Raw genomic sequence first — 57671 nt, forward strand, 5'->3', positions numbered from 1 at the left:
TACCAGCATAACTAGAGTGAGACATCATTTGAGGGAATTAGCTCAGCAACCCAAGGAAAGATGTAATTCATCAACAGCAGGAACACGATGACGGCAATCACGATGGTGATGATCGCTTTCACCCACCACGGCCCTGGCAGGGATCGCCAAAACGCTGCGTACATCTAGTTGACCTCCTTGGTCTCAACACCGGCGAGAACCGCGTGAATAATGAGCCGATGAGTGTTGTCCCACTGCGGATGGCAGGTAGTCAGCGTAAGTAGAGTGGCGTCACCGACCGGATTGAGGACATCGGCCCGGTCCGGAGTGACAATGTGCTGGCCGGGAATCTCGGGGACGTCAGTTCCTTCTGGCACGCAGTCGAAGCTTTCCCCTGCGCCAGCCATACCGTCGACCGGCAATACCTTGTAGCGGTAAATAGCATCACGCGTCTCTACGATGATGTCATCGCACGTCTGCAGGCGGTCAATGTTGTCAAAGGGAGCTCCGTGGCCATCACGGTGAGCGGCGTAAGAGCTGTTGCCCACCTGCCCCGGCAGGGCTGTGCCCGGATAATGGCCGGGGCCACTGCGCAAAACTTCCTGGGAGACACCTTCAAATACGACAAAATCGCTAAAACCGGCCTTCGGAGCGGAAATCAACGCCACCGCGGAGCCGGGCATCCAGGAGCCCTCAACAGCTGGCTCCGTGCCTTCTGGCGCCGGAGCTGGGGCCGACGCCGGTGTGGACCATGCCTGCTGCAGCTCATCACGAGCCTGCTGCTGAACTTTCCCGGTCTCAAGACCAGACCAGTACAGCAGATAAAAGGCGAAGAGCGCCACCAGCACTCCAGCTGTCAAGAGCAACTCGCCGATGACGCCAATAATCTTCGATAACACACTTAGGATTATGCCCGAAAGTTCCTCACCCAGGCAGTCTGCACTCAGCCAGTCCTCCCCCAGCCAGTCCGCACTCGGCCAGTCTTTGCCGAGGCACCTCTATCCGGGCGCGCCCAGGTGTGCGTCTTTAAGCGCTGCAGCTCTCAGCGCAACACCCTCCTAAGCGCGGGAAGCGAAATCCGACAGGTAGTCGGCATGGACGACAGGCTTCTGCATGTCATTCGGCAATTCTTCGGTGTGGTAGCCGATCATGCCCAGCAGTTCCTCGGAGTCATAATTGACCTCGCCGCGACCGATGACCTCACCACCAGGACCGATTAGATCGACGATGTCACCAGCGGAGAACTCGCCGTCAACCGAGGTAATACCGACCGGGAGCAGCGACTTACGCATGCGGGTTACGGCGTCGACCGCACCGGCGTCCAGGCGAAGCAGCCCCGAGCTGTCCGCTGCGTAGAGCATCCAGAACTTCCAGGCGCTCAGGCGGTTGTCCTTCGCGGCGAAAGCGGTTCCCACATCTGCTTGGTCCAGTGCTCGCTCAATGTTGGACGCCGAAGTCAGCAACACCGGCACACCCGCACGCGAAGCCAGACGTGCGGCAGAGACCTTCGAGGCCATACCACCGGTGCCCAGCGCACCGCCGTCACCAGCGATAACACCACGCAAGTCATTACCGCTGCGCACCTCCGGCACAAAGGTTGCACCTGGATCGGCCGGGTTGCGGTCGTAGAGGCCGTCGACGTCGGAAAGCAGAATCAATGCATCGCAGTACGCCAGGTGACTGACCAGCGCGGCGAGGCGGTCGTTGTCGCCGAAGCGGAACTCCGAGGTCGCGACCGTGTCGTTTTCGTTGACAATTGGCACCGCGCCCAGCTGGCGCAGGCGGTCGATAGTGCGCTGGGCGTTGCGAGCACGCGAACGCACACCTGCATCGTCCGAGGTCAAAAGCACCTGTGCAGAAGTGCGACCATACCGCAGGAAGGAGCGTCCCCACTCCTGTGCCAGGCGCACCTGCCCCACAGCCGCAGCCGCCTGCTTGGTCGCTAAATCAGTGGGACGCGAAGTCAGCCCCAGCGGCCCCATTCCGGATGCCACCGCACCGGAGGACACAACGATGACATCGCTAATGCCCATACGCTTCTCCAAAGCATCGGCGATGAAGTCGATGCGCTCGGGATCGGTACGACCGTCAGATCCGGTCAACGAGGAAGAACCAATCTTCACCACGACACGCTTCGCGGTCCGAATTGCCTCACGAGTCTCGGAATCGAAACCGCCTTTGGTTCCCGGAGATAAATTCTCAGTCGCCTTTTCAATCTCAGCGACGGTGGACTCGGAATTGTCGTGAAGCAGCTCGTCGACCTCCTCACGGGAAATCGGCGCGTCCGATTCAGACTTCGGCGCGGTAGCTACCGGGGCATCTAATACATCTGCTCCAGTGACGTCAACATCGTTGGCAACGGTGTCGGAAGGGATAACTGACTCACTCATTTCACTGATGGAAAACATGACGGTCTCATTTGATTCTGACCATATAATTGTTTAAACAATCAATGGCAAAATGCAAGTTTGAAGTCTTCGCTTGCCGACGACGCTGGCGCCCGCGCCTATGAATACCGGTCGCGAATAGCCTCTTCGCCATCCCCGAAATCGTACTCGTCAATCAGACCACGGCGGGCCTGCGATGCACGCTTACGCTGCTCGGCGCTGGTGCGTTCGTTGACATAGAGACGATCGTCGGTACCACGACCACTCGGCACGAAGTCATCGGTGCCCGCGACCTGCTGCGGGTACCACTCGAAGGTGAGATAGGAAATCGTCACCGGGCAGCCAACTGTTGCCCCAGCCTTTGCCAGGGCATCTTCAACACCAAGCTTGGCCAGGCGGTCAGCCAAGTAGCCGACTGCCTCGTCGTTTTCGAAGTCCGTCTGGTTAATCCAGCGCTCCGGCTTACGCCCACGCACAATGAACCCGTCTGGGGTATTCGGATCGCGTTCGATGGTGAAGTCCGCGCCTTCGCGCTTTTTGCCACGCACCCCTTCCGGACGGATGACCGCACGGGGCTCCTGCTCTGTCGGCAACGGATGCGCCTTGCGGTAGGCGGCGATCTGATCCTTCAGGCCGTAGGTCAGCTCCTTGAGCCCCTCGTGCGTCACCGTGGAGATCTCAAAAATTGGCCAGCCGAACTTCTCCAGTTCCTCGCGCTGCATGTCAATCATTTCGCGAGCATCGGGCAGGTCAATCTTGTTCAGCACGATGACGCGGGGACGCTCTGCGAGATCCCCAAGCCCCACGTCGGCCTTCAGCACCGACTGGTAGTTGGCGAGTTCCGTCTCCAACGCCTTGATGTCAGAGACCGGATCGCGGTCGCCCTCCAGAGCAGCAGCGTCAACCACATGCACGAGAACAGCACAGCGCTCAATGTGACGCAGGAAGTCCAACCCAAGTCCACGGCCTTCAGAAGCCCCCGGGATAAGACCCGGCACATCTGCGATGGTGAAGGACTCGTAGCCAACGTTGACTACACCCAGGTTCGGCTGCAGCGTGGTAAATGGGTAGTCACCAATCTTCGGCTTAGCAGCGCTCAAGGTGCTGACCAGCGACGACTTTCCGGCCGACGGGAAGCCCACCAGTCCAACGTCTGCCATGGATTTGAGCTCCAAGACAAGATCCTTGGCCTCACCTGGCTCACCGAGGAGAGCAAATCCCGGCGCACGGCGGTTCTTGTTTGCCAGCGCTGCGTTGCCCAGGCCACCGTAACCGCCCTCAGCGGCAATGAAGCGGGCGCCCTTACCGGTCATGTCCGCCAGCACTTCCCCATCCTCGGTCATCACAACCGTGCCCTCCGGCACTCCGAGAACCAGATCCTCACCACGAGCGCCGTTGCGGTGATCGCCAGCGCCCGGCTTACCGTTGGCAGCCTTGATATGGGGGTGGAAGTGAAAGTCCATCAGAGTATGGATCTGGGGGTCTACCACAAGCACAATGTCGCCACCGTGGCCACCGTTACCGCCGTCGGGGCCACCCAGTGGCTTGAACTTTTCACGCAGCACCGAGTTACAGCCGTGACCGCCGTCGCCGGCCTGCAAATGCAGCACGACACGATCTACAAAACGAGACATAAAATCACACACACTTCCGAGCGGAGAGCCATCTTCTAGTGCCTGGAGTAATGCCCTAATTTAAGCGAGCCGACGGGCAGAAGTCTAGGCGGTAACAAAACGCTGCCTCGCAACCTAACGGCGCGAAACAGGACATAAACAACAAAAGAGCCGATTACCTTTCGCAGTGGGAAAGGAATCGGCTCTTCTGCAAGGCAGTTAAACCTGCCTCAAATTCAACGTTGCAGTAATCCTATGTGGACAACCGAAGGTTGTTCTTAGGAGTTGTTCTCAACGATGCTGACAATGCGGCGGTTGCGGCGGGTACCGAACTCGACTGCGCCTGCCTTCAGAGCGAAGAGAGTGTCGTCGCCGCCACGGCCAACGTTCTCACCCGGGTGGAACGAGGTACCGCGCTGACGAACGAGAATCTCGCCTGCCTTAACCTGCTGGCCGCCGAAGCGCTTCACGCCGAGGCGCTTAGCTTCGGAGTCGCGGCCGTTGCTGGTGCTGGATGCACCCTTCTTAGTAGCCATGATTTTCTCCTAGGGAAAAGCTAATTGGAATTTCGGCGGTTTACTTGGAGACGCCGGTGATCTTCAGAACAGTGAGCGGCTGACGGTGGCCGTAGCGGCGCTTGTAGCCAGTCTTGTTCTTGTAGTGCATGCCGCGGATCTTCGGGCCCTTAACGGCCTCGACGATCTCTGCGTTAACGGTAACGTTGGCAAGCTTGTCGGCATCCGCAATGACATCTGCGCCATCGACGAGCAGAACCGGGGTGAGAGCCACGGACGAACCCGGCTCACCCTCGATCTTCTCGACCTTGACGAGGTCACCTTCGGCAACCTTGTACTGCTTGCCGCCGGTCTTGACGATCGCGTACATAGGAGGGCTACCCCTTTATCTGAGAAACTCGACTCAAGGAATCTTTGTAATTCCTTGACTGGACAATGGAATTGCGATTAGTTGCGTGTGCAGAACACTTCAGGGACATACCCGAAAGCCAAATCCGAGTAGATTTCCCCGCTCTGGCCGTTTCCTTACCGCCAGCGCCTCAAGCACCAGTGGGCATGACCAGATACGCCTACTAATCAGCGACTGGTCAAGAGTAGCGAAAAATCCCCCTAAATTACAAACTGCCCGAGTAGGACCCTGTCCCCCATTGGTTTTCACGGTCTTCTCGGGCAGTTTCCGAAGCCACTTTCCACCCCCTGCTTTAGGGAACGAAAAACAGCCTCCTATCTGGCCTTATTCCAAATTTTTAATACTTAGTTCCGGCCGCTTCGGCGCACCGCACGACGCACTCGGCGGCGACGATTGGCCGGTTTCTTCTGCGTCGCCGCAGCACCGCGATTAGCCTGCTTCTGCTCTGGCTTAGTGGCGCGGTTTGAAGTGCCCTGTCGCTGCTTCGGCGCAGTCGCTCCAGCATCGCTTTGCGACGAGACCCTGCGCACCGCCCGACGGCGATTACGGCGAGCTCCCGTGCCCTGGACCGCTACCACTTCAACCCGCGACTTGCCCGAGCGACGGCCACCGCCACTGCGGTTGGCGCTGCGGTTGCTGTCATCGTGGTTGTCTTTTGCACGATCTCCGCCCTTGCTGCCTTCAGCGTCCGCCTTTGGCTTAGTGGACTCGAAGTCCTCGCGACGCGGTGCGCGATCCGAGCGGGAGTTACCGCGAGTCGGACGACGACGACGTGGGGAACGCTCGAACGCCTCCTTGGCCTCCTCATAGGTCTGGGACTCCGTGGCCACAGCCTTGGCGGTCTTGTTAGCGTTGCCGCCCTTGTCATCCTCGGCTGGCTCCCGCACATCTGTGGTGGAAGCTGCCTGGGACTCGGCCTGAGGCGCAGTGGTCTCATTCACAGCCGTACGGCGAACAGCGCGACGACGGCGACGTCGAGCACTGGCGCTGCTGGAGCGTTCAGCGTCGCCACGGCCTCCACCGGTGCCACCGTTATCGGTACGCTCGGCACGCTCAGCACGAGTCGGGCGCTCCGAACGCTTGCGGCGATCGCCATGTTCTTCGTCGCGGTCATCAGCGTCGCGTGCAGCCGAATCAACGGCGACATGCTCCGCTACCCGGCGACGCGTAGCCCGACGGCGGCGGCGCTGTCCCTCCTGCGGCATGTAACGGTCATCCGATGGCTCTTCCGGATCCTTCGCACGGGCTTCCGCAACAGCTGCGGCAGCCAGAGCAGCCAGATCATTGGAGTTGTCCGATTGCTCATCACGCTCGCGGCGCTCCTGACGGCCATTGCCGTCCTGTCGCTGCTCATCGTTTCGGCCCTGGCTCTTACGAACCCGGCGACGACGCGGTGGCTTCGGCTCATCGTTCCCAGAAGAGACGATGACAGCTTCGACAGCAGCTGCAACTCGCTTGTCGGCTGCCTCCTTATCGCGCTGGTTGGTTTCCGTGTCGCCGTCAAGCGTTGTCTTGGAAGTGCCTGCCTGGTCGCCCTGATCGCGGTGCATGGCCAGCGCCGCCGGGTGGTTGGCCGGATTGTGCTCCGAGCTCGACTTGTTGCGGCGCTTGGACTTACCCTGCTCTTCGTTGCGGCGACCGTTCTTGTGACCACGGCTCTGATTGTCCTGCTCGACCGGGTCGATGTGGATAATCAGACCACGGCCATTACAGCAGCTACACGGCGTGGAGAAGGTCTCCAGCAGGCCTGTGCCCAGACGCTTGCGCGTCATCTGGACGAGGCCGAGCGAGGTGACCTCGGAGACCTCGTGACGCGAGCGGTCGCGGCCGAGCGCCTCCTTCAGACGGCGCAGCACCAAGTCCTGGTTCTCCGGCAGCACCATGTCGATGAAGTCGACGACAATCATGCCGCCCAGATCGCGCAGACGCATCTGGCGGACGATTTCCTCAGCGGCCTCCAGGTTGTTGCGAGTGACCGTCTCTTCCAGGTTTCCGCCAGCACCGGTGAACTTACCGGTGTTGACGTCGATGACCGTCATGGCCTCGGTGCGGTCGATGACCAGCGTGCCGCCCGAAGGCAGCCAGACCTTGCGGTCGAGTGCCTTGGCCAGCTGCTCATCGATGCGGAAGTGCTCGAAGACGTCAGCGTCGCCGTGCTCCTTGGCGAAGTAGCGCTGCAGACGCGGCTCCAGCTCCGGTGCCAGGTCGCCGATGTAGTCCGTCACTGTGTTCCACGGACGGTCGCCCTCCACCACAAGACGCGAGAAGTCCTCGTTGAAGACGTCGCGGACGACCTTGACCAGCATGTCCGGCTCTTCGTACAGCGCAATCGGCTTTGCCCCGCGCTTCGCCTTCGCCGCCTCGGAGGCTTCCCAGATTTCCTGCCACTGCGATTCCAGGCGCTTAATGTCGGCCTCGATGGCCTCCTTGGACACGCCCTCGGCCGCGGTGCGAATAATCGTGCCCGAGCCCTCCGGCGTAACCTCACTCAGAATCGACTTCAGGCGCTTGCGCTCCGGCTCCGGCAGCTTGCGGGAAATACCCGCGCTTCGGCCGCCCGGCACGTACACCAGGAATCGACCAGCCATCGAAATGTGAGTGGTCAGACGCGCGCCCTTGTGACCAATCGGATCCTTGGACACCTGGACCAGAATCTGGTCGCCGGCCTTCAGCGCGTGTTCAATCTTGCGCGAACGCGATTTCGTGCCCAGCAGCTTCCAGTTCAGGTCACCTACGTAAATGACACCGTTGCGGTCGGTTCCGATATCAATGAACGCCGCTTCCATGCTGGGTAGGACGTTCTGCACGCGACCGAGGTAGATATTGCCGATCTGCGTAGTCTGCGTGTCAGAGGTAACGAAGTGCTCGACCAACAGGTCATCTTCCAGCACACCCACCTCAGTGACAATGCCCGCGTGGTCATGGCGCTTGCGCTCACGCACCACCATCGTGCGCTCCACCGACTCGCGGCGAGCCAGGAACTCAGCCTCCGAGATCACGTGGCGCTTGCGCGATTCCTCACGACGTTCGATACGGCGACGGCGCTGCGCCTCCAGGCGAGTCGAGCCCTTAATCGCCTGTGGCTCTTCGACCTCCTCGCGGGTTTCCGCCTCCTCGCGCTCTGCGTTTTCGGTGGTCTTCTCCGCCTGCTGAGCATCATCATTACGACGCCCACGTCCACGACGACGACGGCGCGGCCGCGGCTGACGCTCCGTTTCGCTTGACGACGAGCCGTCCTGCCCCTCCCCCGCGTTGTCATCGGAATCCTGGTTGGAGGCACCGCTGTCAGCCGAAGCTGCATCCTCGGTGGCCGAATTCTTGGCCGTGGCCGGCACAGCCTGCGGAGCCAGGAAGATAGGCGCAAACGCGGTCTGCTCTTCCGCAACCGGCGGCTCCGGGACTATCGGCGGCTCGATGTCCTGCAGGGCTTCGCCCTGAGTTGCCTGTGTATCCTGCGGTCCTTGCGCTTCCTGAGTTTCCCGAGTCCCCTCTGCCACTGGAGCGCTGGTCGTGCGGACCGCACGGCGAACTCGGCGACCACGACGTGTGGTCACTGCAGCGCTCTTTGCAGCAGGTGCTTCGGCGGACGCTTTCTCAGCGGAAGTTTTCTCAGCGGTCTCGGCTACGGTGTCGGCAGTATTCTTATCTGCAGCCTTCTTCGATGACGACTGAACTACAGCCTCAACCGCTTCCTCGACGACCGAGTTCGAGTCCTTCTGCTCGTCCTTCGCTGCGGTTTCTTCCGGAGCTCCAGCGGTCTTCTTCACAGCCCGCTTACGCGTTGCCCGCTTCTTAGTCGTGCTCTTCTTCTCGTCGCTCTGCTTCTCTTCAGTCTGCTTCTCTGCGCTCTGCTTTGCCGAGGATTTTTTAGCCGAGGCCTTCTTGGCGTCCTTCTTCTCGGTCACTTCCTCAGCAGGCGCTGCGTCCGACTCCGCTTCGCTCTGAGCTGCCTTCTGGTCGGCCTTCTTTTCTGCCTTCGGCGCATCCTTCTGGTCGGCCTTCTTTGTGGCCTTCTTCGCAGCCGACTTCTTGCTGCTCTTCTTAGCAGCTGATTTCTTCTCGGACTTAGCTGCGGTTTGCTCGTCCGACTTCTCATCCGCCGCGTTCGGCTTACCTGCCGACTGTTTTTCCTTCGCGGCCGACTCTTCGCCGGTTTGCTTGGTCGCAGCGGATCCGTCGTTAAGCGAGGCACTCTCTGGATGATCGCCGATGAAATTCAGCACCGCGTCGAGCTGATTTTGATTAATGGTGGACGCAGCGGACTTTACGACAATCCCCGCGTGCCCCAGTGCTTCGATGGTTTCCTTCGAGGTCAACCCCAGGCTCTTGGCCAGGTGGTGGACTCGGGTTTTCAGAGCCGCTGACTCGCGATCGAATTCGCGTGCCTTAGCGACAACATCCTGGCTGAAATTTGCCACTGTATTTGTTTCTCCTTGACACCCCACCACGCAAAACCCGACAACAGGAGGCACACTCTTTGTCATTCCATGTGCGCCTACATCCGTTGTGGCCTTGGAAACCAGGCGGAGCAACGATGTTGCGACAGCCACTTCATTTGCACCATATGCGCAGATAGAGGGCCGAAAACGATGAACAATTATGAAAGTCTTATTGGCAGGCCTTCCGGCTGACTCGGGGATTCAGCGATCACATGCGGAATATTTCATCCACCGGAGCGAACTCCCGGGCACAACTGCTGCTGTCCATTGTCGCACATATCGAGCAGGTGGCGCGCACCGACATTGGCGGCGTCGGGCCAATCCGAGTTACTGACTGCGTTTATGACAAAAATGGCCTGAAAAATGGCCTGAAAGTGTCATAAACTCGCACAGTTTCACATGTGCAGCCGTGCCCGCATTCACACGTGCAGCCCGCTGAAGGGCCGCCCCACGGTCGTCGACAAGCAAAGAGCGCCGAACCGGCAAACAATTGCTTGCTCAGTTCGGCGCCAGTTCAACGCTTACGGGTCAATGCTGAACCGTCAACGTTTAGAGGTTCGGGAACCAAATACCAATCTCGCGCTCAGCGGACTCCGGGGAATCGGAACCGTGAACAACGTTGTTAGCAACCTCAAGTGCGAAGTCACCGCGGATGGAGCCCGGGGTTGCGGCCTCAACCGGGTTGGTGCCGCCAGCGAGCTGACGCCAAGCAGCGATTGCGTTCGGGCCCTCGATAACACCAGCGACCAGCGGTGCAGAGGTGATGAAATCAACCAGCTCACCAAAGAACGGCTTATCGACGTGCTCTGCGTAGTGCTCCTTCGCAGTTGCCTCGTCAGCAACACGGAGGTCAAGCGCGACCAGCTTCAGGCCCTTACGCTCAATGCGGGAGATAACTTCGCCGACCAGACCGCGGGAAACGCCGTCCGGCTTGATCAGAATAAGAGTACGTTCAGTCATGGTGAGCATCATACTATGACAAACCCCGCTGCACCGGAGTGGTGGTGCAGCGGGGTGAAAGTCGCGACTACGAGCGCGGGAGATCTACGAGTGCTGGGTGGTCAACAGACCGCGCTCCATACGCTGGATGAGGTTCTTCCGCAGGTGCAGAATGTAGGCCCACACTAGTGCGAAGAAGATACCCACCACGCCCATCGACACGTGTGTGAAAATAGCCAGCACACCAAAGACCTGCAGTACAATGTTGGCCTTCAGCGCCCAGGGCTGCTTCTGCAGGAAAGCCATCGCAATCAGAGCCAGGCCCAGGATGGTGATGTACGTAACCGAGAAGGTCTGGTTAATCTGACCGTCGGGAATGCGCGTGACCACAGTCAGACCAAGCAGCACCGAGATAGCCTGCATGATCAGCGTGCCGGACATAACACCGCGCAGACCCTTCAGCGGGTCCTTAGCCGGATCGTGTCCCGCACCGAGCGGACCATACTTGCCGCCCTCACTCAGGTCACGCCCCTCGCGGTAGGCGCGCAGGGCCTCGCGGTCGGCAGCGGTGTAATCCTCCGCGCCATTGCCCTGTGGCTGGCTCGCCTGAGATTCGCTCATTGCGGGTCCTTTCCAAATAGTGTCCGGGCCTCGCCCGCGGTAACAACAGATCCAGTGACAATCACGCCGGAACCAGAGACAATACCGTCACCGGTGTCGGTTTCCTCAGCCAGCGCGACAGCTAGCTCAACGGCGGACGGCAGAGTGGGCACGCGATGCACGCGCTCCTCGCCGAAAATCTCCTCCGCAAGGTCAGCCAGGTCGTCGTAGTGCAGCGCACGCGGCGAGGTGTTCTGGGTGATTACCACTTCTTCGAAGTACGGCTCCAGCTCCACCAGCAGCCCACGAGCGTCCTTCTCCCCCAACACCGACAGCACACCGATGACACGGCGGAAGTCGAACTCAGCGGAGAGCGCCGTGCGTAGCGCACGGGCACCGTGAGGATTGTGGGCGGCATCGATAAACACCGTCGGGGTCGAACGCACGCGCTCCAGGCGGCCGGGCGATGCGACCGTCGCAAAGCCTTCGCGAACCGCATCAATGTTGAGCGGACGTCCCGGACCTGCGCCGAAGAACGCCTCCACCGCGGCCAGCGCTGTGGCGGCGTTGCGCGCCTGATGCGGACCGTGCAGTGGCAGATGGATATCGTCATACTCGCCGGCCAGGCCCTTGAGCGTCAGGTTCTGCCCGCCGACCGCCAGCTGATGGCTGACGACGCCATACTCAACCCCAGCACGGGCGACCGAGGCATCCATTTCCACGGCACGGCGCAAAACGACGTCCATTGCTTCCGGTTCCTGCTCGCCAACAATGGCGACATTGTCCGGTGGCGTGAGCAGGTCGTCCTTGTTCCACCGCGACTTGATGATGCCGGCCTTCTCAGCAGCGATTTCAGCCAGGGTATCGCCGAGGTACTCCGTGTGATCGAGACCGATCGGGCAGATGACTGCCACGTCGGCCTCCACCACATTGGTCGCATCCCATGTGCCGCCCATGCCGACTTCCACCACGGCGACATCGACAGGAGCGTCGGCGAAGGCAGCGTAGGCCATGGCCGTGAGCACCTCGAACTTGCTCATCTGCGGGCCGCCCTTTTCGTCGGACTTGGCATCAACCATTTCCACGTAGGGCTGAATCTCGCGCCAGATGCGCACGTAGTCGCGTGGATGGATGGGCTGGCCATCAATGGCGATGCGCTCGGTAACCAGCTGCAGATGCGGACTGGTGGTGCGGCCAGTGCGCCGACCGAGAGCGCGCACCAGCGACTCAATCATGCGAACAGTGGAAGTCTTGCCATTAGTGCCGGCAACGTGAATCACCGGAGTGGCACGCTCGGGATGGCCAAGGATGTCCATCAGCATCTCGATCCGCTCGAGTGATGGGTCAATCTTGGTCTCCGGCCAACGCTGATCCAGCTCGGCTTCCACCTCTGCGAGCTCGCGCAGCTCCTCGGCGGTGGCCTCCAGCGGAGCCGGCTCATTGACTGGGCGGTCCACATCGACCGGCAGACTCAGGCCTTCCTCGGATACGGAGACCTCACCGAGGCGCATGTCATCGGGCATGCGGTCATCGGCCATCACACCGGCGATTTCGCGAGGCTCAAGGTCCTCGACAATCTGGGAGTCAGTCGGATCGAATTCGAACTCAGGCGCTGCGGTGGACTCTTCTCGCGCTGCAGTCTCATCTTGCGTCACCGATTCGTCTTCGCCGCCGAGATTCAAACGAATCTCCCCTGCAATCTCATCGTGTGATTCAGCACCCCGAGGTTCGATATCCCGTGGTTCGGTCATGCCTGCGGAAGTCCCTCCAAACGAGCCTTAATGCGGTCAATTTCCTCCAGTGCGAACTGGTGGCGAGTCTTGATCTTCTCCACGACCTGCTCCGGAGCCTTGGACAGGAAGGCCTCGTTGCCGAGCTTCTTCTCGGTGCCGGCCAGTTCCTTCTCGGCCTTGGCCAGGTCTTTTTCCAGGCGCTTGCGTTCAGCGGCCACATCGACGGTGCCGGAGGTATCCAGCTCTATCAGGACCGTGGCCTGAGACAGGCGCACCTCAATGGAAGCGGTAGCGGTGAATCCATCCTCCGGTGCCTCAGCACGAGCCAGCGAACGAATCATCTCTTCCTGAGCAGTCAGATCAGCATCCGCCAGGTTCATGCGTGCCGGCACGCGCTGCGACGGCTTCACACCCTGGTCATTGCGGAAACGACGCAGCTCGGTGACCAACTTCTGGGCATCGGCAATACGACGTGCGGCAACCTCGTCGACAGCAGCGCCGTCGGTGGTCATGGTGGCATCCGGCCAGGCGGAAATAACCAGAGAGTCCTCGAAGCCCTCCGCGCCGTCGGTAAGCGCCTTCCATAGCGTCTCCGTGACGAACGGCATGGACGGGTGCAGCAGACGCAGCAGCGTATCCAGCACGCGGCCGAGAACCAGACGAGTGGAGGCTGCGCGGGCGGCCTGCTCCTCGGTCATGGTCTCGCCGTCGTTCAGGCGCGGGAAGTCAACCTTGGTCATCTCCAGGTACCAGTCACAGACCTCGTCCCATGCGAAGTGGTAAAGGGCCTCGTTGGCCTTGGAGAACTCGTACTTATCCAGCGCAGCGTCAACCTCGGCGCGGACCTGTTCCAGGCGGTCCAGGATCCAGCGGTCGGTGTCGGTGAGCTGGTCGCGGTCCGGCAGCTCGCCCACGTGGGCCCCGTTCATCAGCGCAAAGCGGGTGGCGTTGAACAGCTTGGTAGCGAAGTTACGGGAGCTCTGAGCGGCGTCATTACCGACCGGCAGGTCAGAGCCCGGGTTAGCGCCACGCGCCAGCGTGAAGCGAAGTGCGTCCGCACCGTAGTCGCGGACCCAGTCCAGCGGGTCAATGCCATTGCCGAGAGACTTCGACATCTTGCGACCCTGCTCATCGCGGACCAGACCGTGCAGGAAGACATCCTTAAACGGCACCTGCGGACGACCGTCGCGCCCCTTACCCAGCGGTGAATCAGCCAGGGTGGCAGCAAAGGTCGAGAACATCATCATGCGCGCGACCCAGAAGAACAGAATGTCATAGCCGGTGACCAGTACAGATGTCGGGTAGAACTTCTCCAGCTCTGGGGTGGCTTCCGGCCAACCCATCGTGGAAAACGGCCACAGCGCAGACGAGAACCAGGTATCCAGCACGTCCGGATCCTGCGTCCAGCCCTCGCCCGTCGGAACCTCATCATCCGGGCCGACACAGACGACCTCGCCATTCGGGCCGTACCAAATCGGGATGCGGTGGCCCCACCACAGCTGGCGGGAAATACACCAGTCGTGCATGTCATCGACCCAATCGAACCAGCGCGGCTCCTGCGAAGCTGGGTGAATAACCGTGTCGCCCTCGCGAACAGCATCGCCAGACATCTTGGCCAGCTCATCGACCTTAACGAACCACTGCAGGCTCAGCAGCGGCTCAATCGGCTCACCCGAGCGCTCCGAGTGACCGACCGAGTGAACGTACGGGCGGACCTCCTTGACAATGCGCCCCTGCTCACGCAGCGCCTCCGTCAGCGCAGTACGGGCTTCCGCACGATCCATGCCGTCGAAACGCGTACCAGTGTTGAAGATACGGCCAGTGGTATCAATGACCTCCGGCATATCCAGGTCGTGGCGCTGGCCCATGGCGAAGTCATTTGGATCGTGTGCCGGCGTGATCTTCACCGCACCGGTACCGAACTCGCGGTCCACATAGTCATCGGCGATGACCTGAATCTTCAGGTCCTCGCGGAACGGGTGGTCCAAAACCTTGCCCACCAGGTGCGTGTAGCGCTCATCCTCCGGGTGCACGGCAATTGCCACGTCGCCCAGCATCGTCTCCACACGAGTCGTCGCCACAACAATGGAGTCTTCCCCATCGCCGTAGCGGAAGGAGACGAGCTCGCCTTCAGCGTCCTCGTACTTGACCTCAATATCCGAGATTGCGGTCTGCAGCACCGGAGACCAGTTGACCATACGCTTGGCGCGGTAGATTAGGCCGCGGTCAAACAGTTCCTTAAAAATCGTCTGAACCGCACGAGACAGCCCCTCGTCCAGAGTGAAGCGCTCACGGGACCAATCCAGGGAGTCACCAATCTGGCGCATCTGGTTGCCGATACGTCCGCCGTAATCGTGCTTCCACTCCCAGACCTTCTCCACGAACTCCTCGCGGCCATAATCGAAGCGGTCCTTGCCTTCGGACTCCTTCAGCATCGCCTCGACCTTGGTCTGCGTTGCGATACCCGCGTGGTCCATACCCGGCAGCCACAGCACCTCGTAGCCCTGCATGCGCTTACGGCGCACCAGCGCATCCATCAAAGTGTGGTCCAGTGCGTGGCCCATGTGCAGCTGACCCGTCACATTCGGCGGGGGCAGCACAATAGAGTAAGCCGGCTTGGAGCTAGACGGATCAGCCTCGAAATAGCCAGCGTCTACCCAGCCCTGGTACAGGTCCGACTCCACGTCAGCCGGGTTCCACGACTTGGGCAACTTATCTGCTCTGTTTAGGTCCACGTTGTTCTCAGTCACGCGTCACATCTTAGCGCCTTGCCCGGATTTGTTTTTCCAGGGGCTTTACGACGACCCTTGCGCCCCAACCCATATCTGCTATCGGCGACTTACGCACCGCCGAATTCAAGCTTTACTCACTCCCCGAGCCCATCCGCGATTACCGCAGTAAATGAAAAGGTGCCCTCTTGCGAAACCATCACAAGAGGGCACCTTTAAACAGGCGTTAAGCGGCCCTTAGACCAGCAGATCCTTAACTGCGTCGCGCTCTTCGCGCAGTGCCTTGACGTTGCGCTCGATGCCAGCGCGCTGCACCTCGGAGAGATCCAGGCCCTCAACGCGAACCCACTCGCCGTCCTTGGCGTAGCACGGAACACCAGCGACCAAGCCCTCGTCGATGCCGTAGGAGCCGTCGGACGGAAGTGCGACAGAGACCCACTCGCCCTCTGGGGTACCCGTGACCCAGTCACGCATGTGGTCAACTGCGGCAGCTGCAGCGGAAGCTGCGGAGGAGGAACCGCGGACCTCGATGATTTCTGCGCCACGCTTGGCGACGCGCGGGATGAAGTCCTGCTCGACCCATGCAGCGTCAACCTTGTCGGAGACCTTCTCGCCTGCAATGGTGGCGTAGGTGATGTCCGGGAACTGGTCTGCGGAGTGGTTACCCCAGACGATCATGTTCTTAATCTCAGTGGTCGGAACACCAATCTTTTGCGACAGCTGGGACAGGGAACGGTTGTGGTCCAGGCGCATCATAGCGGTGAAGCGCTCTGCCGGGATGTCCTTAGCGTGGGAAGCGGCAATCATGGTGTTGGTGTTAGCCGGGTTGCCGACAACCAGAACCTTGATGTCGTCTGCTGCGTGATCGTTCAGTGCCGCGCCCTGCGGGCCGAAGATCTTGCCGTTGGCGCCCAGCAGTGCGGAGCGCTCCTCACCCTTGCCACGCGGCTTTGCACCGACCAGGAATGCGGCGTTGGCACCGTCGAATGCCTTTGCCGGATCATCGGTGATGTTGATGCCAGTCAAAAGTGGGAAGGCGGAGTCAAACAGCTCCATGGCGACGCCTTCGGTGGCGTGCAGCGCCGGAGTGATCTCCAGCAGGTTCAACTCAACCGGGGTCTCAGGGCCGAAAACCGAACCGCTGGCAATGCGGAAGAGCAGGGAGTAAGCGATCTGTCCGGCGGCGCCGGTAACTGCAACCTTTACGGGAGTCTTGTTCACTACAGGCCTTTCTCGAGAGAGAATCAATTCGCTGCCCACTCTAATGCGACTGCGGAATTGGCGCAGACGGGGGCGACGGGCTCAGTACAATTCTGAAAAACGGATAGCATTAGGCATGACTTACGGTCGTGTACTCATTTCACTAGAAAGAAGTCCGCGACTGACCAATTTCACCCCCGTTAGATAGCCAAAACCCCGTAGTCGCTCTCTAGTCCAAGCAAAGGATTTTCATGAAGTCTCCAGGCTCCTCTGATGCAATCCCCCATGCAGTCTTGGTGGCAGCACTTCAAGAATTCACCGCAAAGGGGTATGCAGATGCCCGTCTGGATGCCATTGCTGCCGCCTCTGGTGTCTCCAAGCGCATGCTTCACTACCACTGTGGTGACAAGATGGGACTCTACAGGGCGACGTGGGCACATGTGCTGGAGACCGTAAGGCCTGACGACGACGCCCTGCGTCCGCACTCCAATGTGCCGGTGGAAGCCCTGCAGCATGTAGTCGGCGTTATCTACGACTATTTCTCGGCGAACCCACTCGCCGTACGGTTCATCATCCAGGAAAACCTGCATCCGGTCCTCCCACTTGAAGGCGTGACTGGGCTTGGTGGTCAGAGCCCTATTGTTTTGGAGTTTGACCGCATCTTGTTGCTCGGCCGCGATTACGGTGCATTCCGCACTGACATTTCCGCACTTGATCTTTATATTCTCGTGCTGTCGCTGGCCACCTTCCCCACCCTGCACCAACGGACTTTTGAAAACCTCTACGGCATTGAAATGCAATCGACGGTGCTGTCGGACAAGCTGCGTGAGTTCGCACAGGACACCGTGACCAGCCTGTTGACATCCTCGCCTCGCAACGAACCGGGAAGCTCGTACACTTCCCTGCTGGCCTCCCATGGTGCGAACTCGTCCGCACTTGGCGCAGAGGTCTATGGCGATCAGCCCAACCCAGAGACTCAGGACTTGGCTGCTGATGATGCCCCGGATTACCGCGACATCTACGGCATGGACGACTAGGGCTCCATACAGACACCAAAACCCGGTTAGAGCAGGCGCTCTAACCGGGTTTTCAGCTACCTTTACGCAGTCTTCTTGTTCTCGCTACGTTCAACGAGTTCCGGCGCTGCACCGTCCGTGATGCACTCCTTGTGGACAATGACCTCCGCGACGTCGTCACGCTCTGGGACTTCGAACATCACGGGAACCAAGATTTCTTCCATGATGCCGCGCAGACCACGGGCGCCGGTATTACGGCTAATCGCCTTGGCAGCAATGGCGCGCAGTGCCTCGTCGTCGATGGTGAGGCGCACACCGTCCATGTCGAACAGGTGCTGGTACTGGCGGACCAGGGAGTTCTTGGGCTCAGTGAGTACGCGAACCAGCGCATCCTCATCGAGGTTGGTGACCGATGCGATGACGGGCAGGCGACCAATGAACTCAGGAATCAGGCCGAATCGAACGAGGTCCTCCGGCAGCACGTCGCGGAATGGATCCTTCATGTCCGCGTCGTTAGCCGAGGTGACATCTGCGCCGAAGCCCAGCCCCTTCTTGCCGACACGCTCCTGCACGACCTTCTCCAGACCGGCAAACGCACCGGCAACGATGAACAGGACATTGGAGGTGTCGAACTGAATGAACTCCTGGTTCGGCAGCTTGCGCCCACCCTGCGGGGGCACGGCGGCTACGGTTCCCTCGAGAATCTTCAGCAGCGCCTGCTGCACACCTTCACCGGAGACATCGCGGGTGATGGAGGTGTTTTCAGACTTGCGCGAGATCTTGTCAATCTCATCGACGTAAATGATGCCGCGCTGTGCCTTCTCGACGTCGAAATCAGTAGCTTGCAGCAGCTTCAGCAGGATGTTCTCCACATCCTCACCTACATAGCCGGCCTCGGTCAGGCTGGTGGCGTCAGCGATTGCGAACGGCACATCCAGCTTGCGAGCCAGCGTCTGTGCCAGGTAGGTCTTGCCACAGCCGGTCGGCCCAAGCAGGAGAATGTTCGACTTTTGCAGCTCGACGTCGTTGTCCGACTTGGTCTCCGCAGCACGAAGGCGCTTGTAGTGGTTGTAGACCGCGACGGCCAGCGTGCGCTTTGCCATGTCCTGGCCGATGACATACTCATCGAGGAAGTCGCGAATTTCCAGCGGACGCGGCAGGCGGTCGTCGTTGCCAGTTGCCTCGCCGCCGGTGTTAAGCTCCTCTTCAATAATCTCGTTGCAGAGCTCGATGCACTCATTACAGATGTACACACCAGGTCCGGCAATCAGCTTTTTGACCTGCTTCTGGCTCTTTCCACAGAAAGAGCACTTCAGCAAATCCGCACTTTCTTGCATACGCGCCATGAGGCTCCCGCCGCCGCCTTTCCGCATCGTTGCCAATAACTGCTTCAGACCAGCCTACCGTGAGTGTGCGCAAATACCGGCTTCCACGCCAAGGACGAGGCGAATTTCACGCGATCTCGCCCGGCGCTTTACGACGGCCAGTGCGCAGCACTCCAAAGAGACCATGTCCCCTTTTAGGCGTTGTGCTTGCGGTACTCGAAGACCTGGTCGATGATGCCGTACTCGACGGCCTCTTCAGCGGTTAGGATCTTGTCACGGTCGGTGTCCTTGCGGATCTGCTCTGCAGTGCGACCGGAGTGGCGAGCCAACGTCTCCTCCATCAGCTTGCGCATGCGCTCGATTTCGTTCGCCTGAATCTCCAGGTCGGAAACCTGACCCTGGATGCCCTGGGTAGCCGGCTGGTGAATGAGCACGCGCGCATTCGGCAGAGCTGCACGCTTACCCGGTGCACCTGCAGCGAGCAGCACAGCTGCCGCGGAGGCAGCCTGGCCCAGGCACACGGTCTGCACGTCGGGACGCACGTACTGCATCGTGTCGTAGATGGCCATCAGCGAGGTGAAGGAGCCGCCTGGGGAATTGATGTACATCGTGATGTCACGATCCGGGTCCAGGCCCTCAAGCACCAGCAACTGCGCCATGATGTCGTTAGCGGCGGTGTCATCGACCTGGGAGCCGAGGAAGATAATGCGCTCTTCGAAGAGCTTGTTGTATGGGTTGGATTCCTTAGCACCAAAGCTGGAGTGCTCCACGAAAGAAGGAAGCACGTAGCGCGACTGCGGCATCTGCATATTGTTCATCTCCATGTTGATTAAATCGCCTCTAATTATTCGCTACTGTCCGCTTTTAGCGTGCGGTGTCCTTGAGAGCAGTCACGACGTGGTCAACCAGGCCGTATTCCTTAGCCTCAGCTGCGGTAAACCAGCGGTCGCGGTCCGAGTCTTCCTCAATGCGCTCGACCGGCTGACCGGTGTGCTGCGCAATCAGACGAGCCATCTCCTTCTTGGTGGCAGCGAACTGCTCAGCCTGAATGGTGATGTCGGATGCGGTACCGCCAATACCTGCAGATGGCTGGTGCATCATAATGCGGGCGTGCGGCAGTGCGTAACGCTTGCCCTTAGCACCTGCGGCGAGCAGGAACTGGCCCATGGAAGCTGCCAAGCCCATGCCGTAGGTAGCCACGTCGCACGGAACAAACTGCATGGTGTCGTAAATGGCCATGCCGGCGGTGACGGAGCCACCCGGGGAGTTAATGTACAGCGAGATATCCGCCTCCGGGTCCTCAGCTGCCAGGAGCAGCATCTGACCGCACAGCTTGTTGGCAATCTCGTCGTCGACCTGCTCACCCAGCCAAATAATGCGCTCCTTGAGCAGCTTGTCGAAAACTGTGTTCGTCGACATCTGGGCGTTATCGCTCATCTGTGTACTCCTTCTTCGTACGTGTGCGAGTTTGTCGTTCACTAGAGGGTAACGAAAAGGGCCGTCCCTTTGTTTCAGGAACGGCCCTTGTTCGCTATAAGCGTTGCAGCATAAGGAATGCGTCGCGCTAACGGCGGGGCTTACTCAGCCGAGTTGTCCTCAGCCTTGTCGGACTCAGCCTTCTCAGCCTCAGCTTCGACCTCACCGAAGTACTCGTTCAGATCGATTTCGTTGCCCTCGGTGTCCTTGGCGGAAGCCTTCAGGATCGAGGTGGCCAGAGCCTTGCCGCGGCGAACGTCTGCAAACAGGTTGCCGAGCTGGCCGGACTGCTGAATCTGCTGGATGAACTGGTTCGGGTCCATGCCGTAGGACTGAGCAGTGAACAGGATGTGGTCGGTGAGCTCCTGCTGGGAAACATCCGGCTGGATCTCTTCAGCCAGTGCGTCCAGGAACAGCTGGGTGCGGACAGCTTCCTCAGCGGACTTCTTGGAGTCCTCGTCGAACTGCTCGCGGGTGGTGCCCTGAGCCTCCAGCATGGAGTTCAGAACCTTCTCGTCGCCACCGAACTGACCCAGCAGCTGCTGCAGCTGGCCCTCGACCTGCTCCTTGACAACACCCTCCGGCAGAGCGATGGTGGTCTGCTCCATAGCGGCAGCCAAAACCTTGTCGCGAACCTGCTGAGCCTGCTCACCCTTCTTGGTGTTCTCGACCTGGCGGGCCAGGTCTTCCTTCAGCTCCTCGATGGTGTCGAACTCGGAAGCCATCTGAGCGAAGTCGTCGTCAGCTTCCGGCAGCTCGCGGACCTTAACGGACTGAACGGTAACGGTGACCTGAGCGTCCTCGCCCTCGTGCTCGCCAGCAACCAGCTTGGTGGTGAACTCCTTGGACTCGCCCTGGGACAGGCCGACAACAGCCTCGTCCAGGCCGTCGATCAGGTCGTCGGAGCCAACCTGGTAGGACAACCCCTCAGTGGAAGCCTCTTCCAGCTCTTCGCCGTCGATGGTGGCGGACAGGTCGATGGAGACGAAGTCGTCCTTCTCGACTGCGCGCTCGACGCCGGTCAGGGTGCCGAAGCGAGCGAGCAGGTTCTGCAGCTCAGCCTCAACAGCTTCCTCGTCGGCGACCAGCGGGTCAACCTCAACTGCGATGTCCTCGAACTTCGGCAGCTCAATCTCCGGGCGAACGTCAACCTCAGCGGTGAACTCAACGAGCTCGCCATCTTCCAGCTTGGTGATGTCAACCTCAGGCTGACCGATAACCTTCAGGTCCTCCTCGCGAACGACCTCGTCGTAGCGGGACGGAACCATGTCGTTGAGCACCTGCTCCAGGATTGGGCCGCGGCCGAAGCGGGCCTCAATCAGCTTTGCCGGTGCCTTGCCCTTACGGAAGCCCGGAATCTGGACCTGCTGAGCCAGTGCCTTGTAGGCGTTGTCGAACTCTGGCTTCAGCTCATCAAACGGGACCTCGACGGTAATCTTCACTCGGGTCTCATTGAGCTTCTCAACGGAAGACTTCACTGGTGCACTCTCCTGCAACTCGATGATTAATTCATAGACCACGGGAGTGCCCGTGATACTGGTCGGGGTAGCGGGATTTGAACCCACGGCCTTCCGCTCCCAAAGCGGACGCGCTACCAAGCTGCGCCATACCCCGTATGCGTCATTCGAAACCTAGCAGAAACCCCTTTGGAGCATCTGCACCGGGGCCCTCATAGTCGCGAAATCGCGTTTCCACAACGGACCCGTATAGATTTACCTGACGATTAATGAAATCACAAAACCACGCGTTTAACCAGGCTAATGCTCTGTCTGAAAACGCTTTACGACGCCATCGAGAGCCAACCTGCCAACTACTACTGGTTTCATGAAATCCATGCATATCACCGGGCGTTTGCATCACCTCGGCACTGCTTTTGGCGGCCTCGTTTACTGCAAACACTCCATTCGTCGGCCGACTCCCCAAAGAAGCCTCTCAAACGACTGCCCCTTTGTTGAGTCGTGTGACAGTGTAATCAACGGCTATACGCCTGTTTCACATACCCCACGTTGCTTTAGCTTCATTTTCTGTTTTTCCCGGCCACAGCCACTTTTCTTTAAAGCCTTCGAGAAAAACCTGGCATCGATTTTTGTATGTGCGCTTTAACGGGTTAATATGCCTTGTACCGAGACACGGTCTGGTGGAGACGATTGAGTTTCTAAGCCGGATTTCTGTCTATGGGGATGTCGTATAGTGGCTAATACCTCAGCCTTCCAAGCTGAAGACGCGGGTTCGATTCCCGTCATCCCCTCCACGTAACCGGGAGCTTTGCTCCCGGTTTTTGTTTTTTCCAAGCTGATGCCCGGGGCCAGAAATTCTTCTGCCCTCTGTTCAGGATCCAGTGCCACAGGTACTCTGGGCACCATGAAGCCCACCATTATCGATGCCGATACTGGACACGAACTATGGACCGCGGTCGAATGCGCTGCTTTTTCCGGCACTGCACGTGGCACTTTCACCAGCTACGCTGGCCGCAAAAAGGCTCCTGAGCCCGTCGCGAAGCTTCATGGGTTGACCCTGTGGGATTCCGAAGAAGTTCGCGAATGGCACGCCAACCGGAGGAGCCGCACCCAGCACAACGATTCCACCGAGTCATAAAACCTGCCCAAAAGCCCATTCATTTCCTGGTTCCCGAGCTGCCTCTGTCGCACAGAGATGTCAGCTCGGGAACTTTTTGCGCTCTACATGCGTTGTTTCAAGTAATTACTAGCAATACTCGCAATTTCCTTTTTGGAGGCCTAGCCCATGGGGGCGTTAATCCTGATTGCTATCACCGTCGGTGGCGCAATTATCATCGCGTCGATGGCTCAAAACCGTTCTAACAGGGCCTTTGATGCCCGCCAGAACAATCAATTGGAAGACGCCGTCGCAGACGCCCGCCGATGGATTGAGCGGCTGGGCTCACAGGTACTGAACCTGGCTGGCACCGATTCGGCTTCCACGCAGGCTCTTGCTGACGCATCCGAGCGCTACAACGCCGCTTCCTCGCAGATTTCTACTGCACGCACCCCGGCACAGGCCCGGATGGCGCGCGAATCGGCGCTGGAAGGTCTGCACTACATCAATGCGGCTCGCGAAATTATGGGCTTGCCAGCGGGGCCGACACTGCCGCCGCTGGAGGGCCAGAAAGCCGCTGGTTCTGTGACCGAAACCCGCACCATTGAGCACGAAGGCCACTCGGTTACCGCCTCGCCATACGCCACCCCGGAAACCCCGAACTACTACCCCGGTGGCCGTGTCGCTGGCCGTCCGGTTCCAGCCGGTTGGTACTCCGAGCCATGGTGGAAGTCCGCGCTCCGCACCGGTGTCTGGACCGCAGGCTCGATGCTGCTGTTCTCTACCCTCTTCCACGGTATGGCCGGTGTTGCCTACGGCGCTGATGAGTTCGCCAGCGGCATGGGCACCGGCGCTGACGACTTCGGCGGCACTGAGGACTTTGGAGCCGAAGACTTCGGTGGCGACGATTTCGGTGGAGATGACTTTGGCGGCGACTTCGGTGGCGGCGGTGCAGATGCCGGTGACGCAGGCGACGGTGGAGGTTTCTTCGACGGCCTCTTCGGTGGTGGCGACGGTGGCAGTGACGGTGGCGGATTCTTCGACGGCGGATTCGACGGTTTCGATATTTAGAAAAAGCCCGGCGCCGCTATTTCGCTAAATCCGCAAAAGGATCTACAGTGCCGTCTGTCTGGGGCCGATACTCAATTTTTCTGGCGGCGAATCGACCAGCTTCCTTGCCAAGGATGCTGCTAATTAAAGCAACAGCCATATCCATACCTGCTGCGACTCCTGATGAGCTCCAGCGATCTCCGTCTTCAACCCATCGAGCCGCTTTCACCCACGTCACTTCGTTTCCGAACGAGGTAGCCCAATCAAAAGCCAACTTATTACTAGTTGCCCGCTTTCCTTCAAGAAGCCCAGCCGCAGCAAGCAGTGCGGAACCTGTGCAAACCGATGCCACTAACCGCGCCCGGGATCCGAGGTTGTTGAGCCAGTCCAAAAACTCTGCATCCTCAACTAGTGTTCTACTCCCGGCTCCGCCAGGAACTAGAAGAATATCGACCGTTTCGAGGTCAGCGGCACAACGTGTGGCGATAACCTGCGCCCCCTGAGCGCTGGTTATCGGACCAGCAATGTTGGCGACATATTCGACCTCAATCTCTGGGACATGGCCAAAAAGGCCAACCGGTCCAAATACATCCAAGAGCTCGAACCCGGGGAATAGCACAACAGTTACTCGACGATGCGCTTCTGGAATTGTCATACGACAATTCATACTCCGCCTATACATAAAAATGGTCTGGTTCCAGAGTTTTCTGGAACCAGACCCTTTTATTCCTATCAACAGATAGCGAACAACAACCCTTTAAGCCTCCGGCAGCTCCGGGGCAACGCCAGTCTTCTCGTACTCTGCGAGGATGTCAATGCGGCGCTGGTGGCGCTCCTCCTCGCTCCACGGCTGGGAGACGAAAGCATCGACGATGGCCAGGGCTTCTTCCTCAGAGTGCATACGACCGCCAAGGCCAATCAGCTGAGCGTTGTTGTGCTCGCGGGCGAGCTTTGCGGTCTCCACCGACCAAGCCAGCGCACAACGAGCGCCCTTGACCTTGTTAGCGGCGATCTGCTCGCCGTTGCCGGAACCGCCGAGCACGATACCCAGGCTGCCCGGATCGGCGACGGTACGGGAAGCCGCCTCGATGCAGAATGCTGGGTAGTCATCTGCAGGGTCGTAGGTGTGAGCGCCGCAGTCTACGACGTCGTGGCCAGCCTTTTCCAGGTGGGCCTTAATCAGGTTCTTCATCTCAAAACCGGCGTGGTCTGCACCAAGGTAAATACGCATGGCAGCAAGTCTAGCGGTTCCCACGGATTAAACGGTGTCTGCACCCGTTTTAGGTATTGCTTGACGACGTCTCCTGCGCAGCCGAATAGGGTGAAAAGTGACTGTATTTGCGTCTCAGCATGTCTTCGAAACCGGAAATTGGGTGCTTTTACCGTGTCTCCTGCGCCGCAAGCTCACTTCCAAGTCGATCCGGAAGCTCATGGCTCCCATGGGCATCATCACGCACCGGTGGTGCGAACGGTTCGGCATGACATCAACAAGAAGCCATTTATCGTCATTTGGGAGGTCACGCGGGCTTGTGGCCTAGTCTGCAAGCACTGCCGCGCTGATGCGCAACATGAGTCGCATCCGCACCAGCTTTCGACCACCGAGAGCAAGATGCTGCTAGAGACCCTGGCGTCGTATAGCAAGCCGAAGCCTCTTGTGGTGCTCACCGGCGGCGATCCTTTTGAGCGTGATGACCTGGAAGAATTGGTGCGATTCGGCACTGAGCACGGCCTGAATATGTCGCTGTCGCCATCGGTGACGCCGCGGCTGACGCCGGAGCGGATTCAGTCCCTGCGCGAGGCTGGCGGTAAGGCGATGTCGATGTCGCTCGATGGCGCGACCGCCCAGACCCATGATAAGTTCCGTGGTTTTTCAGGCACTTTTGAAAAGACGCTGGAGATGGCTCCGCACATCAACGAGGCCGGTTACCGACTGCAGATCAACTCGACCCTGACCAAGGGAAATATCCATGAGGCACCAGCGCTGCTGAAGACCGTCATGGAGATGCAAGCCAAGATGTGGTACGTCTTTTTCCTCGTCCCCACTGGTCGCGGCGCAGATTTGGGCGCATTGTCGCCGGAGGAACGCGAGGATGTTCTTCACTGGCTATCGGATGTGTCCAACCGAATTGCCATTAAGACGACGGAGGCGCCGCAGTATCGGCGCGTCGTCATGCAGCAGGAGGAAGCGAAAGAAAAAGGGCTGCCGTCCTATCAGGGCGGCGAGCTCTACCGCTACTTGACCGAAGAAACGACAAAGCTGCTCGGCTCTGTGCCGGAAAAGCCACGCCGACCGCGCTCCCCGATGGCCGTCAATTCCGGGTCAGGTTTTGCCTTCATTGACCACATCGGCGATGTCTACCCCAATGGTTTCCTGCCGCTTCACTGCGGCAATGTAAAGGCAACACCATTCCAAGAAATCTATTCGAACTCACCGGCGTTCAAGGCCCTTCGTGATCCTGATAATTGGCACGGCAAGTGCAGCGTCTGTGAATACCACAGCGTCTGCGGTGGGTCCCGATCCACTGCGTATGCACTGACCGGCGATTACACCGCATCCGATCCGACCTGCATCTACATTCCGCCACGGTGGGCTGCCATGAGCGAAGAAGAACGGCAGGCCTCTACCGGGCAGAATGCCGAAGCTGGGGCCGCTCAGTTTTCTTAGCCACACACCCCAGCTGCTACAGGTTTCTTAGTCGAAGCGCGGATCCTCAGTGCGAGAGCGCTTAATTTCGAAGAAATACGGGTAGCTGGCGACGGCAACCGAGCCGTCGAAAATCTTGCCGGCTTCTTCGCCGCGTGGGATACGGGTAAGCACCGGACCGAAGAAGGCAACGTCGTTGAGCTTGACCACCGGAGTGCCGACGTCGTTGCCGACCTCCTTCATGGCCTCTGCGTGGTTTTCACGCATGAGCTCATCAAACTCTGTGGTCAGAGCCTGGGCCAGACGCTCTTCCGGCAGGCCAACCTCTGCGAGGGTTTCCTTAATCAGCTCGTCGAATGCGTGCTCCGGCTCGTCGACATGCGCATGACGATCGATGCGGTTTTCGTTGTGAATCTTCGTGCCCAGCGCGGTGTAGAGCTTGTCGACGGCCTCCTGACCATCCTGGGAGAACACTGCATTAAACAGGCGTGCCGGGGTCCAGTTGCACTGCATCATGAACTTGTACTCTTCCGGCAGTTCGTCGCGGCCTTCATTGAGTACTGACAGGCTCATCGGCTTCCACTCGACCTCGATGTCGCGGACCTTTTCGACTTCCTTAATCCAGCGGGATGTCACCCAGCAAAACGGGCAGGAAACGTCGAAGTAGAAAGTGACCTTGTCTCGATTGCTCATGCGAAAGTCCTCCTAAATCATTGATTGACTTATCAACGACTATAGGGTGGAGTTTTTCAGCTCGCATGCATGAATTCGAATGGGTCCGAAGTTCTACCGGACCCGGTGCTAACTGGCTCTCCCATCGGGCACCGTCCAGATTGCTTACCTAGCCGTTCCAGGGCAAGCCCGTGGCCTCCAAGGAATCAGCAGCAGCCTCCAGGTAGGCGGGCCAATCTGCGTAGTCCAAGAACTCCGGCCCCACCTCGTGGTCCATGGAGACCATCTTCCCCGAGCGCATGTCCAGGCAGTAGTTGTTTCCGCCGAAGTCCATGACCAGCGGAATCCATGCCTCGTGATACCACTTGCCATCCGAGTCGGCGCTATCCATCCCCTCGGCTTCAAAATCATCGAACTCGCCGTCTGCCTGCAGCTGAGTCCACAGCTTGTAGTCGTTCAGAATCGACTTCGGCGGCGCAATCCAGCCGCCGTCCCACGGCTCACCGTCCACAGACGCGTGCCGCAGCCACGAAGCTCGCACGTAGTCTGGCAGCTTTACTCCGAGGTCAGCCTCAAGCTGATCCAGTTCCGCTTCTGTCGCCGGGGCCTCCAGGGCGTCGTCGCCAAGCTTTGCTTCAATGCGATCCCACGCCGCGTTGACCCGTTCAACCTTGCTTGCATCATCACTGAGTTCGTACATGAAACGAAGTGTATTCACGATCGGTTTTGCTCGCATGCCGAAGAAGCCAAAATCTCGCCCAATCGACCGCCGATGCGACAGCCAATCGACCGCCCCAATCGACGTGGAATGAGCGAGGAAATCGAGGTCGCCCCGCCCACCCCACTACTGTCCGGTTCCCAATCCGGGGTCGTGGTTACACTTGTCGCATGACTTCCACGAACCTAACCAGGACCGAGGCTGCCGACCGTGCGGCCATGCTCGAGGTGTCCCACTACGACATCTCTCTTGACCTCACTACCGCACCTGTCGGTGGGCCGCACAGTGCACCAACATTCGCTTCCAAGACCGCAATTTCTCTGACGGCGAAGCGCGCTGGTTCCACCTTTATTGACCTGCGTGATGCAGTCGTCAAGAGTGTGACCATCGACGGCGTCGATGCTACGGAGGCCGCTCGCTATGCCAGCGAAACCGGCATTAACGTGGATCTGACCGAAGGTGACCACACCATCGTTATCGACGCGGACTGCCGTTACACCAACAACGGCCAGGGAATTCACCGCTTCCAGGATCCTGCCGACGGCGAAACATACCTGTACTCGCAGTTTGAAACTGCCGACGCCAAGCGCGTGTTCGCCTGCTTTGACCAGCCGGATTTGAAGGCGACGTATTCAATCCACGTCGTGGCACCGAAGGGCTGGAAGGTTATTTCCAACTCGGTGGCCAAGACCGGCGCCACCACCGATGTCCACGGCAATGAGGCCGATACCTTCGACTTCTCGGTGGATGTTCCCCTGTCGACGTATCTCATCGCAGTCTGTGCGGGCCCATGGTACGAGGTCGCTGACTCGTGGACCGGCACTGTCGCACCGCACCCGGAAACCCCTGCCGAACACCAGCCGGAGGGCGAGCTGACCATTCCACTGGGGCTCTACTGCCGCCAGTCCATCGCCGAGTACCTCGACGCTGACACTCTGTTCAAGGAGACCAAGGAGGGCTTCGACTTCTACGCCAAACATTTCGGCGAGCCCTACCCGTTCGGTAAGTACGACCAGATCTTCTGCCCGGAGTACAACATGGGCGCGATGGAAAACGCCGGCTGTGTGACCATCCGCGACGAGTACGTCTTCCGCTCCAAGCCCACCCATTACCTCTACGAACGCCGCAACGACACCATCCTGCATGAGATGGCTCACATGTGGTTCGGCGATCTGGTCACCATGCAGTGGTGGGATGACCTCTGGCTCAATGAGTCCTTCGCCACCTGGTCGGCCGCCGCCGCTCAGGTCGAGGTTTCCGATTACAGCCACGCTTGGACCACTTTCGCCAACGTCGAAAAGGCCTGGGCCTACAAGCAAGATCAGCTACCGTCGACGCACCCGATTGCCGCCGACGCCAGCGACATTGACACCGTCGAGCAGAACTTCGACGGCATCACCTACGCCAAGGGCGCGTCCACCCTCAAGCAGCTGGCCGCCTACGTTGGTCAGGATGCTTTCCTCGCCGGTGCTCGTATGCACTTTGCCCGTCACCGCTTTGGCAATGCCACCTTCGCGGACCTGCTGGACGCGCTCTCCGAGGCTTCCGGTCGCGATCTGTCTGGCTGGGCCGATCAGTGGCTGACCACCACCGGTATCACCACCCTGGCACCGGACTTCCGCCAGTCGGCCGGTAAGTACACCTCCTTCGCAGTCACACAGGAAGGTGCCGAGCCGGGTGCCGGAGAACTCCGCGATCACCGAATCGCCGTGGGTATCTACAACCTGCGCGGCACCGGATCGGATGCCGTACTCGAGCGCACCAAGCGCGTGGAAATCGACGTCCGTGGTGCACGCACCGAAGTCCCAGAGCTGGTCGACACTCCAGTCGGCGATGTCGTGCTGGTTAACGACGACGACCTCACCTACAGCATGATCCGCTTGGACGAAGGCTCGCTTGCCACCGTCATCGACAACATCGGCGCCTTCACCGATTCAATGGCACGCACACTGTGCTGGTCCGCGACCTGGCAGATGGTTCGCGCAGGCCAGATGCGCGCTCGCGACTTCGTCAACCTGGTGCTCCGCGGCATCCCGGGCGAGGACAAGCTCTCCGTCTTGGAGCGCGTCATCGCTCAGGCGGTCAGCGCCGTCAACGTCTACGCCGATCCACAGTGGGCTGATTCCACCGGCCGCGACCTGCTGGCTCAAGGCCTGTTGGACAACGCGAAGAAGGAAACCGACGCCGACCGCGCCCTGGTTTTCGTTAACGCTTTGACCACCGTGGGCTCGTCGAATAGCGACGTCGTTGACGCACTGCGCGCCATCTACGCTGGTGACGCAGACAAGGCTGGTTTCCCAGCTGTCGCGGTAGACACCGACATGCAGTGGCGCGCCCTGAAGGCGCTGGTTTCCGCCGGTCTCGAGGGCGAGGAAGCCATCGCAAAGCTTGAAAAGACCGACAACTCGGCACTAGGTGCGCAGGCCGCCATCGCCTGCCGCGCCTCTGTGCCGACGCTCGCCAACAAGTCCCGCGTCTGGGCAGAGGCGACGGTCTCCGGCAACGATGCCCCGTCGAACCTTGTCATTCGCCACTTGCTGGCCGGCTTCAACGCGCCGGGCTCGGGTGAGGTGCTCGCACAGGCGCTTGACGACGACTCCCGCGCCACCATCAACGCGGAGCAGTCGGCGACTTCGCTGTCGGAGCACTTCTTCGCCGTTGCCAACATCTGGTGGAAGCAGTTCTCCTCCGAGACGGCCCAGACTCTGCTCGAGGGCTTCTACCCCACCTGGGAGATCAGCGAGTCGGCAATTGCGGCCGCTCAGTGCTTGCTCGACAGCGATGAGACTGCGTCGCCGGTCAAGCGCATCATCTCTGAGCAGCAGTTCCTGGTGAAGCTCGCTCTTCGTGCCCGCGAGTTCGACGCGAAGTAGCAAGTGATTTCGACCGGCACTTTGGCCGTTATCGTTTTCGTGGCATCAAGTCGATAGACTTGGTGCCATGACAACTTCTCAGACGCTCTTTGACTCCGTCGGCGGCGAGGATGTCTTCAATCGCATCGTCCATGGCTTTTACACGCGTATGCGTTCCGATGACCTCATCGGCCCGATGTACCCCAGCGATGACTGGGAGGGCGCCGAGGATCGACTCCGCATGTTCCTCGTCCAGTACTGGGGCGGGCCGCGTTCGTACAGCGAACAGCGTGGTCATCCGCGCCTGCGCATGCGCCACATGCCGTTTTCCATCGGCGAAGCCGAACGCGACCGCTGGCTGGAGATCATGAGCGCCTCACTCGCAGACATTTCCGATGAAGAGCTCCCCCGCCCTCAACGCGAAGCCATGTGGAATCACATGGTGCAGGTCGCTGACATGCTCATCAACCGCTTCGACGCGCAGTAGGAATTATGCTCCTACCCCGCTAGTTCAGCAGCGGCAGCACGCCAAAGGACTCGAGCGTAAAGATCGAGCCAAACCGCCCATCCAGCCGGTGCCACCGTCCCTTCGTGGACACGCGCACCGGCTCTTTTTCATCCGGTTGCTCCGGAATGAAGCCCATCGCACACAGCGCAAACACATCCCGCATGGTCACGTCCACCACGCTTTTCGACGTCTCCTGCGACTGCCCCTCCCCTGAGTCAACAGTGGCTTCACCGGCCTCGCCGCTGACAGTAAGAACCTTCTGATCTAGCAGAGATGGCGGCATACCCATGGGGCCGGAAGATTCCACCGCGACCGCGCGCCCCTGCTTCTCGAGAGTCCGGAAAGCAGTGGCCGGAACATAGTCGACAACCTGCCATCCTTCCGGAACTGGCAAGAATCCCGGCCAGGAGGACGCCGACTGCGCATGCACCCGGTACGGCAGCGCGGTGAGCGAAGCTTCCTTGTCCTCCGCATCGTCGGATGATTTTGCCTGCGCGAAGGCACGCACTGCGATGTCTTTAATCTCCGCGGCAGTGACGATGATGTCGTCGGGAAGCGCATGTAGCGCAATTGTGCGCATGGCGAGCGGGCCGATCGGGGTCTTCACCCATACCTGTGACATTGCTGGCGCAGCGGTGGGCTCGGGCGAGGAACTGATACCGGCGACGGTGGTGGTCTTTCGTGCGCGGATGCGAAGCAATGTGTTCTCGTCGAGGGCGTAGGCCTTATGGGCTAGGACGCCCAGATTCTTCAGGGCATCGGGAGTGCCGAAGGTCAGCTCGGCAGCGGGATGAGAAGTGGTCACGGCGAATTACTTGTCCTGGTCTTCCTTGTTGTCCTCGATTGCGGGAGCTGCAAAACGCTCCAGTTCACGGCGTGCAGACGGGGAGAGCTCGACTGCCTTCGCAGTCTTGAGATCAAACATCACCATCACGGTTTCAAGCACAGCCACGATGTGATCATGCTGGTCGGAGATAGTCTGGCGGAGTGTGAAAGAGGTGCGACCGAAGTTGATGATCTCGGTCTCAACCACAACTTCCTGGGTGTCCGGCAAGATAGCGCGGACGTAGTCGATCTCCAGGCGACGCACCACTGCCGCAGGCATCCCTGCCCCGCCGCCGAGACCGCGCATAACAAAGTCCAGACGAGCCTGCTGGGCGTATTCCAGGAATGCGGTGTTGTTAGCGTGGCCGTACTGATCGAAATCAGACCAGCGGATAGCAACGTTGGTACGAAATGGTGCTGATTCAGTCATACCCAGAACTATAGGCGTTTTCTGGAGCTACGAGCCTGCAAATAACGCGAAAGCCCGGGACCTGTGCACTGGTGCGAGCCAGTCCACACTGTTCCGGGCTTTGCCGTTGGCAAAAACCAGATTCGCGGGAAACAGATTAGCGGGTCAGGCGACGGTGAGTGACACGCGACGGGCGCGCAGCCTCCTCGCCGTAACGCTCAATCTTGTTCTTCTCGTAGCCCTCGAAGTTGCCCTCGAACCAGAACCACTTGCCCTCTTCGAAGTTGCCTTCCCATGCGAGGATGTGGGTACAGGTGCGGTCCAGGAACCAACGGTCGTGAGAAATGACCACGGCACAGCCCGGGAAGTTCTGCAGTGCGTTTTCCAGCGAAGACAGGGTTTCGACGTCAAGGTCGTTAGTCGGCTCATCCAGGAGGATAAGGTTTCCGCCCTGCTTGAGGGTCAGCGCGAGGTTCAGACGGTTGCGCTCACCACCGGAGAGAACCTTCGACGGCTTCTGCTGGTCCGCGCCCTTGAAACCAAAGGCAGACAGGTACGCACGAGACGGCATCTCGTTCTGGCCGACCACGATGTAGTCGAGACCATCAGAGACAACCTCCCAGACGGTCTTTTCCGGATCGATATTTTCACGGCCCTGGTCAACGTAGCTGAGCTGAACAGTCTGCCCGACCTTGACCTCACCGGAATCCGGCTGCTCCAGCCCCACGATGGTCTTAAACAGGGTGGACTTACCCACACCGTTCGGGCCAATCACACCGACGATGCCGTTACGCGGCAGGGTGAACGACAGGTCCTTAATCAGGACGCGGCCATCAAAGCCCTTCTCCAGGTCCTTGACCTCAACAACCTGGTTACCCAGGCGCGGCGGGGTCGGAATCTGAATTTCTTCGAAGTCGAGCTTCTTGTACTGCTCGGCTTCCTCCACCATCTGCTCGTAGCGCTCCAGACGGGCCTTGTTCTTGGCCTGGCGAGCCTTCTGCCCCGAGCGGACCCACGCCAGCTCATCCTTCAGGCGCTTCTGCAGCTTGGCGTCCTTCTTACCTGCAACCTCAAGGCGCTCAGCCTTCTTCTCCAAGTAAGTCGAGTAATTGCCCTCGTACGGGTAGAGCTTGCCGCGGTCGACCTCACAAATCCAGCCAGCGACGTGATCCAGGAAGTAACGGTCGTGAGTCACGGCCAGGACAGCGCCCGGGTACTTAGCCAGGTGCTGCTCGAGCCACAGCACGGACTCGGCGTCCAGGTGGTTAGTGGGCTCGTCGAGAAGCAGCAGATCCGGCTCGGAGAGCAGCAGCTTAGCCAGTGCTACACGACGACGCTCACCACCGGAGAGGTGAGTAACCGGCTCATCTGCCGGCGGGCAGCGAAGCGCATCCATTGCCTGCTCAATCTTGGAATCCAGCTCCCAAGCATCAGCAGTGTCGAGCTCCTCCTGGAGCTTGCCCATTTCTTCCATGAGCTCGTCGGTGTAATTGGTGGCCATCTCCTCGGCGATGGCTTCAAAACGAGCCTTCTTCTCGAAGATGTCGCCGAGGCCCTCCTCGACGTTGCCGCGAACGGTCTTCTCCTCGTTCAGCGGAGGCTCCTGCAGCAGGATGCCAACAGTGGCGCCCGGCTCCAGGAAAGCTTCACCGTTACTCGGCTGATCCAGGCCAGCCATAATCTTCAGAATCGACGACTTACCTGCGCCGTTCGGACCGACCACGCCGATCTTTGCGCCCGGGTAAAACGCCATGGTGACGTTGTCGAGAATAACCTTATCGCCGTGCGCCTTGCGCACGTTTTTCATCTGGTAGATGAACTCACCCATGATGGAATTTCGTCCCCTCGTAAAAAGGAAATAAGCAATCCCTGTAGAGGTTACGCATAGGAACCAAAAGGCACAATCTACATGGGCGTACCCGCAATCCTTTCCCACCAAAGTCTCTGCCAGGCTACTAGCAAAACTAGCTGCGAGATAACGCTGCCGAATCGTATGCGATCCCTCCCCCTTTCTCAGCAGCGTCACCTCACATGCAGCAAATACCCCTCCCCTCTTTTAGCGGCACCCCCCTTAATCCGCTCTAGAACGGCCAACTAACTCCTTGCCTGGAACTGGCCAACTAACTCCGTCACTAAAACGGCGCACTAGCTCCTGCACCAGCCATTTCTTGCTGCTCAGCACGAGCTGCACTTGTGTTCCCAGCCTCACTAGCGTCGCCAGCACCAGCGCTGAATGTACGCACTGTCTCGGTAACCGAGGCGTCCGATTCCCCAGCAGAAGCCTCACCAAGACCCGTCGGCGACTCATGCGGCTTCTCAGTCATAGTCTTGACCGTCGCCAGGTGACGACGCAGATTCGGCCCCACCGCCTTAGCAATGATCTTCTGGCGCTGATGCTTCGTACCATCATCGCCCTCCCAACGATCCGTACGAACGTGACCGTGGACAATAACGGCTTGGCCCTTCCACACCGTGTTATTCACGTTCTCGGCTAGTTTGCCCCAGCATTCAACATCAAAATATGACGTCTCCGACTGCTCCCAACCATTCTCCCCCTTCCATGACTTGCTGGATGCCACAGAAAACTTGCAGACCTTTGCCCCAGAATTGGTATTTCGATTTTCCACATGATGGACCACATTGCCCACCACGGTAATAACTGCCTCAGACATCGGGCTCCTCCCCCAAAAGAAAGCGTTTACCTACTGCGGCCGAATAATCCGAAGATGTCTCATTCGTGCCGTGCCAACTACTTTTCCGGCTCCGGGAGGCAAGCGAAAGAGGCAAACAAAAAGCCTGTGGATAATTTCGTCTAAAATACAACTATCCACAGGCTTCATATGAAGGTGAGGGGCGAGGTCGCAGCAATCCTCGTCGTCAAGCGAACGAAATCAGCTTAACGACGCTACCTTCCGCGCCTCTTCGAGGCATCAATCGGATTGTCCATGTGCACCGGATGCTGCGCGTCAACCTCTGAGGTGTAGTAGTCGCGCTCATCTTCGCCACCGACACCGACCTGCTGGCTCATGCGAGCGAGCATTTCGTTGTATGCAGCCAACTCCTCATCGTTGTTGCGGTCTGCGACACGGTCGTAGCGTGCTGCATCCTTCTCGTCAGAGCGTCGCCACTGCACAAACAGCGCAACGGTAACGATGTAGAGCGGAACCTCACCGGCAGCCCACGCGACGGCACCGCCGACATTCTGATCTTCCAAGAGATTGACTGCCCACGGGAGATCAAGGCTGGCGTAGTAGGTCTCGGCGAGCACCTGCTGCGACTGCATTAGCGAAATACCGAACCAAGCGTGGAACGGTAGCGACCCCATCAGCGTGACCAGTTTGACCGACGGCGCAATCTGCTGCGGTGCGGCATCGACACCAATAATGACCCAGTAGAAGATGTAACCCGAGATCAGGAAGTGGATGTTCATGAACACGTGACCTGCGTGCTCATCGGCCAGGAAGTCGTAAATCGGTGTCATGTAGAGCAGGTAGAAACCTGCAACGAACTGCACCGTCGCCACCACCGGGTGCGTGAGGAAACGCGACACCGGGTTGTTGATGAAGACCACCAGCCACTCACGAATACCCGGCAGACCATCACGTCCAGCCGGCTTCAGCGCACGCAACGCCAGCGTGACCGGACCACCCAGCACCAGCATGACCGGAATGCCCATCGAGTAAAGCATGTGGGCAATCATGTGCACAGAGAACAGAGCCGGCATGTACACACCCAGTGCGCTGCACGAAGTAAACAGCAAAGTTGCGCAACCGCCGAGCCACCACAGAGTGTTGGACAGCGGCCAGGTACCGCCGCGCTTCTTCAGCAAGTAGAGCCAATACAGGTAAATCCATGCGGCGATAATCGCGGCAGAGCCGAAGAAAATGTCAAAGCGCCACTGCGTGAACATGGCCTCCCAGCCGAATGGGATCTCCAGGTTGTAGCCGAGCTTGACCTGCATCTGCGTAATGGACGGCAGGCCCTCACCACCGGCCTGCTCAGAGAAATTCGGTGGCGGCGGAGTACGGCCGAGGGCCACGGCAACGCCAATCGTGAGCGCCATAATGATGACCTCAACAATGGCCAGTCGCCAGAACGGGCGATTCGACTGGGCACGCTCAATCTCCGGGATGGTGATCTTGCGGTGCACATAGCCACACAGGCCCAGCAAGATGGTGAGCACCGCCTTGACCAGCACCATGATGCCGTAGTTATTGCTGACCAGGTCAGACCAGTCAATATTGATGGCTGCGTTAATGAAGCCAGAGGCAGACATTGCAATGAATGCAACCAACGCCACGAAGGAGTAGCGCTTCACGACCTCTGGCATCCACTCACCACGACGACGCGCGTGGCCAACCAACGCCATCAAACCGCCGACCCAAAACACAGTGAAAGTCAAGTGCCAGATGTAGGAGTTGGTGCCGTAGTCATGCGCACCACCGGAGGCGTTGTGGCTCACAACAGCCAGCGGCATCATCGACACCAAGCTGATGGCGAAGAACACCGGCTGCCAAATCCATTTACGAGTCAGCGATGAGCCGAGCGCCACAATGCCCGCAAAAATAGCTACCCACAGCCACGCCAAGCCCTCCTTGGTCTGCTCCAAAGACACAGCCCAGTTACTCAGCTGAATCGTCGTTGACAGCGGCTGGCCCGACACATCGGAGAGAACCAGCGGAATCTCCATCAGCGCCATGAGACCCCAGCCGAGCATGGCCCACATACCCGTACGGGATGCCGTGTAGCCGTCGAGGCCCAAAGTGCCGTCGGCACGCTGCTTCGTACCGAAAGCAGCGAGCATAAACGAGCCGACACCGAGACAAGCGAGCAACTCACCGGTCGCCTTGGCGAACGGAAACCCGAAGGTAGTGATTGTGCCCGGATCAGGAATGCCCAACGTGGCGCGCGAATCCATGTTGAACGCCATCGAGAGCAAACCAGCTAGAACGCCGCCGATAAGCACAAAAACAACGTACCAACCAGCAGATTTACGGACTTTCTTATCCTTGCTAACAGGCGGAGAGGTCTCGGCCTTGGTCGTGGCAGTCATAGCCCTAAGCTTAGCGACCAAATTCCCTAGAGCAGAACCGGTAACACCACTGGGATTAGAACCGGTTGTGATTGGCTGTGCCAGAGACGCTACAATGCTTTTCTTAGCTGGCCTCCATAGCTCAGTGGACAGAGCAGTCGGCTTCTACCCGATTGGTCGAGGGTTCGAATCCTTCTGGGGGCGCAAAAATAACCCGCCTGGCCTGGTTTTATACCAGCATCAGGCGGGTTTTTACCTTTTAGTCCTTCTTGTTATCCGCGGGATCCGGACGCAAGTAGCGGTCAACCATGTCGACAACCTCTTCGACAGATTTCTTGTCTAGCGCAGCATCCTTTCCATCCGGACGCCACACCAGCACCATCGTCTGAATCAGACGGTAAATGTTGCGTGCCAACTGATATGGGTCGTGCTCGCGAATAGTGCCATCTTCCTGCCCGTGACGGACACCGGGGAGAATGAACTTCTCCACAATCTCCAGCTGAGTGTCGCTCATCTCTCCAGTGAGCGCTTCTAAGACGCGGTCGGGATCTGTCTTGACCAGGCCAGGGAAAAAGTCACTTTCGATGATGCGTTGAACGACGATTCGAATACGCAGCAACATACGAGCGCGTGAATCGCCAGGGACATAACGGAGCCCCTCAAGCATGTGCAGGATTTCGCGGTTGGTCACTTCCGCGAGAAGCTCGCCAATATCGGCGTAACGGCGATATACAGTCGGCCGCGAAACCCCTGCCTTGCGAGCAATTTCTGCAATCGAAGTCCTACGAAAGCCCACAGTCATTACGCTCTCACGAGCAGCGGCAATGATGACATCATCGACGGATGGTTTCTGTGCCGCGGTGTTGCTTTGAGCAGCGTCGCCAACACGGCTCGTCTCATCCATGTAACTATTTCTCCCGTTGGAATCCGAATTCAGAAGTAATTTTATCAGGCAAATAGGTCGATTTAGTTCATGCCCCGTTGTCCAATTCTAAAACCTCACTTTCCAGTTAATTTCGTTTCCCCACAATCCGCCTCAAAATCGGCACGCTAAACCACATCACAATCCACATCGCTAAGCTGGGCGTAGTCAACACGCGCCCCGCAGCCCAGTCCGGGCACAAAATAAGGCGCACTGCAGAAACATGCCGAATCTCAGCGAAAGGTGAAATCATGGCTCAGCCCAATCCCGATCTCCAGCTCTCCCCTGAGCTCGACCGGATTGTGTGGATTGACTGCGAGATGACAGGCCTCGAGCCCGAGCGCCACGTCATTGTCGAAATCGCGGCTCTCGTCACCGATGCCAACCTCAACGTGCTTGGAGAAGGTGTGGACATCGTCGTGCACGCGTCCGAGACTGAATTGGCACAGATGGACGATTTCGTCACCAAGATGCATGCAAAGTCCGGCCTGGATCAGGAAATACGCGCAAGCAAGACAAATGTCGCCGACGCCGAACAAGCTGTTCTGGACTACATCCACCAGTGGGTTCCCGAGCCCCGCACCGCTCCGCTGGCAGGAAACTCGATTGCTTCCGACCGCAAGTTCATCCACCGCTACATGCCAGAGCTCGATCAGCACCTGCACTACCGCATGATTGATGTCTCTTCCTTCAAGGAACTGGCCCGCCGTTGGTACCCCCAGGTTCTCAAGGGCGCTCCAGAAAAGGGTCTCGCTCACCGAGCTCTCGCAGATATCAAGGAGTCGATCCGCGAGCTGGACTACTACCGCCGCGCCATGCTTCTGCCCCACCCTGGCCCCGATGCCGACGCTGTTTCCGCCGCAAGCAAGGAATCCACAGAAAAGTACGGTGAAATTCGCGGCTAGCTCGCTTTACGACGGCCCCAAACCCTAACCCTCTCCAATTTTATCCGGGTTGACCTGCTGTTTTTGTTTCCAGCCCACTGTGGGCTACCATATAGTTCGCTGCAGAGATGAACTGAGAAAACAGCTCATTTAATGCGGTAATGGTGACTGTAGTTCAGTTGGTAGAGCACCAGGTTGTGATCCTGGGTGTCGCGGGTTCGAGTCCCGTCAGTCACCCCAAGTAGAACCCTCGGCCAGGATTTTTCCTGGCCGAGGGTTTTTGTGTGTCCGCCTACCACGCGGGTCTCGGGTTAATAGACAAAGTGTGTCCACCCAGCGTGTCGCCGGGATGGGTCCTTTTGCTACTTATCCCCCCCCCACAGTCACTACCGAGTAGCTACCAAACCTGCATCCGATACCTGCAGTTTGCCGTCGATCATCTCCACGATCCGGTCGGCACCGTGGAGCTGCCCCAGGTCGTGGGTGATGTACAGGGTGGCCACACCCATCTTCCGCGTCACATCCATAATCAGTTGCGTCACGGCCCCTGCGCTCTTCTGATCCAAGGCCGCGGTCGGCTCGTCGACTAGCAGCACTTCCGGCTCATTCATCAGTGCGCGCGCAACATTGACACGTGCCTGCTGACCACCGGAAAGCTGGTTCACGCGACGGTTTCCCAGCCCCGCCAGGCCGACTGCCTCGAGTAGCTCATCGGCGCGCTTCTCCGCTTCACGACGGCCACCCGCGAGCCAACCGAAGACGCGGCCCAGCCGCCGCATTGCGATGAGCTGCTGCTTAACCGTTAAGGCTGGTAGAAGATTCGGCTGCTGGAAGACGATACCGATATGTTCGCGACGAACCTTGGCAGCATCCGCGCCGCGAGCGCTCAGGTCAATGGCCGTCCTTTCCGCACTCTCGTCCGCGCCTGCACCGTTCGAGTCCTGCTTGGTGGAGTACAGCGTGACATGTCCGGTATCGGCGCTCTTCAAACAACCTGCGATGGTCAACAGAGTCGACTTACCGGAACCCGATGGACCAACCAATCCAACTACCTCGCCAGCTCGAATCTTCAGCGAGATGTCATCCAAAATGGTGCGCTTGTTTTCACCGTCCTGGACGGTCAACGAAATGTTCTTCAGCGCCAGTGCCACGGGAGCGTTGTTGTCGATGTAGGTAGTCATTTTGTCCTCAATTCCTCAGTTGCTGGTTGTGCAGGTTGTGCAGGGCGTGCAGGTTGTACGGGATGTTTTTGGCGGAAAGTCGTTTTCTCAGATTGCCACTATGCGTTCGCCAGTGCGGTGGTCGGATCGACGCGAAATACCGGCACCAGTGCCAGCAGCGCACCAACTACGCCGGTCACAGCGAGAACGAGCCCCGGCACGACGGTCGTGGAAGCATCGACCACAATCGGCATGACGTTGGCGCTCTGCAGAGCCCAGCCCGCCGCTGCAGTCACCGCCACGCCGCCGCCGACTCCGATTGCTAGCACGGCCAGGACCTGTGCCAGAGAGTCAGCCACCAGCACGGAGCGGGACGCACCGAGCGCCGAGGAAATGGCCACACCACGGAGTCGCTGAACGGTCCACACGGTGAAAAATGCGCCTACTACCAGCGCGGAGATGACATACAGCATCGAGGTCATCGCGTTGAGCGAAGTCTGCTCGCCCTGGTAGGAAGCCGACAGGTTGTTGCGCTCGCCGTCGCGCAGAATGGTTCCTTCCGGGACATTCGGCAGCTGCGCCGCAGACTCGTCGACAACCATCGCCGCCGGCACCATCTGCCCCGGCGTCAGGTCTTCCATCACACCGCGCCCGGCATAAATGACTGCTTGATGGTCCAGCCACTTATCCCCCACCAGTCGTGCAACCGTGGCCTTATAATCGCCCATCGCGCCAGACAGGGTCAGCGAGTCACCTTCCGCAATGGCGGTTTCACTAACGCCGTCGGTGACGGCCACCTGGTCGTCGTTAAGCGAAAAATCGGAGATGACGGTGACGGGCGTTTCATCGACTCGTGCACGGCTGACGTAGACATCGCGGATGGCGGCGTTATTATCGTTCGCCCACGTTTGGATGCCCTTTCGCACTGTCTCGCCCATGCTTGACGACGACAACGACGTGGCCCCCTCAGCGACGACGACGGCATCGTTTTTGCCGTAGACCTCGTCAAGTGCGGAAACGGACTGGGAGGACAGGCCGGCAGCCAAAGCCGAGAGGAACACGACCATCACAGCAATCATGCCAACGGTGATGGTGATTAGTGCCGCACGGCCTGGAGCGGCCCGAAGTTCTTTCATTGACTGGTACATACTCATTATGGTCGTGGATTCAAAGGAGGATTTAATCGCCAGGGAGGTTGAACTTCGTCTCCAACTTTCGGTTGATGTTGACAATTCCGGCTCGTCAGCGGTGTTTTGGCAGGTGGAACTGTCCTAAGCTCGAGGGCGTGGATACTCCTGAGACCCTGAACCGCAACTGGCAATTACTGCGGTTTGCCCTGGATGTTTTGGTGCTGGTGCTGCTAGCGGTATGCGTGGTTCCGGACCCGCAGTGGCGAATCATCACCTATGCGGTGTGTTTTCTAGCGGTGTACATAGCAGGTTCGGTCGGGCCGATTGGTCGGGCTCGGCATGGCAACGTAGCCAACGAGGTCGCACTGACTAAACCGCACGGCCTACTACTGGGCTGGCTTGTGATCCTGCTGCTGTGCTGGGCTGCGTTGGCGTTTGCAACGCTGGACGCCTCGTTCCTGGTTTTCCCACTGTTTTTCGTAATTTTGCAGGTCACTGGCGGCCTTACGGCTGTAATCATGGTGGCGGCGACAACGGCGACGGCAATCGGCGCTATAGCCGTCCACACTCCCCTGGCTTTTGGTGGGGTCCTCGGTCCTATCCTCGGCGGGACATTTGTGCTCACGGTGGGGCTGGGGTTTCGGCTGCTGCAGAGGGAGACTATCGAAAAGACCAAGGCGCTGGAGGAGCTCTCGGCTGCCCGCGCCCACTCGGAAGCACTGTCCCGTCGTGCCGGTGAGCTGAACGAACGCGCACGCCTCGCAGCCGACATTCATGACACCGTGGCGCAGGGGCTTTCCTCCATCCAGCTGCTGCTGCATTCGGTGGAGTCTCGCATGAAAAGTGCTCCCACTCAGCATGACCAGGCCTCGGTGGATTCGCTGCAGCTCGCTCGCAAGGTCGCGGCCGACAACCTCGCCGAAACTCGGCGCATTATCGCAGCACTTCAGCCGGCTCCTCTCGAAGGGGCTGACCTATCCGGTGCGTTGGAGAAAGTCTGCTCCTCCACGGTGCTGGGCGATGCTGTCAGCTTCTGCGTTGACGGCACACCCACGCGACTGCCGGCCACCGTCGAAGCCACAATTATCAGGGTGGCCCAGGCGAGCTTGGCGAACGTCGTCAAGCATGCACACGCCACGCGCTGTCGCGTCACTCTGACCTATCAGCCCGACGAGGTTCTGCTCGACTGCGTCGACAACGGCATCGGCTTCGACCCCACCGCACCAACCAACGACGACAGCGTGGGTATCGCCAACGCGCGCCGACGCGTGGAAAAGCTCGGCGGCACCTTCACCATCGAGTCGGAACCTGGGCGCGGCTGCGGTGTCAGCGTCAGCATCCCGCACGAGCTCGCCTCTTAAAGTCCCGCGCCTGGTATGCAGGTAGGAAACGACCATTCACATCACCCGAGGAGATAGCCAGGTGACCAAGCCCATCGGAGTCCTCATCGCCGACGATCATCCCATCGTGCGCGCTGGTCTTCGCGCCGTCGTTGAATCGGCGCCGGATATCGTCGTGGTTGGCGAGGCTGCCAGCGGTGACGACGCGGTCGAGAAGGTGCGCGCATCGCTTGACGACGACTCTTGCGACCACATCGATCTGGTACTCATGGATCTTCGCTTTGGCGAGGCCCCTGGCACCGCTTCCCGCGCAGGCGGAGTTGATGCCACTGCAGCCATCCGCGCACTCGCCGGGCGCGGCGTGAAGGCTCCGGAGGTGTTGGTGGTGACCAACTATTCTTCGGACTCCGATGTCCTCGGCGCTGTCACCGCTGGCGCAGTTGGTTATCTGCTGAAGGATGCCGCTCCGGAAGAACTCATCGATGGCATCCGTCGCGCCGTTCGCGGCGAGACCGTGCTGAACACGCAGGTTGCCGGGCGCTTGATGGGGCGGATGCGCAATCCCAATACGGCACTAACCCCGCGCGAACTCGAGGTGCTCGAGTTGGTCGCGCGGGGTATGTCGAATAGAAAAATTGCAGAGCAGCTGGTGCTCACTGAAGCGACTGTGAAGTCGCATCTGGTGCATATTTTCACCAAGCTAGACGTCAGCTCCCGCACCGCGGCTGTTGCTCGGGCGCAGGAGCTGGGAATGTTGGATGAATAGTAAGCGGTCTAACCCGTGTGACTTAAGTGATGGCCTCACTTAGAGGACAGGGGGTTACCAAGAGCTGGTCTCGTCGGCGTTGCCCTTCTTCCAGGTCTCCCACGGGATGTTCCAGTCACCTAGTCCATCAACACCGGAGAGCGTCTCGCCAACCGTATTCTTCACAACCACGATGTCACCGCGCTTAGTGTTGTCCAGGAACCACTTAGCGTTGGCGTCAGTGACGTTGATGCAGCCGTGAGACTGGTTGACGCTGCCCTGTGCCCATGTTGACCACGGTGCACCGTGGACGTAGATACCGGAGTAAGACATCTGCGTTGCGTAGTTAACCGGCGTGACGTAGCCACCGTTATCCAGAGACAGGCCGTAAGTACGGGAGTCCATCACCATAGTCTCGTTGCGATCACCGATGATGTACTGGCCATTCGGAGTCGGGTGAACATTAGACCCCATAGAGATAGGCATGGAGTTTACGACTTCACCGTTCTTCTTAATGACCATGGTCTTCGTCGCATCATCAGCGATAGCGATGACTTCATCACCGATGGTGAAGCTGGTTTCGGCGGACTCCGCACCGTACATGTCGTCACCGAGATCCGTGCCATAAATGTCGGACTTCACGGTAACCTTGGTACCCGGCTTCCAGTACTCCTTTGGACGCCAGCGCACCTCGCTATTATTCAGCCAGTAGAAAGCGCCTTCCACCTTAGGCTCGGTGGTCACCTTGATTGCTTCCTCAGCGGCCTTGCGGTCCGAAATACTCGCGCTGAACTTCACGGCAATAGTCTGACCGACACCCACGGTGGAACCATCCAGTGGGGACAGGTAGCCATTTACCTGAGAAGTCGGCTCAATAGTGGTGAAAGAAGTAGCCAGCTTTTCTGTGCCTGAGGTGGCGTTAATCTCATAGGTCTTTGAGTAGCCCAGGGGTTCTGCAGTGGTCCACTTGGTACCACTGGAGTCGAGCTTGCCCTTTACCTCTTTGCCCTCAGGGTTGGTCATAACAACCTTGTCCAGGCGATGCCCCCCTTCCACCTGAACCGAAATCGGGTCAACCACCGAAACATCGGTGGCATCGTCCTTCACACTGGCGACAAGACCAACGTCCGACTTCTCCGCCTCTTGCTGCTCGGCATTATCGCCGCCGACGGTACAAGCAGCTAGCGAAATGGTGGCCGCAAATGTCACCACCGCCGTCGACAGGCGCTTAAAAGATTGCCGCATGATCGTGCTTCACTCCAACAGTGCAATTATTAAGTAGTAAGTCCCGGGGACACACTGTGACACACAGCGGAGTCCTGCTACAGCCCCTGGTGCGCCCTCGAAAAAGGTCAGACTACCCTGCAACGGCACTAGCCGCCGATAAAACGCCCGCCCTAGCTGAAAAAGCCGTAATGACTGCCCGATCGCAGTTTTCAACTCTTCACAGGGCGCAGCACGCAAAGTAGCCCAACGGTTCCTACAGTTAACCCTCTGGAAAAATGCTGTGCAACCCCCAAAAACCGGGGCACTTCAACCGACCTGGGAAAACGATGCACCTTTGAGGCTGCGTTACCGAAAAGTAATCAGTTCGCTATTCAAAAGTGCCACCGGACGTTACCGGACGTTACTAAACACCGCCGAACGTCACCGAACGTACCTACGGCATCAATGCACGCTCCCGGCGTTGATGACCTTGATACAACCCCACCCCACTTTGAGGATTTTCAAACTTTTTTTGAACTTTTTTCAAACGGTTGCGCAAAACCCTTCAAAAAACATGCAAAAACGTCAGCTCAAAAACAGCACCTGACCAGCCGATTTTACAAACAATCAGAAACCTGGTTATATATCTTCTCGTTGCCGGGGAGGAGCTCACACAGAGAGCACCAAGCAGGAAACAGTAAGCGCCATTAGCTCAACTGGCAGAGCAGCTGACTCTTAATCAGCGGGTTCGGGGTTCGAGTCCCTGATGGCGCACGATACAGACCGGGAAGGTAGAAATACCTTCCCGGTCTTTTTGTTGCATAACAAGCGCAGTCGCCAACTTGTGCCCCACGCCTGACTCAAAAAGGGATTAGATACGCAAAAGCGCACGACCCCAGGTAACCACCCGAAGCACGTGCGCTAATTACTGAAAACTACTTAGCAGCAGTCTCAATCATCTCGCGAATGCGGTCGATTTCCTTGCTGCGATTGCGGTTACGACGAATGCCCATTGCGATGCCGCCAACAACGAGTGCGGCAACGACACCCAGTGCTGCCTGCACCTTAGGCTCATTCAGAGCATCGAAAACACGGGTCTTTGCGTCATCCGCAACGTTCTTCGGATTCGTTCGCACGGTTAGCTCATCCAGAGTACGGGCGAGCTGGTTACGGTTACGCTCAATATCGCGCTGGATATCTTCAATGCTGCGAGCCACGTAAACTCCCTAAAAAGTTGAATATCTAAAGTGATTGTTCGCCTAAAAGACTAACACTTCCGCTACAGCAACGTGGGCGAGCACGGGAAAAACTCAATGCATTGCTTCAGAGTCGCCACGCACCGCTCCAGAGTCGATACGATTAAGCCATGACTACTTCTTCCTCCAGCGACAAAGAATACGGCCAGAACAACATCCGATTGGAAGCTGGCGATCCTGCCCCGGCGTTTACTCTTCTCAACGACGCCGACGAGCAGGTTTCTCTGTCGGACTACGCGGGCAAGCCAGTGCTGATTTACTTCTACCCGCGGGCCAACACCCCAGGCTGCACCACTGAGGCATGCGACTTCCGCGATGAATCCGCAGCCCTGAACGATGCCGGCATTCCTGTTGTAGGTATTTCTCCGGACAAGCCGGCAAAACTCGCAAACTTCCGTGAGGACCACGGCTTGAACTTCACCCTCCTGTCCGATCCGGACAAAGAAACTATGACCGCGTTCGGCGCTTTCGGCGAGAAGAAGAACTACGGCAAGGTTGTCCAGGGCGTCATCCGCTCGACTTTCCTGGTTAATGCCGAAGGAGAAATTGAAAAGGCCTGGTACAACGTTCGTGCCAAGGGGCACGTCCAGCGAGTACTGCGTGATTTGGGCGTGGAATCACAGGCTTCCGACAGCTAGCTTGTCGCAAGACCTGCTCTGGCCCCGGCCCCAAACTCTCATCTCATATCATCCCGATTAGACGGTTTCGTAGTAGTGACTCAATCCCAGGACGCACCGAATATTCTTCGTCCCCGTCGCACTCCGGCTCAACAACGCAGCCGAGAGCGGTACGCACGCATGCTCAGCTCGGCACGCACAGTGCTCATCGAGCACGGGTTTGAGTCTTTCACTTTCGACGAAGTCGCTCGCCTTGCCGATATCCCCATTGGCACGCTCTACCAATTTTTCGCAAACAAGTATGTGATGATCTGCGAGCTCGACCGTCAGGACACCGAGGCCGTCATTGAGGAAGTCTCACGCTTCGGTGAAACAGTCCCCACCCTGAAATGGCCGGAGTTTCTCTCGGAGTTCATCGACCACCTGGCAAAACTGTGGCGCGAGGACGTTTCTAGAAGAGCCGTATGGCTGGCCGTTCAATCGACGCCCGCTACACGCGCGACCGCAGAAGATACGAAGGCACGCCTGGTCACCGAGATTTCAAAGGTGCTGCGCCCGCTGGTGCCGTCGTCAAGCGATGCGGAACTGAATTTCATCTCCGACCTCATGATTAACGCGACGTACGCCCTGCTGAATTATGCGGTTGACCATCCGGGAAGTGATGCTGAACGGGAAGCTCATTACGAGCTGACGGTGCAGGAAATCAAACGCATGACCATCTCTTATCTCATGAGCGTCGCAGAAGCAGCAGACTAGAAAGCTCCCCTCCTCACCTCGGCAGGGGCATTTATTGCCCTTACCAATACGCGGAGGGTAGGCTTGCCTTAGTTTACGCTTTACTCTGGTCAGCGCGGTGGGGTTGCTTGTTTTTCGCCGTGCCTGCGCCGGAACTCCCAAACAGAATCAGAGGTTTACATGTCCACGACGCAGGGCGCTTTCCGACGGAGCCTGCTTCCCCGCTCTATTGTTCTAGCTTCGGCAATCGTAGTGAGTACGGGATTTCTACCCGCAGTCCCCGCATCGGCACAGTCGCTGCCATCGATTGGACAGCTCGGCGGTTCGCTCCCCGGCATCGGTGACCTTCTCGGCGGTAGCATCGATCAGTCTGAGCGCCAGCTCTCCGTGACCCCTGCCACTGATCTTTCCGACGGCGCCACCGTGACCATCAAGGGAGTCGGCTACCCCGCTAACGCAAATATTTACCTGGCCCAGACAATCGAGAAGCCAAAGTCGGGCTACCCCTCGACCTATGGCGAAGCGGCCAAGGTCACGGTCGGCGCTGACGGAAGTTTTACGCAGGAGATGAAAGTCGCGACCAGCTTTGGCGATGTCGACTGCACCTCCACCCAGTGCTACGTAGCCTCCTTTACTGCGTTCCCTAATCTTTCTGACCGCAGCAATGACCAGTGGGTCCCCATCACTTTCAAGGCGGGTGCTACTTCCCAGGCTGCTCAATCGCAGGGTTCCACCGGCGCGGCACCGAGTGGTGGCCAGAGCACTGGTTCGGGCGCACAGTCACCGTCGCAGTCACGAGGTAGCGCATTGGTGAGCCTGTCCAAGACCTCAGACTTGAACCCGAGCGGCGACACCATTCGAGTTGAAGGCAAGGGATTCAAGACCTCTGGACCGGGCATCTACGTCGGTATCGCGCAAAATGACCAGATGGATGTGACCAACGCCGATTCCTTCGGCCCGGATACCAAGTTTGTGTCTACCTCTCGCGGCAACCTGAAGTCCGACGGCAGCTTCAGCGTGGATCTTCCGGTCAGCGCGAAGTTTGGCACGGCAGACTGCATGCAGAACGCTTGCTCGGTCTACACCATTGCTGCTCACGGTTCTTCCGACCGCAGCCAGGACACAGCGACAGCAGTATCGTTTGCCGGCGGAGCTGCTAAGCAGGACGCTACCCTGCCGTCCGGCGGTGGCTCCTCACAGTCCGCCGGCAGCGCAAGCTCCAGCGCCAGTGGCAGCACAGGGTCTAGTGGGTCGAGTAGCACCACCGGTTCCAGCGGCTCTAGCAGCTCCAGCAGCTCCAACGACAGCAGCTCCTCGACCGGAACCCCGGCGGTAAGCCTGTCCACCACGGAACTGAACCCATCGGGCAGCACCGCAATTACCGTCTCCGGCACCGGATTCAAAACCAGCGGCAACGGCATCTACGTCGCAGTGGCTGAGAAGAACAAGTTCTCCACCACCAACGCTGATGCTTTCTCCGCCGCTGAGTTTGTCCGCACCTCCCAGATGTCCTCCGACGGAAGCTTCTCTACCACGCTCAATGTCGAGGCCGTCACCTCGGCCGCCAACTGCGTCGAAAATGACTGCGCACTCTACACCTTTGCTGCACATGGTTCTTCCGACCGCAGCCAGGACACGGCCACGGATCTCAGCGTCGGTGGCTCCGCCAAGGAACGCGAAGAAGCTGTGAAGGCCGGTGCCTCCAAGACCGGAGAGTCCAAGGCCAGCGGCGCATCCAAGGCATCTGGCAAGGCTTCCGCAAAGTCCAACGCTTCCGGTAATGGGCTCGACGAAGTTGTGCAGACTCAGCAGGCCGCGACCAATTCCCCGCTCCAAACCGCCGCAGTCGCCGGAACCGGCGCAATCCTGGGCGCGCTAATCTTCGGTGCTGGCATCCTGGTCGGTCGCCGTCAAAAGTCCGTCGATTAGCACCGCGCCGGACTAGTCCAAGCGTACGACGGCGATTGCGTAGTCGCCGTCGTGCGAGATGCTTAACGACGGCCCCAGCTGCCACTCCTGATCGTGGAAATGGCGGCTTACAGCTCCGTGGAGACTGATGCTCACGCGACCGTAGGCATCCGGCTGCACCTCTATTTCCCGCCAGTCCAGCCGATCTCGCGCAATCGGCGGCTGGCTGCCGAAGATAGTCTGCGACCAGGCCTTGATGAAGGCTTCCTTCGCAGCCCAGCGGCCCGCTAAGTGACGCGCCAGCGCGCCGCCGACTGCTCCGCGGCGCTTTGCTATCAGTAGCTCAGCCGGTGTGAAAACCGCCTGCGCGAACTGACTTCCTGGCATATTCAGCTGCTCTTCGAAGCTCGGAATATAGACGAGGTCTACGCCAATCATGGCTGGAGGACACCATCGATCAGACGGGCGCCATCGGAAAGCAGAACGGCCTTTTCCAATGCAGCGGGTGAACCGAACCGACCACCGTCCGCCAGGTTTCGCTCGCGTGGACGCTCGTAGAGAGTTTCCCCACCGTAAATAGCCTCATCAATGCGACGCAGACCAGCCGCTTCGCGGTTGTGCGCCGCGCTACGCCAGCGTTCCGCAGCCTCAGCGCCATCGTGCTGCACTATCGCTTGATAGAAAGCTTCCGGATGGACGACTGCCACCAGTGCCGAGACATGTCCGAACCCGAGCGAGGTAACAAAGCCAGCCTTCAGCGGCAACGTATTGCCGAAATTGACTGCCTTCGTTGGCCATACCAAACGAGAATGCTCAGCCAATGCGGGATCGACGCAGTCCAGCGATCGATTACCTGGCACAATGCCGCTACGCAATACTTGAGTCAGACCAATGATCTGGAACGCTGCAGCCCCACCCTTGGCGTGTCCGGTCAGGGATTTCTGAGAGACCACCAGCAGCGGGTTCGAGCGCTCGCGACCGAGTTCATCTGCAATGCGTTCATGCAGTTCAGACTCATTGGGGTCATTGGCATTGGTCGAGGTATCGTGCTTGGACAACACCGCGACCTGATCCCCAGTGACATCGAGTGCTGCAAGTGCGCGAGCCAACCGAGACTTCTCGCCGCCCTGAGCTGCCGCTAGTGCACCCAAACCCGGCGCCGGGATGGATGTGTGCGCGCCGTCGGCGAAGGACTGGGCGTATGCGACGACACCGAGCACGGGGAGTCCCATGTCACGAGCGATGTCTCCGCGAGCCAACAGCACCGTTCCGCCACCTTGCGATTCCACGAAGCCTCCGCGTCGACGATCGTTAGGCCTGGAGAAGTACGCATGGTCGATACCCTTATCTTCCATGGTGGCGGAGTCAGCTGTGGCGGCCATGTCGCCGAAACCTGTGATCCCCTCTGCGGATAGGTCATCGAAGCCACCCGCGACAACGAAATCTGCCTTACCCAGGGCTATCTTGTCGACGCCCTCCTCCACCGACACCGCTGCCGTCGCACAGGCTGCGACAGGGTGAATCATCTGCCCGTAGCCACCGACATAAGACTGCATAACGTGGGCGGCAATAACATTTGGCAATGCCTCCTGCAGGACGTCATTGGCTCGCGGTTGCCCCAGCAGGCCGTCGATGTAGAGACTGCGCAGCGACTCCATCGCACCAATACCTGTGCCCTGCGTCGACGACACTCGCGCCGGGTTGACCGCTTCCAGCAGTTGCGCTGGGCTGAAGCCCGATGACAGGAACGCATCAACAGTACAAACGATGTTCCACAAGCTCACGCGGTCCAGATTGTCCATCATGTCCGCCGGAATACCGTAGCGTGCCGGGTCAAAGCCCTGCGGAATTTGACCGCCAACATAGCGGCTCATCGCCATTCGGCGCGGAACCTGAACCGGCGTGCCAGCGGCTCGTGTCACAAGCCACTGCCCTGTCTCGGCATCGAAGCTCGCAGTGGTGTTGTCCGGGTTGGAACTGACAAAAGTCTCCGCTGCCGCGCGATCGCGCACCGCAAAGCTCAACGCTCGATCCAGGTAGACCGTGGTCAGCTCAGTCATCGTATTATCAACCAAATCGCCATCATCGGCGTAACGACGCACACCAACTCGCGCCAACACTTCATCGCGGTAGCGCGAAGCAATGTCGCTTTCTGCCAACGGTTGCCCATCGGCATCGCGCCAGCCGCCCTCATAGGAAATCAGCCCCATTGACCAGGCCAATTCCACAATTCCCGCTGCAGAAATATCATCGACTTCGGCCTCAAAGCGCGTCCGGGAAGAACCGTACGGTCCAAGCTCGCCGGCGCCCACGATGACCACCATGTCCTCCGGAGCCGCTGCGATGTCACCAAAGGTTGGTGTTGTCTGCGAAATCGGTCGACGCGGGCTTGGCAGGCTGCTTAAGACACGGCTTGACGACGGCTCCTGCGAGCGCGCCCCGCTAGCGACCTCGGAGTTTTGAGCTGATAGGCCAGCCGCCTGTGCAGCCTCCTGCGCCAATTGCGCAATGTTGAGGTCAACGTCACCCAATCCACCGGTGAGATCGGCCTGAATCGGGCGGGTTTGAGCATTCTTCCGAGTCTCCGAGCTCGCGAGCTCAATCAGTTCAGCTGCCATTTCTTCGGTGGAGAAGGTGCGAACTCCCTTTGCTTCCACTGCAGCAACCAGCGGATCGTTTCCACCCATCAGATTGGTTCCTCGGACCCAACCAATCTGTGCATGAGCCAGAGTGGTGCGGGTGCGCCAAGCGTCCTCCACATTCCAGCGCGCCACCACTGCGTCGAGGGCGGCCTTGGCTTCACCATAGGCACCATCGCCGCCGAAGCGACCACGGTTCGGTGAACCAGGCAACACCACATGCAAACGATGCTGCAGATTATTGTCCACGCCAAGTGCTGACATCCCTGCGATGAGTCGCTCCACCGACCACAGAAGCAGACGCATTTGGGTCTCGGACGCAGGACCGGCGTCGGCAAGCGAGCCCGAAACCGTAGGCGCCGCGAACGGGAATAGCAGCGTCGGTGACAGCGCGGGCTTGGTCACAACCACTTCCGCACCAATCGTTGTAGTCTGTTCGGTTCCAATCCAGTCGATAAGGGAATCCAAGTCCTGGAAGCTGGACAAGTTCGCCGGTACCACCCACAGCTTCGCCTCGCCCTGCGCATTCACGCGATAGAGCTGCTTGTAGAAGCTCAGGCGTTCGCGTCCAAGGCGTGAAGTGGTAACAACAACGGTTGCACCCTGAGACAGCAGCTGTGCAGTTACGGCGGAACCAATCGAATTTGGCGATGCGCCGGTAACAACTGCAATGTCGGAGCTCATCGGCAGTTCGTCCACATTCGTGATGACCTCGTCCGCCAACTGGCGGTAGATACTCGCCAACTGTGTCCGCCCTGCCTCGTCTGCCTTGGCAGCCCACCACTGTGCCTGCTCAACTGCGGTTTCATGGATACTGCCCGGCGCGGTGCCAGCCACATGCCCATCAGCGGCTACCCATAGGCGCGCAAGGTCATCGCGGGAGGTGGCCCAGCGGTCGTCGAGAAGCACTGCCTTGGTGGGCGTAAACGTCGGGGTGACCAGCTTCGGCCAGTCCGCGCCGAGTTCAGCGGTGACAAGATTTACCAGGTTGCTGTCGGCGTCTTCGGCATCGAAGTCAATGTCATCGGTAATCTCGTGGCCGAGTTGCTCCAGAATCGTGCGTGCCGCGGTAGCAAGAATGCCTCGCTGACCTGTCAGTTTATCTGCAAACTCAGTGAGTGCAGCCGAGTCGACCACCCCAGCACCACTGTCACTTGCCGACGGCTTAGCGACAGCTACACCTCGCTGCGTGGCGACCGCAAGGATCGCTTCATCGATCAGCTGGTTGAGTTCAGCAGTATTGGTTGGGGCGGCCGGAGCCAGATGCGCAAGATCGCCGCCGCGCAGGGATGCGCCCTCACGAGTACCGAGCATCACCTCAGCACTGACTGCGGTTGCCCACCCCTTGCCAAGCTGCCATTCACCCAGCACATAATCATCGAGGTAATTCGCGCCTGCACCGGCAGGACCGGTAATCCGGCGAATACCGTCGGCAATGGCTTCGGAGAGAATCGGACCGAATGCCGAATACGCACTGGCCAAGCTATCAATTTTGTCCTTTAGATCCGCCAGTTCCGCATCTGCTGCCCCCTCGATTGAACCGAGGTCGAATTCCACTCCGAGATCGAGCAGCAGTTGATTGCGTCGAGATGAGACTCCATCGACCAGAGTCTCGATGGAGTCAGCGGCACCGAGCTGGTCGGGGCGTACCTTCGTCCATTGGCAAATAAGAACTTCCAGCGCTTGTGCCGGGCTGACGGCAATATCAGCAACTTCGGTAGCCGGAGTGGCAGCACTCGTGATCGTAGTGGACTGTTCGGTCGCCGCGGATTGGTCGGGGGATACCGTCGGCGCCGCTGCTCCCGCTTCTCCTGTTTCTCCCGCTGCTCCTGATTCTCCAGATAGAGCCTGCGCCGAGTCCTGCTCCGTTGTCACCTCCGACTCGGGCTCAGTCTTTTCCGGCTGAATTTGGTCGCGCATAAACACTGCATCAGCATCACGTTCGAGATTGAGTACTCGAATGTCGCGGCTTCGGTGGCGGGGCAACTGGCAGGTACGAGCGGCCAGGTTTGCCAGTGTGGGCGCTGTGCCTACACCGACTTCAACAATGCGGCTGACACCGAGATCCTCAAGCAACAGATCCTGCGTTTCAATCCACCTCACCGGTGAGCAGAATTGCCAGGCCAGCAACTCGACCAGCAACATGCGGGCCAGGCGCGCCGGGTTTTCAGCGGCAGAGTCGAAATCGGCAAGGATGTTTTCCAGAATGTCTGAGTCGACAACTGCAGCCATCTGGCGGACGAACTTCTCAGTCAGCTCAAAAGAGGTCGCAGTGAGATTCGGGATATAGCGTCCCACCAGGAGTTCTGGAGCGATTTCCGCTGGCAGCAGCCGCTCCAGGTGTTTACGGAAGGAATCCACACCGTCGCGTAGGACACTGGAGTGGAATGGCACGTCAATACCTGGGATACGCACGTATCCCTTGCCGTCCGAGCTGCGGCGCTCGCACTGTTCAGCCAGTGCTGCAAGCCCCGCGACGGTGCCGGCGACGGCGTACTGCTTGCCTGCCAGGTTGAGATTTACGACTTCGAGGAACTCACCGATTTCCTGCGACAACCGATTAACAAACTCGGTGACCTCGTCCTCGCCTACGCCAATCTTGTCCGGACGCAGGGCGCACAAACCATAGTTGGACCTCCCCTGCTCATCACGTTCGACCAGTTCATGCATGGTCAAACCGCGGCGGTAGACAACCTCTAACACGGCGTCTGCGTCAAGCGCCCCAGCGAGAGCCGCCAGCGCGTTGTACTCACCGACAGAGTGTCCCGCAAAGTGAGCTGTTTCATCCAGCAGCCCTGCTTCACGGAGCTCCGCAACCTGTGCCAGCCCCAACGTCGCCATCGCAACCTGGGTGAACTGGGTCAGATTCAGAACACCCTCTGGGTGGAAGTAGCGCACACCATCCACGACCACCTCTACCGGGTTGTCCCGGACAATAGCCAGTACGGAAAAGCCAAGCTTCTCTCGGGTCATCGCATCAGCCTGGTCCCACACGCGGCGGGCCGCTACGCTGCGAGTCCGAGCAGACAGCCCCATCCCCTGTGATTGAATCCCCTGACCAGGGAAGACATATGCGGTCTTCGGTGCGGCGATTACAGCAGTGGCGGTCAATACCAGCTCGCCATCTACTGTGGCCGTGACTTCGCGGACTTCACCGGCGCCTGGGCGGTCATCAAAACCACGGCGTTCGACAGAGAATTTCACTTCCTGTCCAGGCAGAACCGGACTCAGCATAGTCGCAGTGAACTCAATCACCCGGTTGCCAATGCCGGCATCCGACGTGGCGACAGCCGCATGCTCAGCCATCGCCGACAGCCACATTCCATGGACAATAACCCCTGGTAGACCAGCTAGCGCTGCTGCACGGGAATCGACGTGGATAGGATTGCGATCGCCCGTGACACAGCTAAATGGCTCCATCGCCTTAGGCGCTTCCACGGTCAACGCACCGCGGAAACTCCGTGGCGTATCCGTGACCGTTGGAAATGGCACAGTGTTGGTCCGTGCTGTCTCGCCGCCGTTTCGGCCACGAATGGCAAAGCGTTCACTCAAGGTGGCGAGCAGCGTATCGCCATCACGAACCTCCGCGCGCACCACAACTAGTCGCCCTAAGTCCGTATCAACGATCTCGTCGACACGCGCACTAATCCGCAACGTTGTGGTTTTCTGCGGTAGAGCTCCAATCATACGAATGTGATGCTCAAGGTGAACAAGCGCGAGCATGCCCTCAACAACATCAATGCCGGTCTCAATACGCGCCTGCGCGACTGCCGCAAAAATCGCTGGCCAAGCATGCCCAACCAACGCGTCCGGCACCGTCGCCTGTGACTCATCGCCGGCAGCTGCAATAGTGACCGCATCGTAGTCAGCCATCGCCATCGGATCCCACACGGATTCCCACTCCGCGACCCCATCGACGATGTTTGCAAGCTCACCGCCAGCTGCGATTCGCGTCAGCTCCCGCATCGCGGCCGCCGCATCCTCATGCTTAACGACGGGCACTGCGCCCACCGCTGCACTCTGACACAGGCGAATTCGCAGTTTCGTATTCTCACCCGCAGCATCGGGTAGCGGAACCGTCAGCTGTGCCCATACGAGGTCCTCCCCGTCCTCATCATTGCTCCCATCAGCTCCAATGATCTCCAAAATGGCACCAGTACCTGGGTGTTCTAGGCGTTGCGAACGAGAGACATCACTTGCATCAGATACACATACCCACTCATGTTCCGCGCCAAGTGCCAGCGCCGGATTCGGCTGCTGTCGGCCAGCCCACCAAATCACAGGTGCTGCGAGCATCCGGCTGAGGGCGTCAACAGGTACCTCCGGCAGGTAGCCGGTATCCATCAATGCCTGTGCGGTAGCTTTTTCAAACCGACCCAGAATCTCCGCTACTGGCTCATTCGCGCGGGTAATGCCCGAAACAGCCTGCGGCCCAGGGATGATGCAGACTTGATCCGCATCGTAGCGAGAGTCATGCGCCTGCCATAGGGAGTCCGATCGCCACCAGCGACGAACCTCAGCATCGATAACCGGAACGAACGGCACAGGCTTGCCCGGGGTGCGGCAGAGCTCAGAGATAAAGAAGGTGACATCTGCTGGATGGAGCTGGGTATCCAGGTCTAGCAGGCCGGACAGTCGCGAGATTTCGCTGCGCGGCTGGGTGCGCAAGCTGTCGCCGTCGGCAAGCGCGGCAAACGTGCCCGCGTCGACTGCACTTAGTCGTGCCTCTACGCGGTCGACGAGTGCGACGAAGCGCGTCGACCACGTTGGATCGAGGAACGTCCCCTCGGGCGCGCACAATTCGAGATAGCGGTTCAGCACCTCGGCATACGTCATGGTGCTGACATCTCCGAAGTACGGCTTCGCGGTGGAGTTAATTGCCTCGATGATCTCCGCGCGTCGTTCGGTGACCTTAGTGAGGTCACCTGCGACTTCGTCAAGCAATCTGCCTGCGCGTGCTGCGGCGTTTTCAATTTCGTGGATATCAGCACCCAACTGGCTACGCCCCGACGCCATGCCATCCATGGCGCTACCGGCGGGAATCCAGTTGTCAGTGCCGACGGTGTCGACCAGCATTTGTTTCACGGACTCAGAGGCGGTCGACTCCTTTGCCGCCATCGCAGCTGTGCCGATGATGACAGCATCTACCGGCATCGGCGCCAACCCGTAACGTGTCGACCACGTGCCCATCAGATAATCACGGGACTGTTCTGGCTTGCCGATGCCACCGCCAACAGCAAGCACTACATCTCGCCTGCGGATCTTTGCGTAGGTGTTAATTAGCAGGTCATCGAGGTCTTCCCAGGAGTGATGGCCACCAGCACGCCCACCTTCAACTTGCATGATGATTGGATACGGCGTGCCATGCTGCGCCAAGGTATCCGCGATTTCGAGCACCGACTCGATTTGTGCGATTGTGCCCGGCTTGAAGGAAATATACGGAATTCCGCCCTCGCGCAGCTGCTTTACTAGCTCTACTGCCTCGTCCACCTCGGGGATGCCCGCA

Annotated in this window: 45 protein-coding genes and 5 tRNA genes (1 of these 50 only partly in view); 17 read left to right on the forward strand and 33 right to left on the reverse strand. The window is 59.0% G+C overall.

The window, feature by feature from the left end:
- Positions 1-11: 11 nt before the first annotated feature.
- The 7 genes from HMPREF2651_RS10950 to HMPREF2651_RS03440 form a co-directional block, all read right to left on the reverse strand.
- Positions 12-164: a hypothetical protein gene (locus tag HMPREF2651_RS10950; RefSeq protein ID WP_016422316.1), complete on the reverse strand. Its 153-nt coding sequence runs from the start codon at positions 162-164 to the stop codon at positions 12-14.
- Entirely contained in the window at positions 165-878 is a 714-nt protein-coding gene (locus HMPREF2651_RS03415; RefSeq protein ID WP_049182047.1) for a class E sortase, read from the reverse strand.
- Between the two features lie 159 nt (positions 879-1037).
- Positions 1038-2387, reverse strand: coding sequence for a glutamate 5-kinase (proB, locus tag HMPREF2651_RS03420; RefSeq protein ID WP_049182044.1), 1350 nt, complete (start codon positions 2385-2387; stop codon positions 1038-1040).
- Between the two features lie 98 nt (positions 2388-2485).
- Positions 2486-4000 (reverse strand): GTPase ObgE, encoded by a 1515-nt coding sequence (gene obgE, locus HMPREF2651_RS03425; protein WP_038628113.1) that lies wholly within the window; start codon positions 3998-4000, stop codon positions 2486-2488.
- Between the two features lie 257 nt (positions 4001-4257).
- Positions 4258-4515, reverse strand: a complete 258-nt coding sequence (gene rpmA / locus HMPREF2651_RS03430; protein ID WP_016422312.1) for a 50S ribosomal protein L27 — start codon at positions 4513-4515, stop codon at positions 4258-4260.
- Positions 4516-4555: 40 nt separating this feature from the next.
- Entirely contained in the window at positions 4556-4864 is a 309-nt protein-coding gene (rplU, locus tag HMPREF2651_RS03435) for a 50S ribosomal protein L21 (RefSeq protein ID WP_038628111.1), read from the reverse strand.
- 383 nt (positions 4865-5247) lie between these two features.
- Entirely contained in the window at positions 5248-9321 is a 4074-nt protein-coding gene (locus tag HMPREF2651_RS03440; RefSeq protein WP_049182041.1) for a translation initiation factor IF-2 N-terminal domain-containing protein, read from the reverse strand.
- Between the two features lie 233 nt (positions 9322-9554).
- On the opposite strand from HMPREF2651_RS03440, the gene HMPREF2651_RS10955 reads away from it, so the two are divergent.
- Positions 9555-9725, forward strand: coding sequence for a hypothetical protein (locus tag HMPREF2651_RS10955; protein ID WP_153246028.1), 171 nt, complete (start codon positions 9555-9557; stop codon positions 9723-9725).
- A gap of 166 nt (positions 9726-9891) precedes the next feature.
- Here the strand turns inward: HMPREF2651_RS10955 and ndk are convergent, their stop codons facing one another.
- The 5 genes from ndk to HMPREF2651_RS03465 form a co-directional block, all read right to left on the reverse strand.
- The gene (gene ndk / locus HMPREF2651_RS03445; RefSeq protein ID WP_038629458.1) at positions 9892-10302 is read right to left on the reverse strand and encodes a nucleoside-diphosphate kinase; all 411 of its coding nucleotides are present in this window, start codon (positions 10300-10302) and stop codon (positions 9892-9894) included.
- An 84-nt stretch (positions 10303-10386) separates the two neighbouring features.
- Positions 10387-10902, reverse strand: coding sequence for a DUF4233 domain-containing protein (locus tag HMPREF2651_RS03450; RefSeq protein WP_016422309.1), 516 nt, complete (start codon positions 10900-10902; stop codon positions 10387-10389).
- Positions 10899-12404: a bifunctional tetrahydrofolate synthase/dihydrofolate synthase gene (locus HMPREF2651_RS03455; protein ID WP_371325848.1), complete on the reverse strand. Its 1506-nt coding sequence runs from the start codon at positions 12402-12404 to the stop codon at positions 10899-10901. The genes HMPREF2651_RS03450 and HMPREF2651_RS03455 overlap by 4 nt, the downstream gene beginning before the upstream one ends.
- Positions 12405-12628: 224 nt before the next feature.
- On the reverse strand, positions 12629-15364 hold the full coding sequence (locus tag HMPREF2651_RS03460; protein WP_038628102.1) for a valine--tRNA ligase: 2736 nt from the start codon (positions 15362-15364) through the stop codon (positions 12629-12631).
- Between the two features lie 216 nt (positions 15365-15580).
- On the reverse strand, positions 15581-16564 hold the full coding sequence (locus HMPREF2651_RS03465; RefSeq protein WP_038628100.1) for a malate dehydrogenase: 984 nt from the start codon (positions 16562-16564) through the stop codon (positions 15581-15583).
- 230 nt (positions 16565-16794) lie between these two features.
- On the opposite strand from HMPREF2651_RS03465, the gene HMPREF2651_RS03470 reads away from it, so the two are divergent.
- Positions 16795-17580, forward strand: coding sequence for a TetR/AcrR family transcriptional regulator (locus tag HMPREF2651_RS03470; RefSeq protein WP_038628098.1), 786 nt, complete (start codon positions 16795-16797; stop codon positions 17578-17580).
- A 62-nt stretch (positions 17581-17642) separates the two neighbouring features.
- Here the strand turns inward: HMPREF2651_RS03470 and clpX are convergent, their stop codons facing one another.
- The 5 genes from clpX to HMPREF2651_RS03495 all read right to left on the reverse strand — a co-directional run bounded on the left by clpX (position 17643) and on the right by HMPREF2651_RS03495 (position 21974).
- Entirely contained in the window at positions 17643-18905 is a 1263-nt protein-coding gene (gene clpX / locus HMPREF2651_RS03475) for an ATP-dependent Clp protease ATP-binding subunit ClpX (RefSeq protein ID WP_038628096.1), read from the reverse strand.
- A 173-nt stretch (positions 18906-19078) separates the two neighbouring features.
- On the reverse strand, positions 19079-19702 hold the full coding sequence (locus tag HMPREF2651_RS03480) for an ATP-dependent Clp protease proteolytic subunit (RefSeq protein ID WP_369707172.1): 624 nt from the start codon (positions 19700-19702) through the stop codon (positions 19079-19081).
- 46 nt (positions 19703-19748) lie between these two features.
- The gene (locus tag HMPREF2651_RS03485; protein ID WP_016422302.1) at positions 19749-20321 is read right to left on the reverse strand and encodes an ATP-dependent Clp protease proteolytic subunit; all 573 of its coding nucleotides are present in this window, start codon (positions 20319-20321) and stop codon (positions 19749-19751) included.
- A gap of 140 nt (positions 20322-20461) precedes the next feature.
- Positions 20462-21925 (reverse strand): trigger factor, encoded by a 1464-nt coding sequence (gene tig / locus HMPREF2651_RS03490; protein WP_141737472.1) that lies wholly within the window; start codon positions 21923-21925, stop codon positions 20462-20464.
- Positions 21898-21974, reverse strand: a tRNA-Pro gene (locus tag HMPREF2651_RS03495). The genes tig and HMPREF2651_RS03495 overlap by 28 nt, the downstream gene beginning before the upstream one ends.
- Before the next feature lie 562 nt (positions 21975-22536).
- Here HMPREF2651_RS03495 and HMPREF2651_RS03500 point away from each other — a divergent pair.
- The 3 genes from HMPREF2651_RS03500 (at position 22537) to HMPREF2651_RS03510 (ending at position 23984) form a co-directional block, all read left to right on the forward strand.
- Positions 22537-22611: transfer RNA gene (locus HMPREF2651_RS03500), tRNA-Gly, on the forward strand.
- A 110-nt stretch (positions 22612-22721) separates the two neighbouring features.
- Positions 22722-22955 (forward strand): hypothetical protein, encoded by a 234-nt coding sequence (locus tag HMPREF2651_RS03505; protein WP_038628093.1) that lies wholly within the window; start codon positions 22722-22724, stop codon positions 22953-22955.
- 147 nt (positions 22956-23102) lie between these two features.
- Complete coding sequence (locus HMPREF2651_RS03510; RefSeq protein WP_049182034.1) at positions 23103-23984, forward strand: hypothetical protein; 882 nt, start codon at positions 23103-23105, stop codon at positions 23982-23984.
- A 16-nt stretch (positions 23985-24000) separates the two neighbouring features.
- On the opposite strand, the gene HMPREF2651_RS03515 is transcribed toward HMPREF2651_RS03510, so the two are convergent.
- Both HMPREF2651_RS03515 and HMPREF2651_RS03520 read right to left on the reverse strand, forming a co-directional pair.
- Positions 24001-24618 (reverse strand): DJ-1/PfpI family protein, encoded by a 618-nt coding sequence (locus HMPREF2651_RS03515; RefSeq protein WP_049182028.1) that lies wholly within the window; start codon positions 24616-24618, stop codon positions 24001-24003.
- A gap of 102 nt (positions 24619-24720) precedes the next feature.
- A complete protein-coding gene (locus HMPREF2651_RS03520; RefSeq protein ID WP_005511109.1) occupies positions 24721-25194 on the reverse strand; it encodes a ribose-5-phosphate isomerase in 474 nt (157 codons plus the stop codon).
- A 228-nt stretch (positions 25195-25422) separates the two neighbouring features.
- Between HMPREF2651_RS03520 and HMPREF2651_RS03525 the strand changes: the two genes are divergently transcribed.
- Entirely contained in the window at positions 25423-26628 is a 1206-nt protein-coding gene (locus HMPREF2651_RS03525) for a TIGR04053 family radical SAM/SPASM domain-containing protein (RefSeq protein ID WP_049182025.1), read from the forward strand.
- A 27-nt stretch (positions 26629-26655) separates the two neighbouring features.
- Here HMPREF2651_RS03525 and HMPREF2651_RS03530 read toward each other — a convergent pair whose 3' ends face one another.
- Both HMPREF2651_RS03530 and HMPREF2651_RS03535 read right to left on the reverse strand, forming a co-directional pair.
- The gene (locus HMPREF2651_RS03530; protein ID WP_038628082.1) at positions 26656-27300 is read right to left on the reverse strand and encodes a mycothiol-dependent nitroreductase Rv2466c family protein; all 645 of its coding nucleotides are present in this window, start codon (positions 27298-27300) and stop codon (positions 26656-26658) included.
- A 148-nt stretch (positions 27301-27448) separates the two neighbouring features.
- On the reverse strand, positions 27449-27979 hold the full coding sequence (locus tag HMPREF2651_RS03535) for an SMI1/KNR4 family protein (protein WP_239663083.1): 531 nt from the start codon (positions 27977-27979) through the stop codon (positions 27449-27451).
- A 188-nt stretch (positions 27980-28167) separates the two neighbouring features.
- Here HMPREF2651_RS03535 and pepN point away from each other — a divergent pair, with 188 nt between their 5' ends.
- The gene (pepN, locus tag HMPREF2651_RS03540) at positions 28168-30870 is read left to right on the forward strand and encodes an aminopeptidase N (RefSeq protein ID WP_070585973.1); all 2703 of its coding nucleotides are present in this window, start codon (positions 28168-28170) and stop codon (positions 30868-30870) included.
- A gap of 67 nt (positions 30871-30937) precedes the next feature.
- Positions 30938-31336 carry a globin gene (locus tag HMPREF2651_RS03545; protein WP_038628076.1) on the forward strand — a complete coding sequence of 133 codons (399 nt, stop codon included), beginning with the start codon at positions 30938-30940 and terminating at the stop codon, positions 31334-31336.
- 19 nt (positions 31337-31355) lie between these two features.
- Here the strand turns inward: HMPREF2651_RS03545 and HMPREF2651_RS03550 are convergent, their stop codons facing one another.
- From HMPREF2651_RS03550 to HMPREF2651_RS03570, 5 genes are all read right to left on the reverse strand, one after another.
- On the reverse strand, positions 31356-32162 hold the full coding sequence (locus HMPREF2651_RS03550; protein ID WP_038628073.1) for a DUF8185 domain-containing protein: 807 nt from the start codon (positions 32160-32162) through the stop codon (positions 31356-31358).
- Between the two features lie 6 nt (positions 32163-32168).
- Positions 32169-32612 (reverse strand): acyl-CoA thioesterase, encoded by a 444-nt coding sequence (locus HMPREF2651_RS03555; protein ID WP_016422286.1) that lies wholly within the window; start codon positions 32610-32612, stop codon positions 32169-32171.
- A gap of 136 nt (positions 32613-32748) precedes the next feature.
- Positions 32749-34419, reverse strand: coding sequence for an energy-dependent translational throttle protein EttA (gene ettA / locus HMPREF2651_RS03560; protein WP_038628070.1), 1671 nt, complete (start codon positions 34417-34419; stop codon positions 32749-32751).
- A 304-nt stretch (positions 34420-34723) separates the two neighbouring features.
- Positions 34724-35263 carry a single-stranded DNA-binding protein gene (locus HMPREF2651_RS03565; RefSeq protein ID WP_038628068.1) on the reverse strand — a complete coding sequence of 180 codons (540 nt, stop codon included), beginning with the start codon at positions 35261-35263 and terminating at the stop codon, positions 34724-34726.
- A gap of 233 nt (positions 35264-35496) precedes the next feature.
- On the reverse strand, positions 35497-37644 hold the full coding sequence (locus tag HMPREF2651_RS03570) for a bifunctional copper resistance protein CopD/cytochrome c oxidase assembly protein (protein ID WP_038628066.1): 2148 nt from the start codon (positions 37642-37644) through the stop codon (positions 35497-35499).
- Between the two features lie 110 nt (positions 37645-37754).
- Between HMPREF2651_RS03570 and HMPREF2651_RS03575 the strand changes: the two genes are divergently transcribed.
- Positions 37755-37827 (forward strand) — tRNA-Arg (locus HMPREF2651_RS03575).
- A 55-nt stretch (positions 37828-37882) separates the two neighbouring features.
- Here the strand turns inward: HMPREF2651_RS03575 and HMPREF2651_RS03580 are convergent.
- Entirely contained in the window at positions 37883-38527 is a 645-nt protein-coding gene (locus HMPREF2651_RS03580; RefSeq protein WP_038628064.1) for a TetR/AcrR family transcriptional regulator, read from the reverse strand.
- 269 nt (positions 38528-38796) lie between these two features.
- On the opposite strand from HMPREF2651_RS03580, the gene orn reads away from it, so the two are divergent.
- Both orn and HMPREF2651_RS03590 read left to right on the forward strand, forming a co-directional pair.
- On the forward strand, positions 38797-39450 hold the full coding sequence (orn, locus tag HMPREF2651_RS03585) for an oligoribonuclease (protein WP_038628062.1): 654 nt from the start codon (positions 38797-38799) through the stop codon (positions 39448-39450).
- Between the two features lie 143 nt (positions 39451-39593).
- A tRNA-His gene (locus HMPREF2651_RS03590) sits at positions 39594-39669 on the forward strand.
- Positions 39670-39815: 146 nt separating this feature from the next.
- On the opposite strand, the gene HMPREF2651_RS03595 is transcribed toward HMPREF2651_RS03590, so the two are convergent.
- Both HMPREF2651_RS03595 and HMPREF2651_RS03600 read right to left on the reverse strand, forming a co-directional pair.
- Entirely contained in the window at positions 39816-40610 is a 795-nt protein-coding gene (locus HMPREF2651_RS03595) for an ABC transporter ATP-binding protein (RefSeq protein WP_049182018.1), read from the reverse strand.
- Between the two features lie 98 nt (positions 40611-40708).
- Positions 40709-41725: an FtsX-like permease family protein gene (locus tag HMPREF2651_RS03600; RefSeq protein WP_052155632.1), complete on the reverse strand. Its 1017-nt coding sequence runs from the start codon at positions 41723-41725 to the stop codon at positions 40709-40711.
- A gap of 149 nt (positions 41726-41874) precedes the next feature.
- Between HMPREF2651_RS03600 and HMPREF2651_RS03605 the strand changes: the two genes are divergently transcribed.
- Positions 41875-43080, forward strand: a complete 1206-nt coding sequence (locus tag HMPREF2651_RS03605; RefSeq protein WP_070585974.1) for a sensor histidine kinase — start codon at positions 41875-41877, stop codon at positions 43078-43080.
- Between the two features lie 61 nt (positions 43081-43141).
- Entirely contained in the window at positions 43142-43825 is a 684-nt protein-coding gene (locus HMPREF2651_RS03610; protein WP_038628053.1) for a LuxR C-terminal-related transcriptional regulator, read from the forward strand.
- Between the two features lie 54 nt (positions 43826-43879).
- Here the strand turns inward: HMPREF2651_RS03610 and HMPREF2651_RS03615 are convergent, their stop codons facing one another.
- Positions 43880-45049: a L,D-transpeptidase gene (locus tag HMPREF2651_RS03615; protein ID WP_070585975.1), complete on the reverse strand. Its 1170-nt coding sequence runs from the start codon at positions 45047-45049 to the stop codon at positions 43880-43882.
- Between the two features lie 662 nt (positions 45050-45711).
- Here HMPREF2651_RS03615 and HMPREF2651_RS03620 point away from each other — a divergent pair.
- Positions 45712-45784, forward strand: a tRNA-Lys gene (locus HMPREF2651_RS03620).
- Between the two features lie 161 nt (positions 45785-45945).
- Here HMPREF2651_RS03620 and HMPREF2651_RS03625 read toward each other — a convergent pair.
- Positions 45946-46227, reverse strand: a complete 282-nt coding sequence (locus HMPREF2651_RS03625; RefSeq protein WP_038628049.1) for a DUF3618 domain-containing protein — start codon at positions 46225-46227, stop codon at positions 45946-45948.
- Positions 46228-46376: 149 nt separating this feature from the next.
- On the opposite strand from HMPREF2651_RS03625, the gene bcp reads away from it, so the two are divergent.
- The 3 genes from bcp to HMPREF2651_RS03640 all read left to right on the forward strand — a co-directional run bounded on the left by bcp (position 46377) and on the right by HMPREF2651_RS03640 (position 49547).
- On the forward strand, positions 46377-46904 hold the full coding sequence (bcp, locus tag HMPREF2651_RS03630; protein ID WP_038628046.1) for a thioredoxin-dependent thiol peroxidase: 528 nt from the start codon (positions 46377-46379) through the stop codon (positions 46902-46904).
- A 75-nt stretch (positions 46905-46979) separates the two neighbouring features.
- Complete coding sequence (locus HMPREF2651_RS03635; RefSeq protein WP_038628044.1) at positions 46980-47639, forward strand: TetR/AcrR family transcriptional regulator; 660 nt, start codon at positions 46980-46982, stop codon at positions 47637-47639.
- A gap of 159 nt (positions 47640-47798) precedes the next feature.
- Entirely contained in the window at positions 47799-49547 is a 1749-nt protein-coding gene (locus HMPREF2651_RS03640; RefSeq protein ID WP_038628042.1) for a neocarzinostatin apoprotein domain-containing protein, read from the forward strand.
- Positions 49548-49559: 12 nt separating this feature from the next.
- Here the strand turns inward: HMPREF2651_RS03640 and HMPREF2651_RS03645 are convergent, their stop codons facing one another.
- Together HMPREF2651_RS03645 and HMPREF2651_RS03650 are read right to left on the reverse strand one after the other, a co-directional pair.
- Positions 49560-49964: a holo-ACP synthase AcpS gene (locus tag HMPREF2651_RS03645; protein WP_038628039.1), complete on the reverse strand. Its 405-nt coding sequence runs from the start codon at positions 49962-49964 to the stop codon at positions 49560-49562.
- A protein-coding gene (locus tag HMPREF2651_RS03650; RefSeq protein WP_239663082.1) for a type I polyketide synthase crosses the window boundary here: on the reverse strand, positions 49961-57671 show its 3' portion. It continues 1436 nt past the right edge of the window; 7711 of the gene's 9147 nt are visible here — the last part of the coding sequence; its start codon lies off the right edge, out of view — the gene reads right to left on this strand; the stop codon is at positions 49961-49963. Before HMPREF2651_RS03650 ends, HMPREF2651_RS03645 begins: the two co-directional genes overlap by 4 nt.

Source organism: Corynebacterium sp. HMSC063A05 (assembly GCF_001809695.1).
GTDB lineage: Bacteria > Actinomycetota > Actinomycetes > Mycobacteriales > Mycobacteriaceae > Corynebacterium > Corynebacterium amycolatum.

Bases quoted from the DNA above. Each gene is read 5' to 3' on its own strand.
- HMPREF2651_RS10955 (WP_153246028.1), top strand. From the start codon at position 9,555: ATGCGGAATATTTCATCCACCGGAGCGAACTCCCGGGCACAACTGCTG.
- HMPREF2651_RS03645 (WP_038628039.1), bottom strand. From the start codon at position 49,964: ATGATTGGCGTAGACCTCGTCTATATTCCGAGCTTCGAAGAGCAGCTG.
- HMPREF2651_RS03455 (WP_371325848.1), bottom strand. From the start codon at position 12,404: ATGCCCGATGACATGCGCCTCGGTGAGGTCTCCGTATCCGAGGAAGGC.
- HMPREF2651_RS03505 (WP_038628093.1), top strand. From the start codon at position 22,722: ATGAAGCCCACCATTATCGATGCCGATACTGGACACGAACTATGGACC.
- HMPREF2651_RS03580 (WP_038628064.1), bottom strand. From the start codon at position 38,527: ATGGATGAGACGAGCCGTGTTGGCGACGCTGCTCAAAGCAACACCGCG.
- ndk (WP_038629458.1), bottom strand. From the start codon at position 10,302: ATGACTGAACGTACTCTTATTCTGATCAAGCCGGACGGCGTTTCCCGC.
- ettA (WP_038628070.1), bottom strand. From the start codon at position 34,419: ATGGGTGAGTTCATCTACCAGATGAAAAACGTGCGCAAGGCGCACGGC.
- HMPREF2651_RS03510 (WP_049182034.1), top strand. From the start codon at position 23,103: ATGGGGGCGTTAATCCTGATTGCTATCACCGTCGGTGGCGCAATTATC.
- HMPREF2651_RS03470 (WP_038628098.1), top strand. From the start codon at position 16,795: ATGAAGTCTCCAGGCTCCTCTGATGCAATCCCCCATGCAGTCTTGGTG.
- HMPREF2651_RS03515 (WP_049182028.1), bottom strand. From the start codon at position 24,618: ATGACAATTCCAGAAGCGCATCGTCGAGTAACTGTTGTGCTATTCCCC.
- HMPREF2651_RS10950 (WP_016422316.1), bottom strand. From the start codon at position 164: ATGTACGCAGCGTTTTGGCGATCCCTGCCAGGGCCGTGGTGGGTGAAA.
- HMPREF2651_RS03545 (WP_038628076.1), top strand. From the start codon at position 30,938: ATGACAACTTCTCAGACGCTCTTTGACTCCGTCGGCGGCGAGGATGTC.
- HMPREF2651_RS03480 (WP_369707172.1), bottom strand. From the start codon at position 19,702: ATGAACAATATGCAGATGCCGCAGTCGCGCTACGTGCTTCCTTCTTTC.
- pepN (WP_070585973.1), top strand. From the start codon at position 28,168: ATGACTTCCACGAACCTAACCAGGACCGAGGCTGCCGACCGTGCGGCC.
- proB (WP_049182044.1), bottom strand. From the start codon at position 2,387: ATGTTTTCCATCAGTGAAATGAGTGAGTCAGTTATCCCTTCCGACACC.
- clpX (WP_038628096.1), bottom strand. From the start codon at position 18,905: ATGGCGCGTATGCAAGAAAGTGCGGATTTGCTGAAGTGCTCTTTCTGT.
- bcp (WP_038628046.1), top strand. From the start codon at position 46,377: ATGACTACTTCTTCCTCCAGCGACAAAGAATACGGCCAGAACAACATC.
- HMPREF2651_RS03450 (WP_016422309.1), bottom strand. From the start codon at position 10,902: ATGAGCGAATCTCAGGCGAGCCAGCCACAGGGCAATGGCGCGGAGGAT.
- HMPREF2651_RS03595 (WP_049182018.1), bottom strand. From the start codon at position 40,610: ATGACTACCTACATCGACAACAACGCTCCCGTGGCACTGGCGCTGAAG.
- obgE (WP_038628113.1), bottom strand. From the start codon at position 4,000: ATGTCTCGTTTTGTAGATCGTGTCGTGCTGCATTTGCAGGCCGGCGAC.
- orn (WP_038628062.1), top strand. From the start codon at position 38,797: ATGGCTCAGCCCAATCCCGATCTCCAGCTCTCCCCTGAGCTCGACCGG.
- HMPREF2651_RS03570 (WP_038628066.1), bottom strand. From the start codon at position 37,644: ATGACTGCCACGACCAAGGCCGAGACCTCTCCGCCTGTTAGCAAGGAT.
- HMPREF2651_RS03565 (WP_038628068.1), bottom strand. From the start codon at position 35,263: ATGTCTGAGGCAGTTATTACCGTGGTGGGCAATGTGGTCCATCATGTG.
- HMPREF2651_RS03600 (WP_052155632.1), bottom strand. From the start codon at position 41,725: ATGAAAGAACTTCGGGCCGCTCCAGGCCGTGCGGCACTAATCACCATC.
- HMPREF2651_RS03535 (WP_239663083.1), bottom strand. From the start codon at position 27,979: ATGTACGAACTCAGTGATGATGCAAGCAAGGTTGAACGGGTCAACGCG.
- HMPREF2651_RS03615 (WP_070585975.1), bottom strand. From the start codon at position 45,049: ATGCGGCAATCTTTTAAGCGCCTGTCGACGGCGGTGGTGACATTTGCG.
- HMPREF2651_RS03640 (WP_038628042.1), top strand. From the start codon at position 47,799: ATGTCCACGACGCAGGGCGCTTTCCGACGGAGCCTGCTTCCCCGCTCT.
- HMPREF2651_RS03520 (WP_005511109.1), bottom strand. From the start codon at position 25,194: ATGCGTATTTACCTTGGTGCAGACCACGCCGGTTTTGAGATGAAGAAC.
- rpmA (WP_016422312.1), bottom strand. From the start codon at position 4,515: ATGGCTACTAAGAAGGGTGCATCCAGCACCAGCAACGGCCGCGACTCC.
- HMPREF2651_RS03555 (WP_016422286.1), bottom strand. From the start codon at position 32,612: ATGACTGAATCAGCACCATTTCGTACCAACGTTGCTATCCGCTGGTCT.
- HMPREF2651_RS03530 (WP_038628082.1), bottom strand. From the start codon at position 27,300: ATGAGCAATCGAGACAAGGTCACTTTCTACTTCGACGTTTCCTGCCCG.
- rplU (WP_038628111.1), bottom strand. From the start codon at position 4,864: ATGTACGCGATCGTCAAGACCGGCGGCAAGCAGTACAAGGTTGCCGAA.
- HMPREF2651_RS03485 (WP_016422302.1), bottom strand. From the start codon at position 20,321: ATGAGCGATAACGCCCAGATGTCGACGAACACAGTTTTCGACAAGCTG.